This window comes from Puniceicoccaceae bacterium, from assembly GCA_040224245.1.
Lineage (GTDB): Bacteria > Verrucomicrobiota > Verrucomicrobiia > Opitutales > JAFGAQ01 > JAKSBQ01.
Genome location: JBEGIR010000073.1, coordinates 1 through 57,671 on the forward strand (window position 1 = coordinate 1; position 57,671 = coordinate 57,671).

Here is a 57,671-nt window from a genome sequence, read left to right on the forward strand (position 1 = left end):
CATGGATCGGTTCACGTTCCCGAATCGCCTCCAGGGCAACTCTGCTTTTAAACTCTGCGGTGAACTTTCGTCTCTTTTTCATTGGCTGCTTTTTACTCTTAGCAGCTTCTCATTTCTGTCCAACTTTTCCCGACCGGCTCAGTATTCTGCATTTGAAGTGAGGATTGCCAGGGTCGAGCGGGCCTATGGCATGAAGGCAGACTCAAGTAGTTGATACCCTTTATGGCTTAAACAACTGAATTTTGAAACATCGGTTGGCGAATGCCAACCGATAAGGCCTATGGGCCACATAACGCTGTTACACAGCGACAAAAAGGATTTGTGTCCCCGACTCGTCGGGGTTTTTGCAGCTCCGATGGATCGGAGCGTTTTGAGTTCGGCATCTGCCGAATGGTGTTTAATCAAATCCTGGGTTCAGTATTGGACCTTCGATTTTGTGGAAGACGCCGGACATTTCCTGAAGTGGTGGATTTTTTAAAGAATACCCTTCCATTGGGATTTACATCCGTTTAAATCCGGAAACTACTGCGAAATTGAGTGCGGGGTGTTCAGCTCAACTGGCATCACGCAGTTCAATAACGAGTTCTTTTCCCAGAGCTTGAGCAACTCTGCGAAGTGTCGAGACTCGTGCATCACTGGCTTGGTTTTCCATGCGGGAGATCACAGATTTTTTCGTATGGATAGCTTCGGCTAGAGCCTCTTGAGTAACGCCAGCTTCTTTTCTGGCCTCTCTCAACAATACTCCAACAAGGAACTCCTGATATCCTGCATCATATCCTTCAGCAAATTCGGGATCCCGTTCTTTCCGTTTTTCAATATACTTATCTAGATCGTCCATAGCTTACTCCTTCTTGTTAAAATAATCTTTCATTCGTTGCTTGGCTGTTTCGATTTCTTGCTTCGGCGTTCTTTGTGTCTTCTTCGCAAATCCGCTCGTCAAAATGATGAGTTGTTCTCCATCAAAAAATCCAATCAACCTAAACGCATCAGAACCCAATTGTGTTCTTATCTCCCACAAATCGGTTCCAATGAGTTTTTTGAAATACTGAACAGGTGGTTTTGGCATTTGCCGAACCATCTGCATCACCCAAAGAACTTTCTTCGACTGCTTAGGATTCAAGTAGTCCAGAAACTCTTCAACAGGACATGTCCCGGCTTCTGTTCTGTAAAACTGAATCCTGCGCATGAAGATAAAGTTAGCATATTTGCTAACTTTATCAAGGAAATAGAACCATAGATAAAATCTCTGGCTATTCTATGGAACGGGAGCGATTGCAGGCTTTTCCGCTACGCGTCTCCTGCCAATTCCTGCCAAAGTGTATACAGTTTATTGCAACGTATTGCAGTAGTCCGTATGGACGACGGAAATCTCAGAATATCGAGGATTTTTCACGATTCGTGGAAACAAACGACTTCGTACCCAACCTTCAGAACATCCGAGGGAGATCAGTCGCAAAAATCTGACCCGTCCGAAAGACAATCCCGGCAAAATGCTGAGGACATTCTGCTTTCTGGATTGAAGGATTCTACGAAGATCGTTTGCCTCAGGGAAGTTTGGGTTCATGGTTCTGAGTTAAATCCATGAGTGCACCCATTCATCCCGCAAACACACCCCACCCGCCCTATTATGCAGCCATTTTTACTTCCCTGAGAACGGAAGGGGATCGCGGATATGCGGCGATGGCTGAGCGCATGGTGGAACTTGCAGCGGATCAACCGGGATTTCTGGGAGTGGAAAGTGCACGGGGTGAGTCGGGTTTGGGCATCACGGTGTCCTACTGGCAGTCCATGGAAGCCATCGCTGCGTGGAAACGGAACGCTGAGCATGCCGTGGCACAGGAAACCGGACGCAAGCTCTGGTATTCTGCATTTGAAGTGAGGATTGCCAGGGTCGAGCGGGCCTATGGCATGAAGGCAGACTCAAGCAGTTGATACCCTTTATGGCTTAAAGAACTGAATTTTGTAACATTGGCTGGCGAATGCCAACCGATAAGGCCTATGGGCCACATAACGCTGTTACACAGCGACAAAAGGGTTTTTCGTCGGGGTTTTTGCAGCTCCGATTTTTCGGAGCGTTTTGAGTTCGGCATCTGCCGAACGGTGTGTTGTGAAATCCTCGGTTCAGTATCTGAAACAATCATCCTTATGAATCCTGCGAGGTCGGGAGGGTTTGCAGCAGATGGGGTGCTGCTCTGAGCAGGAAAATCGGTGCAGATTCAAAATCTGCAGGGTGGCTGTGGGGTGCCCGAGCCGTAGGGCGTCATGACAACCTGCCACAATTGGATGTTCCGGGCGCGGAAGGCCCCCGCGCAGGCGAGCAGGTAATACTCCCACATGCGCTTGAAGCGCAAGTCATACTGACCTTGCAGGGATGGCCAGGCCTTCTGAAATCGGGAATTCCACGCCATCAGGGTGCGGTCGTAGTGTGGACCCAGATTGTGCCAGTCTTCGATCACAAAGCGTCCCTCTGCTGCCTTTGCGATCTGTGTGGCACTGGGCAGCATGCCATTGGGAAAGATGTAACGGGTGATCCAGGGGTCGCCGGTGGCATTGGTGGTGTTGCCACCGATCGTATGCAGCAAGAAGATACCATGCTTCTTGAGACAGCGGCGCACGACCTCCAGATAGGTGCGGTAATTCTTCGGCCCGACGTGCTCAAACATCCCCACCGATACAATCTTGTCGAACTTGCCCCGGATTGCCCGGTAATCACAGTCCTGAAACTCGACGGGCAAGCCCTTGCAAAAGTCGCGAGCAAAGCGGAGTTGCTCGCTCGAAATGTTGACAGCTGTCACCCGGCAGCCGATTCGCTTGGCCATCCAACGGGCAAGTCCACCCCACCCGCATCCGATGTCCAGCACATGGTCGAATGGCTTGAGGTTGAGTTTCCGGCAAATCAGATCCAGCTTGTTCTCCTGCGCCTGATCCAAATCATCCGTATCCTTAAAATAACCACAGCTGTATTGACGGTGGGGATCGAGAAATGCGAAAAACAAATCATTGCCAAGGTCATAATGCCGCCGGGCGATGATGCGGGCACGGGCACGGGATTGCAGGTTGAACAACACTGCCGGGAATGTGCGCAGCAGGGTGCCGGGATTTCGACGGACGCGGTCCTCCAGTCCGGCACGGAGCAACCGACAGATCATTTCGTCGATCTGTTCACAGTCCCACCACTCTTCCATGTAGGATTCGCCTAGTCCCAGATTCTGATCGCGCACGACGCGTGAGTAAAACCGTTGATCGTGTACCTGAATGTCCCATGGATTGGAACCTCCAAAAGCAATGCCAGTCGGTTGCAGCCATTCTCGCAGGATTGATTCATTCATGCCATCTCTCCTCGAATTCGGGTTAGCCCGTGAAGACCATCAGCAGCATATGCAAAGCAACAACTGCCCTTCACATAGAGCATTTCTGTGCCCCAAAGGGGTAATCCTCAATAACACCCTGCGCCTTTCAAGTAAAGCCATTTGCACTCATTTCAGGCAATCCGTTATTCCTGCCTTTCATGCAAATTTCGGCTTTAAACAAATCCCATAACCAAAATTTCGTGACCTTCATCACAGCAGCGATTGATAGAGTGCGGCATGCTGTTGGCAACATTGCTCCCAACTGAAATGCCTCAGGTGTTCGTATCCCTTTTCCCGAAGCTGATGACGAAGGCTTGGGTTTTGCAGGAGCTGCAGGACTTTTTCCCTGATATCGTCAGGATCGCTGGGGTCGACGTAGAGGGCAGCGGCACCCCCCACTTCGGGAAGTGAACTGGTGTGACTGACCACGACCGGACAACCCGAAGCATAGGCTTCGAGTATGGGAAGACCAAACCCCTCGTAGAAAGATGGAAAGACAAAGCAAGTCGCTCGCGAATACAGTTCTGCCAAATCCCAATCAGAAGCGAAAAAATGACACACTTGTTGCTGAACTCCCTGTGATTGAAAAAGCTCCGTTTCTTCCTTTGAAAACGCATAACCAGTGCAAAGCAGGTGCAGATCGCGGTCACGGCGAAGCAGTGGTAACATTGCGCTAAAAAAAGCGTTGAAGTTTTTATACCCCCGTCGCACACCGACAAACAGGACGTAACGTTCGGGAAGCTCTAGTTTCACCTCAACAGGCGGCGGTTCCAGGCTGTTCGCAAGGTGGATCACCGTGATCTTCTCGGGAGGAATTCCAAATATCTCAACCAAATCCGCCTTGGTTGATTGAGAAATGGCTATGATATGCGATGCCCGATGACAGAGTTGGCGTTTATATTCGCTGGTGTGATCCTGCGCAGCAAAATGCGCAGAGAATTTCTCGTGAATCATGTCATACACCGTCAACACCATGGGGATTTTGCCGAGTACATCGAGAAAGTAGGGATCGTAGTAGGTGGGATGAAACAGATCAAAATTCCCCCGCCGCACAACGCGAAGTGACTGACGCAGATTGATCTCTTTGTAGCGGCTGATCTGCAGATACTTTTGATACAGACGATGTTTCCCCCGAAATTCCAATCCCCAGGCAAAATTGCGGTAGTGATTGCGCGTTTGCTCAACAATGCCCGCATAGCGCGGGTTGCCTTCCAAATAACAGTTCAGGCTCTTCGCAAGCACCAATTGGTTGCGCACTGACCCCACACAGGGTTGCCGGACTAACTCAGAAAAGTAGCGGGAAATGCCTCCGACACGCTGGCTCGCAAAAATCTGATGATCATAACAGACTTGCATGTGCCACTTGCTGTGTTGACTCCGTTCGCTGCTGCCACTCGTCAAGCACGGGTTGTAGACTTTCACGAAGCGTGTAGTTTGGAACCCACCCCAAAATCCCACGGATTCTTGATCCATCTCCGATCAAGGCTGGAACATCGTTCGGACGAAAGCATGCGGGATCCACCTGCCATTGTGCCTCAAGTCCGGCAAGTTCCATCATGAGCTCCAACACACCTTGAAGGGAATATCCACACCCCGAACAAACATTAAAAACCTCACCAGTCGTCCCCGACTTGAGCAGCCCCCAGTAAGCCTTTACCACATCCCGCACATCCACAAGATCCCTTACTGTCTTCAGATTGCCCACTCGCACAGGAGAGTCCGGACCGAGTTGCTTGCGTCTGATGATCTGTTTGGCAAACGATGCAACCGCAAAATTCTCACTCTGACCTGAGCCGATGTGGTTGAATGATCGGGTCATGACAATATCCATCGCAAAGCTCTGCGCATACATCCGGGCAATCTGCTCCTGAGCACACTTGGAGACACCGTAGGGATTGCAGGGAAACTGCGGAGCCTGCTCAGAAACGGGATTCCGGTTTGTCACTCCATACTGTTCTGAGGAACCCACAACCAACAGGCGACAATGGTGTGAGATTTCCCGAACTGATTCGACCAGATTTATGAAGCCCCGAATGTTGTTTTCAAGTACCCGGTGTGGATCTTGCCAAGATACGGCCACACTGCTCTCAGAGGCGAGGTGAATGACGCCATCCGGCTGTAGTTCGTTTAAAACCCGCCTCAGGTGCTTCCGCTCGCAAAGATCTGCTACCCTGAAGCAAACAACACCATCCGGCTCTAGCGGCTCACTGCGTGCCAGCAGCATAATCTCCACCTCGCGATGTTCCTTGTGAAGATACCGCACAAGGTGTCGGCCAACAAACCCATTACCCCCTGTGATCAATACGCGTTTCATCTTCCAACATGACCTGTTAACCTCGTGGCACCCCGGAAATTTTTGTTAGTCAAAGCTCAGTGCAGGTACACACCCCTTCACGCATGGGACACAGGTTCAAATAAAAGCTCCAATGAGTGCAGGTTGAAGATAGAGGCAAACGGGAAATGCGGATTTTTCCATCTTCTGGAGGGAATGCTAACGGGTCTCCACAATTCCTGCATTTGCAGAATGCGATATTGGACTAAAATCGAACCGTATTCCATCCTGCTCAAACTTGCCAACGCCATGTTGCTTTCCATTCTGATCCTGATTCTAGGTCTCATCCTGTTGCTGTGGAGTGCTGATCGATTTGTCGAAGGTGCCGCCTCCACCGCACGCTACTTTTCCATGCCACCCCTTCTGATTGGCATGGTGGTGGTTGGCTTTGGAACCTCCGCACCGGAAATGCTGGTCTCAGCCATGGCCGCTGTGCAATCCAACCCAGGCATTGCACTCGGAAACGCCTATGGTTCCAACATCACCAATATTGCGCTGATTCTAGGACTAACCGCAGTGGTGCGACCCATCATCGTACAGTCCCAGATCCTGCGCAACGAACTTCCCATCCTGCTCGCGGTAACTGGCTTGGCGGCCTGGCAACTGCGGGATGGTCAGCTCACACGCTTCGACGCGATGATGCTGCTGCTCGTGTTTGCACTCCTACTGGCCTGGACGATCTGGCAAGGATTGCAAAACAAGTCCGATGCACTGGCTGGAGAAATGGCTATTGAACTTGAAAGTGCCGGGCTTTCCCTACCGCGATCCCTGGTCTGGCTAGCGATTGGGCTGCTGCTGCTCATCGTCAGCTCACGCCTGCTTGTTTGGGGAGCGGTGAACATCGCCCAGGCGTTTGGGATCAGTGACTTGATCATCGGCCTGACCATCATTGCGGTAGGAACCTCATTGCCCGAACTCGCCTCATCCCTCATTGCGGCAAAAAAAGGAGAACACGACATTGCACTCGGCAACATTCTCGGTTCCAACCTGTTCAATACGCTGGCAGTTGTCGGTATCGCAGCGGTGATACGCCCACTTGCACCCGAGCCGGAAGTGCTCAACCGGGACCTGCTGGTGGTTGCCATCCTGACACTGTCCCTGTTTGCCATTGGCTACGGTTACCGACGCGCCGGACGCATCAACCGCATCGAGGGTGCGCTGTTGCTGCTGGGGTTCTTCGCATACACCTTATACCTGCTCACCCAAACCGGCTGAAACGAATGAAGTCTCAATGCGTGCTTCCCAACAGAGTCATTCTAAATCCCCAGACTACTCAATAAGTGCATCACTTGATTCAGCGCGGAGGTGATGCGCGGATGCGTGACTTCGAGTTCGGAGACTGCATCCTGTATTCCGTGCACTTCCGCTTTGATCGATTCATCGGCGGTGCCATCAATGTCCTCCATGATGACATCCAGACGCGCACGCACTTCCTTTAATGCGACAGCATCCTGCGCCTGCAGTGCTGCATCAACTTCATTTCTCAGATCCTCAAGTGAGGATTTCAGGGCTTTTCTGGGCATACTTCCTCCGGCAATGGGTTAGTCCACGATGGATTGATACACCAGATTGCGCAACAACTGGTGATCGTTAAGATTTTCTGCAGGAATCACCTGGGTAAAATAAACCACAACCAAATCTTCCTCCGGGTCAATCCAGTAGCTGCTGTGGTATGCACCGCCCCAACCAAACTCACCTTTGGATCCCAATTCTCCCCGCATTCCCGGATCGAGTACCACGGAAAATCCTAGTCCAAATCCCATTCCGTTGCCCCAGGGATAACCCACCTCCGGTGCAAGATGGTTGATGCGCATGAGTTCCACCGACTTGCGAGAAAGAATGCGTCCTCCACTGACAACGCCTTCATCCGCAAGCATTTGCAGAAATGCAGCATAATCCTTCGCAGTGGAAACCAGACCTGCTCCGCCTGAGAAGCAACGCCTCGGTCCCTCAACGTATGCGCCTTGACCCATATTGCCCAGCTCTGGTCCACGAAACAGGCGGCCATTCTGGTATCCATAGACTGTCGCAAGGCGGCCCGCCTTATAGTCCGGCAGGAAGAAGTGCGTATCGCCCATGCCAATAGGGTCAAAGAGTTCCGCCTTTAGAAACACATCGAGCGGCTGCCCGCTGACGACCTCAATCAACGCTCCCAGGATGTCCGTACTGTAGCCATAAACCCACTGTTCTCCCGGATGTGCCTGAAATGGCAAACTCGCCATGCGACGCACCACATCCCGAATGGGTTCGTCACGATTGGCAAAATACCAACCCTGGATGCCTGCTTTCTTCCAAAGATCCTCCCCGGGACCGTTTCCATAGGCCACGCCCGAGGTGTGCATCAATAAGTCTCGAATGGTAATCGCACGCTTTGCAGGCACGACTTCATAGCCGTCGTCGGTGGCTTGGGCCACATTGGTCTGCATGAATTCCGGCAGGTATTTGCCCACTGGATCGTTGAGGTGCAGCTTGCCCTGCTCCTGCAGTACCATCACACCCACACTGACCACCGCTTTGGTTTGGGAGGCGATGCGAAAGAGGGTATCCTTCTGCATGGGCGCCTGGGATTCCTTGTCCCGAAAGCCCAGCGCTGAATAATGCACGACTTTGCCCTGGCGCATTACCAGCGTAACCGTGCCTGGCAGTTTTTCCTGCTCAATCATTTTTTCAAAGGCAGCATCCAGACGTCCGAGACGCTCGCCCGACATGCCCACCGACTCGGGCACAACGGGATTCCAGTTTGCATGCGAGGAACAGAAAGGAGCAAGCAACAGCAGCGTGAGCACCACGGAACGGCAGCCACGTAAGGCAGAGCGGAACACAAGGGAATTTCGATTTGAAATGGGCTTCATGGGATGAATTCGTTTTCCAGTAGAAGAGTTGATTTGCACGTCATGAGAACGCTCGTCGACGGGGGGTGGTTTGACAAATTCAGATCCTCAAAAGCCGTTCGAATTTGCCAGGACAAACCCCTGTCGATTCAAGAGCTAAACCGTAACGAAATTCAACACATGGGGCAATGGAATATCGTGCAAAAACGGGTGTTGTACGATGTCTCCCGTACAGAAATGAACGGAAGTGCCAGCCAGATGACTCAATCAGGCCTGATTGAGTCAGAGAGAAGGGAGATGGAAGCTTCCTCGCTTTACAGGCACGACGCCAGACTCATGTGCAACATCAGGAGGCGACGGATGCCTCCGTCGCCTCATCTGAAATAGAGCAAAATCGAACGATTTTACTTGGCACTGCCCGCGACCGACAGAGCACATGCTTCACAGGCCTGATTGATTTCGGCGAAGAAATCATTGCCCTTGTCATCGACCAGGATGAAGGCAGGAAAGTCCTCCACTTCAATCTTCCAAACTGCCTCCATGCCGAGTTCCGGGTATTCGAGCAACTCGACCTTGCGGATGTTATCCTGTGCCAGCAATGCGGCAGGCCCCCCTGTGGATCCCAGGTAAAATCCTCCATACTGTGCGCAGCCTTCAGTCACATCCTTGGAGCGGTTGCCCTTGGCGATCATGATCATCGAACCACCCGCAGCCTGGAATGGCTTGACGTAGGAGTCCATGCGTCCCGCAGTGGTGGGTCCGAAGCTGCCGGAGGGTAGGCCTTCGGGTGTTTTCGCCGGCCCTGCGTAATACACCGGATGGTTCTTGAAATAATCTGGCAGATCCCCCTCGGTCTTGAGGCGTTCCAACAGCTTTGCATGCGCAATATCGCGCGCAACAATGATGGTTCCGGTTAGGCTGAGTTCCGTTTTGATTGGATACTGGGACAACTCTGCGAGGATGTCCTTCATCGGACGATTGAGATCGATTTTCACGACACCCTGATAGTTCGGCTCGCGCAGGTGATCGGGAATAAAGCGCCCTGGATTTGTCTCCAGCTTCTCCAGCCAGATCCCTTTTTTGTTGATCTTGGCCTTGATGTTGCGGTCAGCCGAACAGGAAACCCCGAGACCCACCGGACAGGAGGCACCGTGGCGCGGCAGGCGAATCACACGCACATCCAGTGCAAAATACTTGCCTCCAAACTGGGCCCCAAACCCGATCTTTCGGCTGAGTTCGAGCACCTTCTGCTCGAGTTCCACATCGCGGAAGGCCTGTCCGTGTGCATTGCCCTCGGTCGGAAGTTCGTCATAATATTTGGTGCTCGCGAGCTTCACAACCTTGAGGTTCGCCTCCGCACTGGTACCACCGATCACAAAGGCAATGTGGTAGGGCGGACAGGCGGCCGTGCCCAGTGTGCCCATCTTGCGCACCATGAACTGCAACAGGCTCTCGGGATTAAGCAGTGCCTTGGTCTCCTGATACAGAAACGTCTTATTCGCAGATCCTCCGCCCTTGGCGACAAAGAGAAACTTGTATTCTGAACCATCCGTAGCGTAGAGATCAATCTGCGCTGGCAAGTTCGTCCCGCTGTTTTTCTCGTTGTACATGTCAAGCGCCACGGTTTGGGAATAGCGCAGATTCTCCTTCGTGTAGGTGTTGTACACCCCTCGGGAAAGTGCTTCCTCGTCGCCTCCACCCGTCCAGACCTGCTGCCCTTTTTTGCCCATGATGATGGCAGTGCCCGTATCCTGGCAAAAGGGGAGAATCCCGTGCGCGGAGACCTCGGCATTCTTGAGCATGGTCAGGGCCACATTGCGGTCGTTTTGCGAGGCTTCGGGATCATCAAGAATCGCTGCTACCTGCTCCAAGTGGGCCGGACGCAGAAAAAATGCGATATCCCGCATCGCGGCCTGAGCAAGTGCCGTGAGTGCTTCGGGTTGAACCTTCAGGATTTCCTTGCCCTCAAACTCTGCGGTCGAGACATATTCGTCTGTCAGCAGACGATAGTCGGTATCGTCCTTCAAGAGTGGAAACGGGTCCTGATATTTGAACGGTGGTACTGCCATGGTTTTTTATCGATTTCAGGTCAATGTGTCTGGTCAACTGCTGAGGCCTGCAAGACCATTCAGCAAAACCAGACAAACCATTTCGCACCCTTTCTTCAATCACTTTCGCTAATTTCAACAATCAGATGGATTGAACCTCCTTATTCAACTTTCAGCGCACAATGCTTCGAACCCGTAGCCGCATACACGGGCATCACCTGCTGTACCCCTCCGAATCGATGTGACATTATCGTAACATACTGGCTTTCAGATTGATTCCTGCTGCCTGAACCCACCATAAACGACGCATTGCGACTCCGCAGACCGCAAATTCGAATTCACACTCAGACTGACAAAAGACAACCCTTTCACGTCCACTGGGATTCAAATGCATCCCATGAAGCACAAATTCCGCACCGAAAATCCACTTTAAAACCCTTCACTTCATGACTATGAAAAACCTGTTGATTGCATTCATGCTCGGCTTTGCCTTCACGCTTCAAGCAAGCGAAAAACTGGTCATCAAAGGCTCGGATACACTCGGGGCCAAGATGGTTCCACAGATTGCAGAGGCGTTTCGGGCAGCACACCCGGGTGTCGTGTTTGAGATTGCTGCTGAGGGTTCAACCACTGGCATCACTGCCATCATTGATGGGACTGCGGACATTGGCATGTCAAGTCGGGCTGCACGCCCGGGCGAAATCACTGCCGCGCGTGCCAAGGGCGTCAACATGGAAGCGATCACCGTCAGCTATGACGGTCTCGCGGTCATCGTCAATGAGTCCAACCCGATCAGCGATCTGAACCTGCGTCAGATTCAGCAAATCTTCACCGGTGACGTAGCGGACTGGTCCACTGTTGGACCATTTTCAGGCCGCATTTCCATCTACACGCGCAATACATCATCCGGAACCTATCAGGATTTCAAAAACCTTGCGATGCGTCGCCGCGACTACGCTCCATCCTCCCAGAAAATGGCTGGAAACGAGCAAATCGCCGCAGAAGTCGCCACCAATCCGACGGGTATCGGGTATGTTGGTCTGGCCTACATCCACACTCCTGGAGTCAAGGTGGTGAGCATCAACGGCAAGCTTCCCAGCCCACAAACCGTCAACGACAAATCCTATCCGCTGGCTCGTCCCAATTTCTTTTATACAAACGGACAAGCAAGCGGACTGGCGGGGGAATTCATCGATTTTGTGCTCTCTCCTGAAGGACAAAAAATCGTGGAAAGCGTTGGATTCATTCCACTGCAATAACCCTGGAGTTCTGGGATTCGTCACTTCATGCCCACCTGTCATCGAAGTCTCCGACACTGCCTGCAATACGCTCAAGGTACCCCCTCGAACACACACTGACCTTCTATGGAGGAACCGCATTCAAGCTCTCCTTCGATCAACCTGCGCAAACAGCGGCGCAAGTGGTTTGGCATTCACTCAGACAAGTGGATACAGGTGTTCTTTTTCGGGAATGCCTGGATCGCGATCCTCATCCTGCTGTTGATCGCGTTTTTCCTCTTCAAGGAAGGTTCTGGTTTTTTCGGTCAGAACCGTGAGGCACACGTGCTCTACCGCAAGGCTGGACTCGAGTATGTCGAACAGGTCAAATCCACCGAAGCAGACTACACCGCACTCTATCGCTACCTCAATTCGATCCGGGCAGAACAGATGGCAGCACTGCAGGCGCGGGGCGTGGCGTTCGCAGATGCCAACGAACAGCTCGCACCTCTCGAGGATTTTGCCTACGATTTTCTCGATCTCTCCTACCCTCTGAGCGATCTCAATGCAGAACTGACCGAGATGGTCACGTCGGTTCGGGATCAGTACGTGTCCAATGAAAACCTACGGGAATACCGGCGTTTGCTCCTGAGGCAGGGCAATACTGCTGAAGCCGAACAGGTGGAAATCCACGATGTTGATTTTGAATTTATCGAGAGCTATCTGCGTGAACAAACACCACGCTACGTGGATCTAACACAAAGCCTTAGCCGTGAGATTTCCGCCTTCACCGCCGATTTTCCGGAGCTTCCCGTACCAGGACATGGGGCAAAGATCACACGTTTTCGCGAATTGACCAATCAGTTCATCCAAAGCATTCCCTCCCGCGTGGATCGGCTCAAGGCATGGAATCCGGATGAACCGATCAGCTGGATGGCCTCCTTCACTTCCTTTATTTTTGGAAAGGAATGGGTCACCAACAGCTTCTGGCAGGACTGGTATGGCATCCTCCCCCTGCTCACCGGTTCCCTGATGGTGTCTGGCATCGCACTCACGCTCGCTGTGCCTTTTGGCGTCGCTGCTGCGATTTACGTCAACCAGATCGCAAGTCCCAGCGAACAAAAATGGATCAAGCCCAGCATCGAGTTCATCGCCGCCATTCCGTCGGTGGTGCTCGGATTTTTCGGAATTGCGGTACTGGGTGAAACCTTGCGCCAAGTCTCCAATATCAGCTGGCTCGAATTTCTGCCGTTTTTCCCCATCGCGGAGCGACTGAATGCGCTGACGGCCGGCTGCCTGCTGGCCCTGATGGCAACGCCAACGATTTTCACACTCGCCGAAGATGCGATCAACAACGTGCCCAAGGCCTACAAGGAGGCATCGTTTGCGGTCGGTGCCACCCGCATGCAAACCATCCTGCACATCATACTGCCGACCGCGCTCTCCGGCATCATTTCAGCGGTACTGCTCGGCTTTGGTCGCGTGATTGGGGAAACCATGGTGGTGCTGCTCTGCGCGGGCAACCGCATCGCCATCCCCGAACTGAGCGAAGGACTGGGCGCAATCGTGCAGCCCGTCCACACCATGACCGGAATCATTGCGCAGGAAATGGGCGAGGTCGAGCGCAGCTCCATCCACTACCGGGCACTGTTTGTGCTCGGCATGCTGCTGTTCCTGATCTCATTGCTGGTCAACTGGCTCGCCCAGAAGATCGTGCACAAGTTCAAAATCTCCGTCTGATTCATGCAAGCCAACGCCATCCATCCCTTCGCCCGAAAGGAAACGCTGCACAGCCGCGTGGAGCGTTTCATTGCATGGTTACTACGCCTGGCGACCTGGTTCGTGTTGCTCTGTGCAGCGGCGATCTTTGGTACCATCATTTTTCGCGGAGCACCCGTTGTATTCCAGGCTGAAGCACCCTTTGTGAATCTCGATTTCCTGACTCAAGCCCCGGAAACACTGCATGTGTTTGAACTCGATGGTGAAAAATTCGAACTCTCTAATACCGAATTCCGTGCCCATTTTGCAGATGCGGAGACCCTGCCTGCCACTCAGACTTATTCCTACTCGGGTGGAGGCATTTTCCCGGCGATCATGGGAACCATACTACTCGTTGCGGGTTCCATGACCATTGCACTGATCATGGGCATCCTCAGTGCAATCTACCTCAGCGAGTACAGTAAACCAGGCCGATTTATCAACCTCATCCGACTCTCCATCATGAACTTGGCTGGCGTACCCTCCATCGTCTTCGGACTCTTTGGTTTTGGCATGTTTGTCATCGGCCTGAAATGGAATGTATCCCTGCTCTCGGGCTGGTTCACCCTCGCCTTCATGGTGCTGCCAATCATCATCACCGCCAGCGAAGAAAGCCTGCGCTCAATCCCTGCAGGCTTTCGGGAAGGAAGCCTCGCGCTGGGTGCGACCAAATGGCAGTCCATCCGCACGAACGTGCTGCCCTACGCGTTGCCCGGTATCCTCACCTCTTCCATTCTGGGAATCGCACGGGTGGCTGGTGAGACTGCCCCGATCATGTTCACCGCTGCCTATGCGATCCGGGACACCCTGCCCTGGCAGGTCGAACGCGCAACCGACTTCTTTTTTCAAGGCGTCATGGCGTTGCCCTATCACATTTATGTCGTATCATCCAAGATTCCGCAAAACGCCTACACCGAGCGCATGCAGTATGGGACTGCGTTCGTCTTTCTCATCATTGTCTTTCTGATTGCCTTCACATCGATCCTTTTGCGCATCCACATCCGAAAACGCTACAAATGGTAACCCGAGCATGCATCAAACTCCTATGACCCAAGCACGCGCTCAATCGTCCCCTGCTCCCGTTCAGCCGGAAACGGATGCAACCGCGATTTCCGTCAATGGTGTGGATTTCTGCTATGGATCCACGCAGGCATTGTTTGACGTGCAACTGCAGATCCCAGAACACCAGGTCACCGCATTTATTGGTCCCTCCGGTTGTGGTAAGAGCACATTGCTGCGCTGCTTCAATCGCATGAATGATCTCATCGAAGGTGCGCAACTGACCAGCGGCACCATTGAAATCGCAGGCCATAACATCTACGACCCTCAAGTCGACGTGATCGAGCTGCGCAAGAAGGTTGGCATGGTTTTTCAGAAATCAAATCCCTTCCCCAAAAGCATCTACGAAAACATCGCCTATGGCCTGCGCATGCAGGGTGTGAAAAAAAAGTCCGTTCTGGATGAGGCCGTCGAAAAGAGCCTCACCGGTGCAGCACTCTGGAACGAGGTCAAGGATCGCCTGCACACCAGCGGCACCAGCCTCAGTGGTGGACAGCAGCAGCGCCTGTGCATTGCACGCGCGCTCGCAGTCGAACCGAGCATCATGCTCATGGACGAACCCTGTTCGGCCCTCGACCCCATCGCCACCGCCAAGGTCGAGGAACTCATCTTTTCGCTGAAACAGCAATACACGATCGTGATCGTCACCCACAGCATGCAGCAGGCGGCCCGGGTGTCTGACAACACCGCCTTCTTCTATCTGGGAAAGCTTGAAGAATACGGAAAGACTTCTACGCTCTTCATGAATCCCAAAAACCCGCAGACTGAGGCCTACATCTCCGGGCGTTTCGGCTAAGGCGCAGATTCACTCACTTTCATCCCCACATCCATCTCATGAAGCGATTTTTCGACGTCGAACTCGACACCTTCCGCGCTCACATCTCGCGCATGCTGACACTGACGCATCAACAGACCCGTCTTGCCGTGGAAGGACTGCTCGAGCGGGATAAGGCCAAATGCCAGCGTGTGCTCGAAATCGAAAAAGAGGTGGACCAGCTCGAAATTGAAGTGGACGCCGAGGCCGTTCGCTACCTCAACCTTCGCGCTCCCATTGCATCTGAGCTGCGCCTGATCATGGCGGGTTCCCGCATGAGTCACGAGTTTGAACGCATTGGTGATGAGGCCAAAAAAATCGCAAAACGTGCCCTGCGCACGGAAACCCTGCATCCCGAACCTTTTGTTGAAGGGGTGAGAGCGATGTATGAATTGATCGATAGCGTCTTCGACGGCCTGCACCGCATGTTTTCCGAAATTGATGCATCCGATGGCACCCTCCTCATGCGCAAGGATGCAGAAATTGATCGCATCAACAAAAACCTGCAAAACCTGCTCATGGAAGCCATCGAACAACACGATCTTGCGCTCAAGGCTGGGTTTGACCTGGTTTCCGTATCGCGCTCACTCGAGCGCATCGGTGATCACACACAAAATCTGGTGGAAAACATGGTCTTTCTGGTCACCGGTGCCGATATCCGGGAGGAGTAGGCATTCGCAGCCTGCGACGAGCACAGGCCCTACGAAATTTTCCAAAAAAAGGATCTGACCGCCCGCAGGTGATAAGCCGGATTCTGTCTCCCGTTGCCGGGCGTTGTTCATTTGTCTGACCCCGACGTGAATCAGGATCCTCCACCGAAGTGAAGCGCAGCATACCCGGAACCTTAAGGACGGGCCGCCCAGTTCCCTATTTTGCCTTGCACCGGATGGGGTTTATCCTGCCATCCCGATTACCCGGAATGCGGTGGGCTCTTACCCCGCCATTTCACCCTTACCCTTCGCTTACGCTCAGGGCGGTTTGTTTTCTGTGACACTTTCCGTCACTGACTGTTACCGTCAGTGCCCCCGCTTTCACGAGGCATCCTGCCCTGTGGTGTCCGGACTTTCCTCTATTCTGCTTTGAAAGAACAGCGAACAACTTCCTGCGAAGCGATCATTGTCAAGGATGCTGCCCGCGTTGATTCCCACATGCAAGCGCTTTTCGACGCAGACGAAAACCGCAATCGCACAACCTCGGGTGACAAGGCAAACTCCAGTGTGGACTGTTTTCCAGTGCCATTGCCGAGCGTAGAGGAGAAATGGCGCGCAGGAGCGCACTCCATACGATGAAAGGTGTGGATACTCAAGACCTCACCTGTATCAACCCCCAACGGTCGAACTACCCTGGACTCCGACAGCTTTCGCTATCAATAGGATCAGCGGTTATAGAGAGATTCCCTCCTCCAAGTTGCGGCACCAATCTCGGCCTTTGATTCACCACATAGGGCGACTAGATCACGGCGGGCGGATTCGCATCTTGATTCCTGCTGGATCAAATGATCGAGATACTCTCGAACCAGCGCGTTGACGGAAGTGGAGCATTCCACCGCGATTCTACGGGCTGCCGACAGCTTCTTTTCATCGATTCGAAGGGTGAGGTTTTTCATAATGCACACATTATGTGCATTGTGCAATGCGCCAAGGCAGACTGACGATCACGATACGAGACCATCCGAACTATCCTGATCCCGATCAGATTCTGAGAGCCCCTGAGTTGTGTTCGGTCAGGACACCTCACTCCCCTCCATCGACGGTACGTTGGAGGCTGGATGCGCTTGATGGCAACGTCATCAATCTGCATGCGCAAAAAAAAGCCGGCGGCGGCACTATGCAACCACCGACCGGCCAGAACCCAAAAAATTCAGGGTATTCCGGGATCTTTCTACCTCCGTCCTGCCTTGGAGATAGGGTTGAGACCCCGGAAAAAGACCCAGATTCTTGTTTAGAATGAGAATCGGGCGCTCAGCGAATAGCTGCGAGGCTCGAGGAAGTAGTAGAACGGCTCCAACTGCCCCGTTGTCGTATTGTAATTCGACGCGAGCACCTGCTTGTCGTTGTTCTCGAGCAGATTGTCGACGTTGAGCTGCAGACGAACGGGGATGCCCTTCATCTCGAATTCGTAGGCCAGCATGGCATTTGCAAGGTAGTAGGAATTCCCCTTGAAAATCTCGGCCTTCGGATTTTCCAGCGTTGCCGGGTTCACCCCGAGCACCGCATCCCCGCGATACTTCACTCCGCCACCAATGGTCAGACCCCGGATGGGTCCATCACTGAACGTGTAGGCAGTGAAGAGGTTTGCGTTCCAGGGACGAATGTTGGTTTCCGTGACACCTTCTCCTGCTTTGACGACGGCCATGAGGTTGTCCAATCCATCAATCAGGTCACCCACCGTGTTGTTGCCCAAAAAGCCAGGGGAACGACTGGTATCGTAGGGGGTGGAGCGCCACTGTTCCCACTCGCTGCGATGCTTTTTGATGTAGGAATTGAGGTGTGTGCCGAGATCCGACACAGCATTGTCAGTCTTGCTGACGTTAAACGAGATTCGCCAGTTGTCCGTCGGATTGGCAGTGAGTTCAAACTCCCAGCCGTCCGAACTCTGCGCACGCGTATCCCGACCTCCGGCGCGATGACCATTCGGATCGTTCTGATCCGTAAGAATCGTCTCACTGCCTCCGTTGAGGATGGTGGTCCAGATCGCACTGATGTAGTTCGTGAAACGTCCGTCAAATCCAGTGGAAGCATTTTCCTGAGCCACCGAAAAATAGCCAAGATTGGCATGGACCCTTCCGTCGAAGAGGCGGAATTTCAACCCAATGTCTTCTCCGACTCCCTTGAGTGCTCCGATTTCACGTCCAGCCCTCAGGGACTCATCTTCGAACGCCTGCGCTCCGGCCTGTGGCTGGAAGTTGGTGGACTTGTTGGCATAGATGCTCAAACCCTCCACCCAGGGCAAATGGTAAACCAAACCAACGGTGTAGGTGTCGCCGCTTTCCTCCTGAGGAGCCAAGGAATCTGCAAGTCCAATTGCCTCACCGGTTCCGTTGGGATCATTGATGCGGCCTGAGTTTTCGATGCTGACTTCATCCCGGCGCACACCAAGTGTGGTGATCAGGGATTCACTCAGGAAGGTGCTTTGAATCGCAAATGCTGCAGAATCAATTTCCGTTTCTCCTCGGGTCCAGTTGTTTCTCACAAATCCGCCGGAAAAGCGGTACTGCGGATTTCCATAAAATACACTGTCAGATAGCGGATTCTTGAAAGGATCTGGCACTCCGCGCTGATCGAGATCGGAGGAAAAATAATCGATATGCGTCGCACGACCTCCGTAGTTGTTGCCACTGAAGTAGTTCACATCCGGCCGATCTGGTGATACGTTCGCCTCACGGAAGCTTTCCGTTTCCTGAGTCGTGGTTGAACGGCTCACGAAACCCACAATCATGTGATTGCCGGCCTTGCCCAAATCGAGGTTATAACTCGCGCTCAGGCGAATGTCTTCCTGATCATCATCCCGCAGGCTATAGGTGGGAACGTAATTGATGATGGGAGTGCCCACAAACGGATTTGTGATCGGCGAATTGAGATTGAGTGCGCCCACCCCTTGTCCGGTCGTCTCAGGTCCGCCTTCTGTAGCGTCAAAGTTTCCATCCGTGGAGAAGGACGGAAGCATGGAAGTCACATCGAGCTTGTAAGCGATCTCGGCAAAGAGCATGGGTGCCTGGTTTCGGCGGTCCGCCTGGATCGATTGTGCGGTCAGGTTGATATTGAAATTTGATCCGATTTTCTGATCCACAGAAGCATGCAGCACGTGGTAGTCGGTGAAATTCACGGCACCGGGTCCTGTCGGATTCGCAGTTCGGGGCATGATTGACTCATCGTCGATGAACTGCGGCGTGTTGTAGCCTGCAGTATTGTTGTGAAACGAAGTGCGATAGTAGCGCTTGCCTTCGCCTCGGGTTCCGACCCAAACGAGCTTGTTTGCAAGCGGTCCATCCGTGAGGTAGATTGTCGGAGTTCCCAAGTGAGCTGTGCGACGTTCAAAGGTTTGCCCCTCCGGCGGAGTGTTGACGAGACCGTTGGAAGGCGAACCCGCAAAGGAACGCTGTTGTGCGTAGGTTTCATCATCTGCGGACCAGGGAGATTCCGGTGTACCGAAGTTGACAAAATAACGACCCTGATCGACCCAGCTCGAGATCTGGTCTACCGCATTCCAGGGACGTACGCGGTTCTGCTCGAGTTCGCCGAACTCCGTATGGATGCGAATTTCAGTCTTTTCGAGAGGACGGGCAGTCAATGCCAACGCTCCGCGTTTCTGATCATCCCGCGCAAAATCCTTCCAGCCATCTGCCGATTGCAGCAGTCCGTTAAAGCGTACTGCCAACTTGCGGTCCAAAAAGGCGCGATTGACGTCGAGCGATGCACGCTGCTCCGACCAGCTACCCGTGCGAAGCGTCAAATGCGTGGCGTTGTTTCCGAGAATGGCGGACTTGACCGTGGTATTGACAATGCCTCCGGGTCCTCCAACCCCGAAAATCATGGAATTGGGTCCACGTGCAACCTCAATGCGTTCGATATTGAAGCTGTCGGACGCCAGCGTGGTCGGGAAGTAGTCACGGGTCGCCACTGCATTACGGTATCCGCGGATCTGGATGTTGTATTCATTCCCAACCAGTCCGTTTCCCGTCGAAGCACCTACATTTGAAGCACCTCCGCCGATGTCGATGTCGGTGTTCAACCCATAGGAGATGGCATCGTTGATATTGGTCGCCCCGATGTCTTCGAGGAACTCAAGGGTCAGCACCGAGATGGATGCGGGGGTATTTTGCAGTGATTGATTCAAACGGCTGCCCGACAGGGTGTTGGTGGCCGTGTAGCCGGAGTCTTTTGAGGTATCAATGACAAACGGCGACAAGTCATAGACATCGCTATCACCGTCATCGGAGTCGTTTTGCGAATTGGCCGGATTGACCACAGCGACAAGGAATGCAAACAGCGTTGTCAGCAGTTTTTTGTCCTTTGCAGGTTTCGTATTCATTTGGTTTATTTCGGGATTTTTGCTGTCTCCCGCCTGCAATTGCCCACTTGCGCCATGCTCCGAAGCTGTGCTCACGCGCCGGATGATGATGGTTCCGGTTCCATGGTCCCTCGTCGCGGACAGGGGGGTGTCCGCAATCAGAGACTCAACGGCCTCGAATGCTGAGAGTTGCCCCTCAATGGCATTCAACCGCAATCCTTGAATATCTTCGACGGCATAGATCAGTGGAACATCCACCATTTCGAGAAAAAGTCGAAAAGCCTCGTCTGCTTCCAAGCTGGGTAAGTGAAGGAAGTAGCGTTGATTTTCGGAGCCTGAATGGGGGGAAATGTTGCTCTGATTTGCCGCTTGGCATATGGGCAGGAATGCGATCTGCGTGAGAATGAACCAGGCTACTTTGCGTATCGACATGTTAACTGCATCCAACGCATACCTTTGACTTTTTCAGAAGTCAAAAGCTATGTAGTCTGAAACATTCATCTTCGAATAATGGAGTAAGTTGGGCTTTCACAAGCCGGGGTTCACTGGAGAAGTCGCACCGTCACCCCAAATCCCCTAAAAGAAAGTTGTCTTTTTTGCAGCAACGCAAAACACGTTCACAACTCGTTCCCTATCAACAGGCAATAAAGAAATAAACCTGCAAATGCAGTTTCAGTTTTCCGCAGGCGCCGATTCGTCACCCACAATATACACTCCCGGCTCAATCTGTTTTGAGGGAATGTGATAGGCCGTTTCGAGGATGCGGAGAAAACTCATCACATCATCACTCGGGAAACGGCCTCCGATTTTGAATTCATGGAGTCTATTGTCGATGATGATCATTCGGCATCCGGTTTTCTGTTCAAAGCTCTGCGAAATCTCAAGCAGGGTCTCCCCCTCCAGAGTCAGAAGTGACTTTCGCCACTGCAGACGTTCGTCGATTTCCTCGCCATCGGCTTTGAAAACAGCCAGCTCCAGAGGACGTGTCCCCGTTCGATTGACAATTTCGACCCGACTGCCAGCATCGAAGAACTCTTCTGATACCGGGTTATCTACAACGTCATCAACTACAGGCGTGTCTTCCGACATCGACGGTGCCCGCTGCTCAGAGATGGAAATCGTTCCTTCGGTGACGATCACTTCGATGCGGTCTGCCATTTTCACGTTGAACGCAGTGCCCACGGCCTGGATTCGCACACCATTCACAAAAACCGAAAAGGGCCGATCCGAATCCTTCACCACACTGAAATGGGATTCGCCGTTGAGCAGATCGATGCGACGTTCCGTCGTCGAAAATGCGATCTTGAGCGTCGAATGCGTATTCATGCGCACGAGCGAACCGTCTGACAAGATCCGTGTAATAGGACTCTCGGTTGCCTCGATCAGACTGGCATGCTCAAACGCGTCCGCAGATGACTGAAAATGCCGGATGCCCAACCATGCGGAGAGGGTCAGTGAAAGCATCACCACTGCGGCTGCCGCCATACCCACGCCTGAACGCCACCACGGGGTTTCCAACCTGGGTTTAGACAGGTCACCCAGCAGGTCATCGACAAAATAGGATGGCAGCTCTGCGACCCGTTGTTGAATGCTGCGATGCGATTCGATCTGCTCGGCCAACTGCGGATCGTTTTTAAGCTCTGATTGCAGTTGCTTCGATTCCGACGGAGTCAGACCACGATCAAGCTTCACAAACCATGCGGCACTCGCATCCGCCAGAACGGAGTCAGAATCAGATTGATGGGAAGTCTGTTTACGCATCAGAAGGGTTCAGGGTCGGGTTACGCCCACATTTTCCAGGAATTTGCGGCACTTCTTGAATCCAATGGTCAGCTGAGTTTCCACTGTTTTCACCGATACATTCAATCTTTTTGCAATTTCTTTGTGAGGTAGGTGGTGATAATTTCTGAGCAGGAAGATGATTCTGCATTTCTCGGGCAGCTGCGTGATCGCCGATTTCATCAATTCGACCTCATCGGACACTTCAAGCTGCTCGATGAATGCATCTGCATCACTAGGGAAGTCGCACGAGTCTTCGTTTTCCCGTAAAGGAGAAATGCGGGATGTATATTTTTTTCGCAAATGATCGCGTGTGATGTTCCGCGCAATGCTGAAAAGCAGGCTGCGAGCATTGTGGATCGTTGCTGCATTCTGAATCTTCATCACCCGAAAAAATGTTTCCTGAACCACATCGTCCACTTCTACTCCTTCAGGCAAGCTATTTCTCAAATACGCTCTCAACGCGTATTCATTCGGTCGTACTTCGACTTCGAACCAGTCAGCTTTTTGTTGGGGAGACATGTTTTGGGTTGAGCGTGAAACCGAACAGAGCAATCACTTCCGACCAAACCGACTGGATTGCCAATCAGACAAAGCCCGTCCTGCTTCAAAAAGCGGCTTCAGGCAAGCTTGTGGTGCCACGCACCTGTCAATGGGTATTCGGGGGAAGAGAAGCATCCAACGGCTCATCATGAATGGGGGATTGAGAGCTGAGAACACTGTCAAATGAACAGTAGTTTCAGAGATTCTGAACAGGAACTCAGCTCTGTCAATTACAGTGTCAAAAATCCCAATCCACGTTCTCGTCTTCTTCATGAAAGTGCGAGCTGCGCCTGCTCGCATCGCAGAAAATGCTGACGGCACTTCTGCATGCCAATCAAACCCTGATTCTGAACCGTAAACTTCGAAAGTCCCATTCGATTTGCAATCTCCTGATGGGAGAGTCCCTCAAACTTGCGCATGGTGAAGATCATTCGACATCGCTTTGGTAATGTGCTGATTGCCTCTTTCAATATCGACACTTCCTCGGCCTTTCGGACCTGTTGAAATGGATCCGGTTGCTCAAAAGGGACGTACTGAAGCAATAAATCCAGATCGGCATCCGCACGATTCTCGATCTTGGTGTGCCGGATTTTGTTGAGTGCAAGATTTCGAGCGGTTGAAAACAGAAACGCGCGAACATTGCGGATGTCATGACTCTTTGCATACTGAATCATCCGCAGCATCGATTCCTGTACAAGATCCTCAATGTCCCCCGCATCGGGAAAACGATTCTCCAGCCATCGCTGTAACGCATCGCGATGCGAGATCATTTCGTACACAAGGGCATCCAGATCATGTTGTGACAGGGGGTTTGGCATAGCAGCAGACTCTCAGGGGGTTTCCAAGAACGTCGCACCGTCCCCGGAAAACCCCTAAAAGAAAACTAGAAACGCTTGCGAATCCGGGCTAACCTGAAGCCACAGACCCAGGAAGCAGATTCTTTGCGTTATGAAATTTTTTCGGTAACCTTTTTGCAGCAACGCGGTATTCCTCCACATATGCGATCCATGCTTTCCCAACCTTCAGATCGGTGTGAACGAACCCAGTGACAATCAATTGATGCAATCTGTTCGCACCGGAACACTTCAGGCCATGAACACCTTGTTTACCCGCCATCGATATCCGCTGCTCAGTTACTTCCGCAACATGGGTGTGAGGTCGGACGATGCGGAGGATCTCGTGCAGGAGGTGTTCTGGAGGATGTTGCGCTATCGGGAAAGCTTCCAGAATCATCACAGCTTTCGAGCCTGGATGTTTCAAATTGCCCGAAATTCACTGCGTGACGCGCAGAAGAAGCGACCACCCCTGCACTTGGATTCAACCGGGGATGATCCTACCGACGCGATCTCTTCCGACCCTCGGGAAACGGCAACACACCAGTCGGATGTCGAGCACCTGCGCATCGCTCTGGATACGCTACCAGAGTCCAAAAGGGAAATCCTCGTTCTCGCGCGCTTTCAACACTTCACCCACCTGGAACTTGCAAACGTGCTCGGCTGCAGTGAAGGGGCCGCAAAGGTTCGCCTGCACCGAGCGCTGAATGCGCTCAGACAATCCTACACACAACAACTTCACACATCCATTTCAAACCGATGAACCCGCATGATACATCCGATCCCCTCTGGGATAAACTGGGAACCCTTCCGCTTCCCTCGCCGGGGGATGAATCCCATTCGCACCAGTTGTTCAAGCTGCGCCTGCAGGCCTATGCAGATGGCCATGCAGATGGCAGTCAATCCGCTCGCCGCACTCAGACTGCACACGGCGGATCCGCAAACAAAACCAAAATGACCTTGTTTGCGGCATGGGTTGGAATGACGGCTGCAGTCTGCATGGGCTTGCTGCACATGCTGCAGCTCCAAAACCAGCATGCCCTTCAGCAGGAACTCCGCTCTCTACGCCAGCTTTGGGTGGAAAGTCAGCTGCAGCAGATCTCTCCTGCCGCCCGCGTCGCCAGTCTTCGTAAAGCCACAGACTGGATCTCACAGGACTCCCGGCTGCTCGCTCCGTTTCTGCAAACCCTCAACAGCGATCCCAGTGTCAATGCACGCCTCTCCGCACTCGATGGATTGAGTTCCAGTCTAGGTTCGGCGACGATGCGTACCATCCTGCTGCAATCGATACCACTTCAGGATTCCCAAATCGTGAAACAGGAGATCCTTCGCCACCTGAAAGCCTCAACTCCAGCATCGCAGTGGCAACAGGTTCGTCATTCCCTTCATGTTCTCGATCCCGCCGCACTTGAATTGCTGGACCATACGACCCAGGCACCCACCGAATCCTACCCGATTTTATGAATATGAAACAGTTATTATCACAACTCCAGCTCACCTCAGCCTGGATCGCGTTCACCAGCACACTGATAACGGTACACGCCGATCCGGAGGATCTCACGTTCCGTGCGCTCCAATCATTTGGCTCCGACAAATCCACCCTGAGCAATGATGACTTTTGGAAGGATTTTCAAACCCGGACCCTTGAGCAAAGCTTTGAGGCAAGTCCAGGAACTAAGCTGGAAATGAGGATTGAAGACGCCGATGTTGTCATCTCCTCCCACACCGAACCCGGGATCCAGATCCGATTCGAACATGCCGTGAAGGCCAACAACGCCCACCATGCCAAGCCGTTTTTCGACAGCTATGACGTTGCGTTTGAGTCGACGGCACGTGGTTTGCAACTTCATGCGAAGTTCACCCATCGACTCCGGGAATTCCGAAGCAGCCCCTCACAGGCCCGGTTCGAAATCCTCGTGCCAGCCGACTACCCGCTGGCGATTCATCTCGTTGACGGAGATCTCGCAATGGAGCATTTGTCCGGAGCAAACTCCATCCACCTCGTTGATGGCAAGCTCAACGCACGCGACATCAACGGAACTCTGCAGGCAAACATTGTTGACGGTGATTTCACACTGGAGCAGATGATGGGTACTCTCAATGTTCGGCTCACGGATGGCGACCTGACCGCCACTTCAATCAGCGCTCCCGTTCAGGCTCAAGTCACCGATGGGGACATCCACATGAGTTGGGCAGGTTCCGTGGTTGAGGCAATCCAGCTCGCAACCACAGATGGCGATGTCGCCCTTGAATTTCCATCTGATGCGGCATTCAACCTCAATCTCGTGGTGACTGACGGTAAGGCCGTCGTTGGGTTTCCGGTGGAACAACGCCAGCAAAAATCCGACTCCACCATCGTGATCAGCCGAATTAACGGTGGAGGAGCGCCAGTCTCCATCACAACCACAGATGGGGATGTGCGGCTCAAAGCAAGAAAGACGAACTGAGAGGTTCCGTCGTGCGACAACAAGGGATCGATGGTGGAATCCTGCCACGTCCACTGTTCATTCGTTTTCGGAGGACCGTACATTCCCAGATGCTTCCGTTCGTTGAAAACTGCTCCTGTCGGTGTCCGGAACGGCTTGACTCTGGCTCAGGGCTGCGTTCCTGAATGGGGAATAACGCTGCACCGCCCACACATATCCCGTGCAAAAGTGCTTTGCTAACCCCAAACCCAATCGAACCCCTGATGCTTTATCTTCGCTACCGCAACTGGTCCCTGCTGGGGCTGCTCATACTTGTGTTCGGTCTGCACCCATCAGCGATCACTGCAGAACGCAACAGCCGTGATCAGACTGAACTTCTGACCGTAGACCCAACTCCCGTCAACGCCAAGGCGAGTCAGGAAGTACACCAGGTTCTACAATACCTTGCATCGCTCTATGGAAAGTTTGTGCTCAGTGGACAGCAGGATCTCACTTGGTATGACGAGGTGGACATGGCCGGGCGCGTCTTTGCCGACACGGGCAAATACCCTGCGGTCATGGGCTATGATTTCATGAACTACCACCGTCCAGGCATTGACGAGGGAAACGGTCTGCATCAGGTCGAAGAGGCGATTGCCCACTGGCAGCGAGGCGGCCTCATCACCTTCTGCTGGCACTGGCGGGATCCATCGCTCGAGACGATTGCCTTTTACACCCGCTCTACTGACTTTCGCATCGATCTCGATGATGCTGAGGTACGGGGTCAATTGCTGCGCGACATCGACCAGATTGCCACCGATCTCAAGCGACTGGAGCATGCTGGTGTGCCCGTGCTCTGGCGCCCCCTGCATGAAGCATCGGGCGGATGGTTCTGGTGGGGCGCAAGCGGACCCGAAGCCTACATCGGACTCTGGCGCCTCATGTATGACCGCCTCACGCATCACCACGGATTGAACCACCTGATCTGGGTCTACAACGCCCAGGATCCCGACTGGTATCCCGGCGACGCCTATGTGGACATCGTGGGTGAGGATGTTTACGCCCGTGCCCGTTTGAATGGTAAGCCCGATTTCAGCAGTCAGCGCAAACGCTTCCTTGAAGCCGCTCACACACCGGGCACGCCCAAAATCGTCGCGCTTACCGAAAATGGAACCATCCCAGACCCCGACGCCATGATTGCCGATGGTGCCATGTGGTCCTATTTTGTGACCTGGAATGATGTGATCGATCCGACTTCCAAAGACAGCTTCTGGAGCGGCCCCAAACACAATCCGCTCTCTCATCGCCAACAGGTTTATGAGCACCCCAAAGTATTGACGCTCGAGCAAGTGGCCGCAGATCGGTTGAAGTGGTGAGCGGCGTTAGCGATCCCTTTCGGTCGGGCTATCCCTTCGAACACCGAAGGGAGCGGTCAGCGACAAGCACAGGCCCTACACATTGCAAGTTCCGCCTGTGAAACTGCAAATGATGGAGATCCCAGCAAAGGTTCCCGTATCAGGAGTCGATGTAGAGCACGCGTCCACACTGGTCGCACTTGACCAGTTCTCCCATACGGGCCTGTTTGAGCACGTCGTTTGAGACACGCATGTGGCAACCGCCACAGTTTTGCCCGGTAATCGAAGTCAAATACGGAGGTCGCTTCACCTGTTGCACCAGGATCTGAAAGAGTTGAATGCGCTCATCATCCATACTCTGAGCCTGGGTCTCATACGTGCCTTCCGCATCCCCCAGTCGCGTTTCAAGCTGTGTCAGTTTCTCCCGGCACTCCGCGATCATTCCTTCATGGTATGTGATGCGTTTATCACAGGCCTGCTCCTGTTCCTTTAGCTTCTCCCGCACCACGTCCATGCGTTCCATCACCTCGAGCGCCTCGGTTTCCAGATCACTGATGCGCTGCTCAAATAGCTCAATTTCGTGGGTGAGTGCCTGGTATTCTTCGTTTTTTTTGACCTGCAGCTGCTGATTTTTATATTTGGAAATCTGCGTTTGAGCTGCCTCGACTTCGAGTTCCAGATTCTTTCGCTGCAGCTCGTGATCCCGCAACTCCTGGCGCTGTCCTTCGAGTGTATCGAGTTCTTCCTTTATTTTTTGCCGGAGTTTCTCGATTTCGAGCGGGAGGCGCTGGATTTCAGTTTTGAGCTGCTGGACGGCTGCAAACCGGTCCTGTAGGATGAGGAGATCGTGAATATTGTCCGTGGCCACGTTCACCACTCTCGTCGATTCCGAATGAAAGGCAATGAAAACCTATCCATCGCAGACTCGCATTTTGCATGGGTTTCCCAATGGCAACCCCAAGCATGCCCACACCCTCAAATGCCTTGCCCACCCTCATCCGAAATCGGGATGAGTGAAACAAATGGCCTTCCGAATCCTGAACCTCGATTGGATTAGGGATTCGCATACTCGGGCGCGAATCCACCAACATTCTTGAAAAATTCACGAAAAACCCTTCCACTAGCAGGCATGGATCGCGAGAGTTCGGAAATGCAGGTGCAACGCGCCATACTCGATTTCACCATGGGAGACTACGCTGCCGCAATGGAGAAACTCGATGCAGTACTCAACGCTCAACCTGATGTCTTTGAGGCGTTGTTGGCGAAAACCGAAGTACTCTACGCACAGGAACAGTATGACGCCGCACGGCAAACTGCTGAGGCTGCCGAAGCAGTTCGCCCCGATGATGTGCACCTGAAAACCAGTCTTTCCCGCATTTGGATGCAGATCGGAGACAAGGAGCGAGCCGAAAAATATGGAGCCGAAGCCAAGATGCTGAGCTGGAAAGCCGAACTGCTGCAGCCGCCCACCCCCGGAGCCGTTCAAAACTGAACCTTGCATTCCTCGCGCAATCCCCTAGATAATCCTGCCTTTTTTATGAAAAAGAGTGAGTTCATTCTCGATTTTGAAAAACCCATCCGCGGGTTGGAGCAGAAGATTGAATCCCTGAACGAATCGTCCCATTCCTCTCGGGTCGATGTGCAGGATGAAATTGCTGCCATCCGTCGCAAGCTCGAGAGCACAAAAACAGAGATCTATGCTTCCCTCACTCCATGGCAACGCGTCCAGCTGGCTCGCCATCCTCATCGCCCGACCACACTCGACTACATTGAACTCATTTTCTCGGACTTTCAGGAACTGCACGGCGACCGTGCTTTTCAGGAGGACCATGCCATCGTCGGAGGTCCTGCGATCCTGGAAGGCAAACCCGTCATGGTGATCGGACACCAGAAGGGTCGGGATACCAAGGAAAACCTGAAACGCAATTTTGGATGTCCGCACCCTGAAGGTTACCGCAAGGCCCTTCGCCTGATGCGCCAGGCAGAAAAATTTCAGCTCCCAATCATCACTTTCATTGATACCTCAGGTGCCTACCCTGGCATCGGTGCCGAAGAGCGCCACGTGGCAGAAGCCATCGCAGTCAATATTCGGGAAATGAGCATCATGCGCGTCCCAATTGTTTCCATCATCATCGGCGAAGGGGGTTCGGGCGGTGCGCTTGGCATCGCCATCGCCAACAAGGTGTCCATGATGGAAAATGCCTACTATTCGGTCATCTCTCCCGAGGGATGCGCTGCAATCCTCTGGAAAGACCGAGCCGCAGCACCCGAAGCAGCTGAGGCACTCAAACTGGGAGCGCGCGAACTCAAGAGTCTCAACGTCATCGATCACATCATCAACGAACCTCTTGGGGGTGCACACCGCGACAAGAGTGCGGCAGCCCAGTCGATCCGCCAACAGATCCTCGCTGATTTCGACGAACTCTTTACCCTTTCAACCGATGCACTCGTGGAGCAACGCTATCAACGTTTCCGGAAGCTGGGTTCCTTTGTCGAATCCTCAAATGCTCCGGAAAAGTGAGCTGACGACGATCCGCAGCATTCGCTGAGCTGTCACACTGCCTGACAGGGATAGCCGGGGTCCCGCTCCGACGAATTGAAAACACTCATTTCACCCAACTGGGAATAGCGGAGAAGCTGCTTCCGCCTTATAATCTCACGTCAGTCCGTTAGCCTCATGGCTGCGGGAACAGGTGCGCAGCTGGGTATCAATCTTCAGAATATGGTTCTGAATCCACTCCCGAAGCTCCCGATACAATGCCAGCACCGCGCCAGGTTCGTTCCCGTTGCGCTCAATCTCCTGCTGGATTCGCTCGATGCCATCGATGAAGGAGCGATGGGCTGCTTTGTTTTCGGCAGCCACTGGACAGCGATACTGCTCCATGCATGACTCCTCATACGCAAAATGCTGCTCCGCATAGTCCCTTGCAAATTCGAGAATGTCCTCCACAACTTCCATGCCCAATCCCGAGGTGATCGCATCGTGCAAGCGGTTGAGTTGATTAAAGATCTCCTGGTGCTGGCGATCAATCGCCTCAACTCCAGTTGCGTATTTCTCACTCCATTCAATCAGCATGACACAGGCGGGGTATTAGAATTTCAGGAATCATCCACTGGATGGGTCCATCGTCAGGTTTTCGAAAAACTGAAGCGCAGGGGTAAGGTTTCACAGATGAACGGATCGTCAGAGAAAACAGATCGCCTTGCCAATTTCCAGTGCCTTTTCACGTGAGACCAGGATTTCGACAAGCTTCAGTCCAAACTCCACCGCAGTACCCGCACCCTGAGAGGTGATGATGCATCCGTCCACGACGACTTTTTTGTCTGCAATGCGGTCCTGCAACTCATCCTGCGTCGAGGGGTGGGAGGTGTAGTCTCTGCCTTCCAACAATCCCTGGTCGTGCAGCAGCAAGGGTGCCGCACAAATCGCCGCGATCCACTTGTGTTCCTGATACATCAGGTCGATGATATTGCTCAGGTATCCGTGAGAGCGCAGTGGGTGAACTCCCGGTCCACCAGGGATCACAAGCGCGTCAAAATCATCCACATTCAACGGGCGGCGCAGACTTTCATCCGCCCACATGGGTACGTCATTTTTGGTGATGACCTGACGCTCAGTCGACACCGCCACCGTGAGCACTTCACACTCTGCCCGACGAAGCAAATCGAGAGGAGCCACCGCTTCGATGTCCTCCATCCCTTCGTGAAACATGTACATGACACGACTACTCATGGATGACTCCCTCCTCTGTTAAAATGGCTGTTCCCTCCGCATCCTTCCAATTGAATTGCAGGCGAATCTCCACATCAGGGTGCAGGCTGAAATGCACCGGACACGTTTTTGCCGCTCGCACCAGCTGCTGACGCCGTTTTTCGTCCAGCTCAACTGGTACCTCCATCGTCACATCGAGCCGGGCAATGCGGCGCGGTGAATCGGTCGACATGATTTTGAGCACTTTCGCCCGGGTACCGGTGATATCAAATCCCGCCGTGCGAGCCTGAATTCCCATGATGGTCATCATGCAAGTGCCCAGGGCTGTGGCACACAAATCCGTAGGTGAAAATGATTCTCCCTTGCCATGATTGTCCACTGGCGCGTCGGTTTGCATGCGATTGCCTGACGGTCCATGCACGGCTTCGCACCGCAATTCCCCCAGGTACGCGATATCGATTTCTACCATTCCCAAAGGCTAAACAAAGCTCGGGGAATTCCAACTCAAATTCAGCGATTCCCAGGATTTTGAGAATCACCCCATTCGCAGTTTTGACTTTGCGAATCTGGCACTTTAGGGTGCAACAGTCTCACCATTTCTGGCATGCATGCCCGCACCCCTGTCATTTTTATTTTTCTCCGAATATTTCGGAACGTTTCGGAGTCCTTCTCTAGCGTTGGGATTCAACGATTCTATTTTCATCATGCGCTGGTCCCTTCGATGCACCAGCGACATTCTCTCAATCAAAACACAACAACCCATATCTTCATCATATGAACTCACACGAAGTTGATTACGAAATCTACGGAAACGACCTGCAGGCGGTCGAGATCGAGCTCGATCCGAACGAAACGGTCATCGCAGAAGCCGGTGCCATGAACTGGATGGAGGAGGGAATCTCCTTTCAAGCCAAAATGGGTGATGGCACCGATGCGGGTTCCGGGATCATGGGTAAGCTGCTCTCTGTGGGTAAGCGCGCGCTCACTGGCGAGTCACTCTTCATGACACATTTTACGAATCAGGGTGTTGGAAAAAAACGGGTGGCCTTTGCGGCACCCTATCCCGGTCACATCATTCCCGTGGATCTCGGCCAAATGGGTGGCTCCATCCTCTGTCAGAAGGATGCCTTCCTTGCCGCCGCCTTTGGCACCAAGGTATCCATTGCCTTCAACCGCAAACTCGGAGCGGGCTTCTTCGGTGGTGAGGGTTTCATTTTGCAGAAGCTCCTTGGTGACGGTCTCGCCTTCATCCATGCCGGTGGCACTGTGGTCAAGAAGGAACTCAAGGGTGAGACGCTTCGCATCGACACGGGGTGTATTGTAGCCTTCACCGAGGGGATCGACTACGACATCCAGCGCGCGGGCAACCTGAAAAGCATGTTTTTTGGCGGCGAAGGTCTCTTCCTCGCCACGCTCAAGGGAACCGGAACCGTCTACCTGCAGACGCTTCCCTTCTCCCGCCTCGCTGACCGCATCCTGCAGAATGCTCCAAGTGCCGGAGGAAAAAGCAAGGGTGAAGGCTCCGTTCTCGGTGGACTTGGCCGCCTGATCGACGGCGATTGATCCATTTGAAGACCTTTCCTTTGATACTTTATCCTGCAACATTCGTTCGGAAACAACCGGGCGAATGTTGCACGACCTTCATTTGTTCAATCCGCTCAGCGTCATTCGCTCGACGGCAAACCGTTTGACAATGGTTTCTGGACTAGTCATCGCAGACGGGTTCAACATCCTTACCCCCTGCACCTTCGTCAGGAGCGAAAGAGGATCGAAACCCAATCCCCCTGCTGGTGCCATTGCGTTGCGATCTTTCGTTCCGGCATCTGATTTGCCATCTCTTCCAGAAATCGTTCTGTCACCTTTTCCCGCTCGGGCGCGAGCACACCGCTCAGAATCATCACCCCCTTCGGATCCCATGCCCGCACGAGGTTGTCTGCATAGATCATGAGCACATCGGCCTGGATGTTGGCCACCATTAATTCCGCCCTGCGATCCCGCAGACCCTGTTCGAGTCCGGCTTCGCGGATTTCGATGCGCGTCTGCATTCCATTTTTTTCCGCATTCTCAGCCGTCACTTTCACGGCTTCCGGATCGCGGTCAAAGGCATAAATCTCGCCAAACCCCAGCAGTGCCGCAGACATCGCCAGAATGCCGGACCCGCATCCTGCATCGATCACGTTGCAGTTCGCCACCTCGCCCTCGCGCTCCGTCCAGAACGCATAAATCGCCTCTGCACAAAGCCGCGTGGTCTCGTGGCTTCCTGTGCCAAAAGCCATGCCGGAATCGAGATAGAGGTAAACATCAGCATCCACTCTCGGGAAGGTCTCCCTTTCCCACTCGGGCACCCAGTTTAAATGACCGACTTTCCATGGTTTGAGGTGATGCCGGTAGGCCAGTTTCCAGTCCTGATCCTCCAGCGTTCCGATCTCGGGTTCCCGTCCCTGCAGATCCGGCACCTGCTCGATCAGATTCGCAAACGCCGCATCAAAGGCATCCTGATTTTCAAAATAACCTTTGAGCAGCGGAGTACTGTGGCGGTCTTTCTGAAACAACAGCCAGTTCTCCTGGATCGCTTCACAGAACAGAGCCTCCAGCTCATCCATGAGCTCAGGCGTGATCGGTACACTGATTTCTAGCATGATCGAAACCCCATCAAAAGAGTTTTACAGTTCTGTTCGATATCACTCCCCAAAAAAGCGCTTCGCTTTTTCAAAGAAGGATTCGGACATCGGATTGGCGGGATCGCCACTGAGTTCGGCAAACTCCTCCAGTGACTTGCGCTGCTCTGCTGTGAGTTTGCGCGGCACCTCGATCACGACCTTGATCAGCTGATCTCCCTTTTGCCCACTGCGTAGGTTGGGCATGCCCTGGCCCCGCATGCGGAATACAGTGCCCGATTGCGTACCGGACGGGATCTTGAGTGTGCCCTTCCCATTCAAAGTCGGCACGCTGAGGGTTCCGCCCAGTGTCGCCAGGGTGAACTTGATCGGAATTTCACAAAACAGGTCATCTCCATGACGCTCAAAGACGTCGTGCTCCTTCACGTGCAGCACGATGTACAGGTCGCCCGAAGGTGCACCTTGCAACCCGGCCTCACCCTTGCCCGCCGAACGCAAGCGGGAACCGGAATCCACACCAGCCGGGATTTTGACCTTGAGCTTGCTTGTGTCCGTGACACGACCTTCACCCCCGCACTTCTTGCACTTGTTTTCAATGATGCTGCCTGCACCGGAACAGGTGGGACATACCTGTCGGAAGCTGATGAACCCACGGTTTGAGGTCACCTGGCCAGCGCCACCACAGGTTGGACATTTCACGCGTCGTGAACCGGGTTCCGCACCACTGCCATCACAGCGATCACAGCTGACCGCACGGCGATAGCGAATTTCCTTCTCCACACCATTCGCTGCCTCTTCGAGCGAAATCTCAAGGTCGTAACGCAGGTCCGACCCCTCCTGGCCCGCCATGCCGCCACCACCGCCGCTGAAGAATTCATCAAAGATGCCTCCACCGCCGGCACGGCCACCACCAAAAACTTCGCGAAAGATGTCAAACGGATCGGAGAATCCACCTCCAGCTCCGCCTCTCGGCCCCATGCCGCCTCCCTGGAACGCAGCATGTCCATATCGGTCATAAGCAGCGCGTTTGTCCGGATCCTTCAAGATGTCATATGCTTCTGAAATTTCCTTGAACTTGGCCTCCGCCGCCGCATCTCCGGGATTTTTGTCCGGATGGTATTTCACCGCCAGCTTGCGGTAGGCCTTCTTCATTTCCTCCGCAGTTGCGTCGCGATTGACTCCCAAAAGTTCGTAATAGTCCGTTTTTGCCATGATTGTTTACTCTGGTTTCTTGACTGCTGCACTCCACCCGATCCACACCCTTTCGGCACGGAGCAGAGGTGGAAGAGTTCGGCTCAGGAAGTGGAATCAGCAGGACCGCTGGACACCACAACCGTCGCTGCGCGAATCAGTCGTTCTTTGATACGATAGCCCGCACGAATCGTCTCAATGACATGATTTTCAGGCACTTCGTCGTGAGGCAGATGGGAGACACACTCCTCAAACTGAGGGTCAAATTCCTGCCCATTGGGTACAATTTCTTCGATTCCCCTGGCTTTGAATACTTCGAAAAACTGCTCGAGCACCATGCGGAATCCGTCTGCCACAACTTTCGCATCCGGGTGCGCTTCAGCCGCCTTCATGCCGAGCTTGAAGTTGTCCAACACCGGCAACAGCTCTTCCACAAAATTTGCCACAGCGGTTTTCCCCAGCTCCTCTTTTTCCTTGATGGAACGTTTGCGGTAGTTCTCAAGATCCGCCACTGCCCGGAGGTAGCGGGTCTGCATGTCTGCACTCTTCTGCTTTTCTTCATCCAGTGCCGTGCCCAGGCGCTCCAGTTCGCTAAGCAGGGAATTGAGATCCTCCACTGAAGCTTCCTTTTCACCAGACTCATGCTGTGAATGAGGCTTCTCCGCACCTGAAGCACCGCTCGATTCGGGATTCGAGTCACTTTCGTATGCTTCTTTGACTTTTTTTGCCATAAATTCCTGTTCTTTGTTGTGTTCCGACATAGCTTTCCATGGATACGGTTCGAGACCGATTCTGAACCTTCGTGAGGGCGTTCCCAGGTTCACCAAAAAACCTACAATGAGTTTTGCAGCCAAAAATTCAAGCATGGAGATCACACCTCTCCCCAGCTGCTCACCTGAACCCGTTCCAAAGGCACTCCAGCTTTGCCGCTCAATTGCGTCACATCCCTTCACCGCGCACCCGCGCTGCTTAGCGAAACAGATTGCGCAATGCATCCATGAGATAGCTGAACATGTAAAAGCGGTCCACATGCTTGCGCGCCACTTGAATGGCCGGATCCGATACCTCGTGAATGCGTGTGACATCGGAGTGGCTGGCTTCATATTCGAGCAGCACTTCCATTCGCTTTCCTTCCGATGATTCGGCCTCCACCGCAATCAGTTGGTCCCACAGCACCCATACCTCCTCAATGTGCAGCGCATGTTCAGGGTCCTCCGGCTGGTGCCGCTCCGGAGGTGATCCCCACGCGTCAACCAGTGCCTCCACAAATTCGAGCACGTTGAAGTGGTTTCCACTTCGCCGAATCACTGTCAGAGAATCGAGTTCAAGCTCGAGCAGGCGAAGACGTTTTGGGAAATGACGACTGGCACCAGGATGCCACTCCGCACGCAGTCGCCGGACCTGTGCCAATGGACCCTCCGGATAGGGTGCCTTGTTCCAGATGGTCATGTCCCGAAGTTCCAGCATGGATCGACGCGGGTCCATCACCACTTTCCCAATGTCACATCGATATCCGGTTTTATACTCGATGTGCCGCTCCAGCAATGGTTCGCGAAACAACATCACTCCACCCATGCACAAGGCAAAGCCAACTGCTGCGAGAACTCCCATCTGAACCAGGAAAATCAGCAGCCCGGACCATGATTTGGCAGTCCGTTTGCAAGCGTGAGTCTCGGTTGGCGATGATCGTTTCACTTCAGAGGTTCATGCCTGACGGGTGAATCGGTCCGTCACGAGCACGGTGGCCGATCCAAGCGCTTCCAGGGCAAATGCAAATGAATAAGGCAGTAACAGGTTGTCGCCCTTGCGCGCCACCGCTCCGGTCTCATGGTCTCTGACAGCACCCTCCACCACATGCAACAGTTTGACATCCTGCCCGGCGGGTAACTCCAACGCATCGTGCTCGGAAGTTAACACCCACTTGCGGATGCGAAATTCTGCGCAAGCAGCCAGTTCAGCATTTCCATGCGAATTCCGCAGCACTTCCGGTTCAAAATCTTCAAAATCAATGCTCTTCAGAGAAGCTTCGATGTGCATCTCACGAGGTTTTCCATCCAATCCCAGCCTTCCCCAGTCATACACACGATACGTCGTGTCCGAGTTCTGCTGTATTTCCAAAATCACATTGCCAGCATCAATCGCATGGATGCGACCACTCTCCACAAGAATGGAGTCTCCGGCCTTCACATCGCACCGGTGCACACAGTTCTCTAGTGTCTGATTTTGAAGAGCGTTTTCAAATTGCTCACGTGTCACACCTGCCTTTAGTCCGACCAACAACCCGGCACCGGGATCGGAGTGTGCGATGTACCAGTTCTCCGTCTTCGGTTCACCCCCAAGGGATGGCGCAATGGACGCAGGTGGATGCACTTGCAGGCTCAACCGCTCCTGGCAATCGAGCCACTTCACCAGAATCGGAAACGCACGGTCCGCTGGCCAGCCGGGTCCCATGATTCCTTCGGGATCAGAGGCAATGAGTTCGCGCAACGTCATGGTGCCCGATTCCACCCTCGATTGGGCTTGCTCACGGTCCACAATCTCCCAGCTCTCTCCGATCACACGGTTTGCCGGCAAATCACGTCCCAGAAAGTGTTCAAGGTTCCGTCCACCCCAAACCCGTTCCATGTATAACGGTTGAAATCGAATCCAGTTCATAGCGCGCCTATTCAAGGCAGCTTGGACAGGATTCACAATTCCTTTATTTTTGGATGAGCACACAGGACTCTGGTCCCATGCGCCCTCTTTCACTGCTCGCTTTCGGCCAGCTTGCGAACCCACTTGCCGTATGCAAAAATCATGAATGCAGAGACCACGCCTACCGACGCAAAAATGTACCAGGTCAGACCAATGTTGTGTGCGTCAAACATGGCTCGGGTGAGCGCCTCAGGAGTCTCTCCGGTAAACTCAACCAACTTGTGAAATGCCTCACCTACGGGAAGATTGGCCTCGCTCACCTGTTCAGGTTCCATGCCCTTGATAACCAGCCACTCACGTGAGATCACATCCTTCGAGGAAAACATGTGGTAGAGTTTGGGTCCGACAAAACCTTCAATCGTCCATCCCAGCAAAATTGGCGCCTGTGAAAACCCGATCCACATTGCCTTCTTATCCGACGGGGCAATGTTTCCCAGAAACTCACTGTATTTGGGGCTTGCGAGCATTTCACCCACACTGAATATGGCCATCCCCGCCACACAAAACCAAGCCACATTGTAGAGTCCAAATGCGACAAGTGCCGCCACAACCAAGAGGGTTCCAACAAACAAACTCGTGGTAGCCCGCATTTTGGCACTTAGCGCAGCAAACAAAAAGCAGGTCAGCATGATGAGGAATGCGTTGATGTTGACGATGCCTTCGGGTTCAATCCAGCGTCCACTTTCGTTCATCCCCATCACAAAGTGGAAAAATCGGTTCTGGGTGCCTTCGGGTCCAAACAGCGCGGTCACAATCACGCTTGTGTCCACCCAGTCGTCGATGTACTTCGGCAAAACATCCCACATCATCGGAAACATGAACCACCAAACCGAGAAGATCACGAGATACACCCAGAGGTGAGCTTTGCGAAGCTCCCGTAACGACTCCCGGACCAAACTGACTTCTTTGATTTCACCCGCCTTGATTTGGCGGCGCCGCTCGAGCCGCTCCTGCTTCCCGGGTTCGCGATAAGTGAGCAGCAACAGGAAGTTCAGACAGATGAAGGCAGCATTCGTGTAGAATACATAGCTCCAGGACATGTGGCGCATCTGTAAGGCAATGAGCGGCCCGATCCATCCTCCAATGTTCACCGTCTGATAAAAAACACCCCAGGCCATGGAACTGTTCTCCCGGGTACTCGATTTGATCAAGGTTCCCTGAATTCCCGGCTTGAAAATCGCTGTGCCGAAGGCAAGGAACATCGCTCCTGCAAAAAAACCGGCATAGCTTCCAAACCACGCCATGATGAGATAACCCACGCACTTGAGCACGGTTGAAGCAAAAATCGTCTCCTTGTAACCATAACGATCTGAAAGTCCTCCCGTGAAGATGGGCACGACAGACTGGACCAGGTTCCAGGTTCCCAGCAGCAGTCCAAAGGTTGCCATGGTCACACCGAGTCCTCCTTCAGATTCCGCACGTGTCGCATAGATAGTGGCCACAGCCCGCACACCATAGTAGGCCAGTCGTTCCACCATTTCCATCGCTCCAACAATCCAGAACACGTAGCTCAAACTGGCAAGCGATGCCACAAGACCGAGTTGCTTGAAATCTTTCAAACTCGAATTCGGATCCGGAGAAGGTGGGGGTTGTTGGCTCATCGTCTTATCATCACATGGTTTTGCATGATTGTTTCTTCAAACAATCGAACATTCAAAGAACAGAAACTATCGAATTTTTATAATCCAATAAGTCCACACAATTTCAGGTCTGATCCACAAATTCTTCCACTCCAATCTTCACTCCTTACTTTTCCCCGATGGGTGAATGAGTCGGTTGCATTTGTCGATTCTCCCAATACGATTCAGATGTATGACACTGCAGCGTCAAGCGCTTCACATCCTGCTTCTCACCGTCAGCTTTTCCTCGGTCACGATATCGTCTCCCGTTACAGCTTCCGAGGGGATTCACGCAAACGAGTTGGTGCAACAGGGCAATTTCTACACCAGCCATCCCACCACCGCTCAACTCATCCGGACCAATGCTCAGCACCACGCCGTTCGATCTGAATGGCTGCTGCGCGTGAGCATGAAAACCATGGTACCCCGCGATACTGGTGTACGTACCCAGCATCTGTTCTTCTCCCAATCCCATGTCTCAGACTACATTGAGGCCATCGATCATTTTGTTCGCCTGAGCCGTGACTCATCCCACAAGGAGCGACTTGAAATCGCACGCATTCCGTCATGGGAAAGCTATCACGTGCGGCGCGATCTGGTCTTTGAATTCATCCCACCGGGCGAACCCGGAACGGACTCAGATACTCCAACTTCTCCACTCCTGCAAATCTACCTGGCCTATGACCACGAGCACCTCGGTGGTTCCTTTTATTTCACTCCAGCCAACGCCGATGCCCTGCTCGAACTTCTGTTCGATTTCATCCATGTGACCGACTGAGCGCAGCTCTTCCACCCACAAATTGAGTTCGACCCTCCATCAGCAAATAGGGTTTTTTCTGATTTTCAGTGTGTTTTTGTTCATGGTTTTGATTTGATTTTGCATCACCCTATTGTCAGGATTTGGTGCTTCAACAGGCCGGGAACGCCCTTGATCCCGCTTCGCGGCATGTGACCGAACCCATTTTTGAGACAGGCCATGAATCGCATTGATCGACTGACAGGAACCCTTCTGCTGCTTCAATCCCACTCCTACCTGTCACTGGGCACGATTGCGACTCACTGGGAAGTGAGTGAACGCACGGTCTACCGCGATCTGGCAGCACTTTGCGAAGCGGGCGTTCCCGTGACATTCGAGCCGGAGCTAGGTTACCGACTACTCAGTGGATACGAGGTTCCCCCAGTCATGTTCTCCGAAGATGAGGCACTCTCCCTTTTTCTGAGTGGCGCGATTTCAGAGCAGGTTGCCGATGCCTCATTGCGAGCAAACCTGCGCGCAGCACTGGGAAAGATACGCTCGGTCCTGCCGGACGAACGCAAATCTCTGCTCGACGGATTTAAGGAATCCTTGGGCATCTGGTTTCACGCACAAACCCCGGCAAACGAGATGGATTGCCTGCTCCCCTTGCACCACGCTGCCCTGCGCCGACGCTGTGCAGCACTTCACTACGACACGGCTGACCGCGGGGTGGTGACACACCGTGAGGTCGAACCCCTTACTGTGCTGTTCTACGCCGGGCGATGGCATCTCATCGCCTACTGTCGTCTGCGCAAGGACTATCGCGATTTCCGCATGGACCGCATTCGCAAGTGGCAAGTGCTTGAAGAAGCCTTTCAACCCCATCCCGATTTTTCAGTGGATGCGTTTGCTTCCCAATGGAATTGCAGTCAATCCCTGCACGATGTGGTCATTCGGGTAGCAGCTCAAGAGGCGGATCGCTTCCGGCGAAGTCTTCGCAGCAATGAATTCCAATGCGAAACCATTGACGATAACTCGGTTCGCTTCCGCTTTCGGAGCGGAGAACTGCAACACCTCACTCCATGGCTCCTGAGCTTTGGGTCGTCCCTGACAGTGGAACAGCCCGCATCGCTGGTTCAGATCCTCCGGGATATCGCTATGCAAATCCTCGAACAGCACTCGACAGCGGTTTCCAACACGCATTGAAGTCAGCCTTTTTTGGAATTCGGATGCCTTTCTGAAAAATTCTCCGACGGGCTGACATAGGGTTGTCAGTGCGAAATGATAGCATGTGATCACTTTTGCAAATCATGCGAACTCCATCCATCCCAATGTCTACCACCTCCACTGCTGATTCCGAGCACACCCATTTCCCAAAACCTGCTCAACACTTCGATCTGAAGGACCATACTGATCTGGACCACATCCTCATCCACTTTTCCCCGCATGTATCCCCCAAACCTACCTCCATCCAATACTTTCACGACACCATGCATCCGTGCGAGCCACCTGTATTCGATTTCACAGAGGGAAACCGAAGCCGCTGCCTTTGGTAGCTTCGCCTCCCATTCTCACATCAACATCAATCCAGAAAAACATCATGAAGCTCAACGCAATCAACTGGTTCGAAATCTACGTCAGCGACTTTGACCGCGCGCGCGCGTTCTACGAAAAAGTCCTCAACTGCGAACTCCAGGTCATGCAGGGAAACGGTCCCAAGATGGGAATGTTTCCCTGTGACATGGAAAAGGGAGTGGGTGGATGCATCAGCGCCATGGAGCAGTGCGCCTCACCAGGTCCCGGTGGCACACTGGTCTATCTCAATGTCGACGGCGAACTCGATGCTGTGATCAGCCGCGTCGGTCAGGCCGGAGGCAGCATCGTACTCGAACGCATGGCCATCCCACCACACGGCTTTATCGCCATCATCGAAGACAGCGAAGGCAACCGGGTCGGACTGCACAGCATGAGCTGAGTCATCCCGACCCGAGTCTGTCCGTAGATGCGAATCGCGGGGAACAGACCCTCATCCACAACAGAATCCAAGTGTCGCTGCGCAACGGTTTCTCAAGTCCGACGCAGCGGCACTCACTCCAGACCAAACTCTTTCTTGAGCTTCTGCAGGGCCTCCATGCGCTGAGCTTCGAGTTCGGGAACAGACAGCTCCTCGAGCCACGGAACAAACTCGCCGCGCATTGCTTCCGTTGTGTAGGCAATCATCACGCCCACTTCGTCAACCCCCGGTGCGCAATCATGCGCCACTTCCCAGAAATCGTTCCGATCATCCCGCCAAGTTTCCATGGCACGACGGGTGATGCGAAAAAGCGCACGCCAGGATGCTTTGAGATCCTGAGCGGAAACATCATCCCGTTTCAAGAACTGCTGAAGTGGGTCAAAGGCGTCGAATGCATCCATGGCATTGATCGAACGCAGGGCTATCGCATTGGGTTGCGGCTCCATGATCAGCTCTCCAAGCAGCTCAATCGAGTTGGGCTGGTCAATCGCACCAATCATGCGAAGCAATCGATCCTTTTCTGCACCTGTTGCCACCGACCAATCCGCAATCAGTCGTTCACTCACGATCGGAGTCGGAAAGCGACGTCCGATGTCCACAACGGCACGTTCAATATCGTTTTGCGCATCTGTTGCTGTCTGGCGTTGCCGCATGAGTTCATCCACCATCTCAAGATTTCCGATGGTTCCGATTGCCCGATAGATCGAGCGCTGCAGGGATCGCGGATACGAGTCTGCCTTGGCAAGCAATGTCGCCAGCTCATCTCTCATGCCTCTGCCGATGATCAGGCTTAGCACGCCCTCCCGGGTTGCATCGTCTCCATCAGCAAACTCTTGCATTAGCCAGGAAGCCACCTGCGCATCTGGGATCATTGCCAACGCTGCAGAAGCAGGTGCAGACAAGGTGCCCTTGCTCAGCGAGATTGGCAGCAATTGCTGCGCATCCTGCAAATGGCCCATTGCTGCAAAAACTCGGAAGCATGCTTCATTGACCGACCGGGACCCGTTCTCTGGATCAAATTGTTCCCGCGCCAGTTCGAGTGCAACCTCATCCCCGACATCAAGCATTCCTTCCATCACAAACACCTGAGCCTGCTCATGCCACGAACCCAACTGCGCTTTTAATGTCGACTTCAGCTTTTCCGACCGTTCGAGCAACGGAATTCCCACTGCTGCACGTTTGCGCTCCAATTCAGAATCACTCTGCATCCACTTCAGGAATTGCCGAAAATCATCGGGATGGGCACGTTGTTGAATGCGGTAGGCCGCCTGGCGAACCGCTTCATCGGGGGCGTGCTCGATCAGGGCGGCAGTCAAGCGGTCAAATGACTTTGCCCCGATCCATGTGGATGCCTGCTCATGGGTCAGCCAACACAAGGCACCTTCGGCATAGGCATTGGCGAGCAGGGCAGGTTGTTTTAGCCAGTCCCGATGCTCTGCAAAAAACTGGCCCGTGGATTCTCCACCAATGTTCCCAAGTGTCCGAAGTGCAAGTGCAACCGTCTCGGGGTTCTGATCCGACTTCACCATGTTCAGGATGGCAGGGACTGCCGCCTCACTGCGGCGTTCCGCAAGAGTCGCCAGAATGCCCATTCGATAGCGCCCTGACACGCTCGGAAGCACGTCGATCAATGCCGCATCGATAGCCTCGTTCTCAAACCCGGAAATGAGGTCCCTCACCACATGTGCGAAGCGATTGTCCGCGAGCAGTGGCAGCAGGGCTTCGGCGTTTTCGGCACGAAGGCATTGTTTGAGCAACTCGGCCGCAAGGAGTCGACCATCAGTGCTAGCTTCGGGATCGCTCAGCACTTGCAGAAGTCCCTGCTCCCAGTCTGCCAGGCCTTCATTGCTCCGCATTGATTGTAGAATCGAAAGTTTCAGGTCTCCGGTTTCAGACTTGTAGTCGAGTTCCTGAAGTTGATCAAACAGAGTCGCTTCGGTTGCAGTCAGCGAAGCGGCAGTTGATGCAACGAGTGCTGCGAAAACGCAGAATCGGGATAAACGAAATGTTGAGGTAGCTTGCATGATCAGATAAGGCTCCAGGGTTCACGTTGCACCCGGCCTACCATTTGGTTGGCAACCGGATCGTTGATGATTTCCTCGCGCACCGGATCCCACTGGATCTTCCGCCCAAGGCGCATGGCAATGAGTCCGAGAGAACCCACTGTCAGTGCTCGAAGCGCCGGTTCGGGCGGGGCAATGGTCTGCCGTCTGGTGCGTACCCCATGCAAAAAGTCCTCTTGATGCGAAACCCCGCGCAGAACGCGGAACTCTCCAGGTTCGATCACGTCATCCCAGAGATGTCCCGGATTTGAAGAGCGTGCCGAGCGGCTGACATGAATCCATTTGCCGTCTTCGCCAAACCAGCGCGTCCCCCGGCCCAGTTCCAACTGACTCTCATTGGCAACCGTCATCGTCGCCCCGTTTTCAAACACACAGTCCACCTTATACGTGATCGGAGCATCCCAGAGTCCCTGAGTCGGGAAGGTGCCCTCTCCGGTAACTTCAACGGGTCCGGTGTGATCCATGTCCATCGCCCAGAGTGCGATGTCGCAGTGGTGTCCAATCCAGTCATTCAGCTGACCACCTCCCCAGTCGAGCACCCAGCGCCAATCCCAGTGCGCCGTACCCCGGTAGGGTTGCCACGGTGCGGGTCCCAGCCACAGATCCCAGTCGAGTCCGGCAGGTACTGGGGCAACGGGTGCGGGTTCTCCCGCACTGCCATCGGGCAGTCCAATTTCCACATGGCTCACTTTGCCAATGCGTCCGTTGCGAACCAATTCGACAGCATGCTGAAATTCGGGTGTGGAGCGCTGCCAGCTGCCCGTCTGCCAGATGCGGCCGTGCTGCTTCACGGCATTTACAACCGCCCGCGCCTCACGAATGTTGTGGGCAATGGGTTTTTCCCCATAGATGTCAAAACCACAGCGCGCTGCATGCACCCCCACCCAGCCATGCCAGTGATCCGGAGTGGCCAGTGAAATCGCATCAATGTCCCGGCGCTGCAGCAAATCCCTGAGGTCGCCATATGTCGCACAGTCGTGGTTGCCATAGTGCTGATCCACTCGACGTTTTGCACGGGAGAGGTTGTGCTGATCCACATCGCAAACGGCCACCCACTGCACATCATCTCGCAGAAAACTTGCCATGTTGCTCATGCCCATCGCACCGAGTCCGATTCCCGCCATTGCAATGCGGTTACTCGGAGCATTTGCACCAAAAACGCTGGAAGGAACGATCGTGGGAAACCCGATCGCCGCAGCGGAAGTGGCTGCCAGTTTGAGAAACTCCCGTCGGCTGTGCTGATGAAGTGTCGGTGGCGACAGGTGATTAGTAGCACCCGTGCCCGGGTTGGCTTGGTCCGTCATAGGGTAATCCTTTCTATAATCCGGGGTAATCGAAAGCAAATGTGATTCAACCTATGCTACAGTCACCCTCCAAATATGCAATGGTGGAGGCTGTGCCAGTTTCGTCAAAGGTTTGGCCCGAGTCGAATCCGCTCAAACTTATCTACACCTCGTGATCGCGGGGCGTGGGCGGGTTATTGGGCTGGTGGGTGGATCGGTATTCCATAGCCGTCTTTCCGGTGTGTTTGCGAAATGCCCGTGAAAACGAGGACACACTTTCGTAGCCGCATTCGTAGGCGATTTCACTGATATTGAGCAGTGAGGACACGAGCAACTGGTGTGCTCGCTGCATCTTCACCTTCACAAGCAATTCATTCGGAGTCGTTCGCAAATGGGTGCGGATGTAGCGCTCAAGCGTCGACAGCGAGAGGTGGAAACTCTGTGCGATTTGTTGAATTGAAATCCCACCGGCGAGATTCTCATGGATGTAGGAGAGGATCTCGCTGATCACCGCATATTCGGCAGGCAAAGGAGTGTTGGAATTGACCTTTCTCGATACTCCAGTGGAGCCGATGATTTCCTTCTTCTGGTTCCGTACCGGAAGCTTGCTGGTTTTGCGCCACTCCACTCCACCTTCCGGTGTCATCACCAGTTCGGATTTGTTCACGATCGGCGGCCCTCCCGCGATAATACTGGAATCATCTTCTACGTAAATTTGCGCAAGTTCGGGTGGGAAACAATCCACGTCCCGCTTCCCGATCACCTCTGACCGCGGCATGCGCGCCTGGTCTGCGAGCGTTTGGTTGACAAACACAAAGCGACCCAGGCGGTCCTTGATCCAGAACGCCACCTCGGGCAGCATGTCCCAAAGTGCAATGTTCGGGGGACCGTCCTGCATCTGTGCCTTGAATTCGGATACACTGAATTCAGGGGCTGCACCGGCATCCAGATCGTAACTTGTCGGGGGTCTGTGTTCGGAATCGCTCATGATCAGCAAAATCTCAACATGCGTCGGGATTCAATCGATTCAGTACGTTGGTCGCAGTGCAATACCGCATTGGGCAAAGCATCTGACGAATCAGGTAAAGGATTGCAGGCAACTGATGATTGAAAACCCATCGCAAACCCATAGGATGTCACTATATCTCATGACTGGCAAGGCGTTCTCTGCAAACTCGCACAGCGGATTTGCCCCGAAGCCCCTCATGAATTCACGCCTCCAAAGACCAGTTTAAAAGCAAATCAGAACCCAATGCCCCTATGAAATCAAAACGAAAACTGAGAATGGGAATGATCGGTGGTGGACGCGGTGCGTTCATCGGTGCAGTGCACCGCATGGCCGCAAACCTGGACGGACAGGTGGAGCTGGTCGCCGGATGTTTTTCCGCAGATCCCGAAAAATCCCGCCTGTCCGGCGAGGATCTCTATCTGGACCCCCAGCGGGTTTATGGTTCGGTCGAAGCGATGATTGAAAATGAATCAAAACTGCCTGCCGATCAGCGCCTGGACTTCGTATCGGTGGTTACCCGCAACGACTTTCACTACGCCAACACCAAAGCCCTTTTGGACGGAGGGTTTCATGTGGTTTGCGAGAAGCCGCTCGCCCACAACATGGAACAGGCCGTCGACATGGTTCAACGGGTTCGCCAATCGGGGAAAATTTTTGCGCTCACCCATAATTATACGGGCTATCCCATGGTCAAGGAGGCTCGGGATTGGGTTCGCAGTGGAAAACTGGGACGCATTCTGAAAATTGTCACGGAATATCCTCAGGGCTACGCCGTTGGCAGCGTCACAGAAAGTGGTGAAGCCAAAATCAATTCCTGGCGTGCCGATCCCAAGGTCGCCGGAGCATCAAACTGCATGGGCGACATCGGAACCCATGCCGAAAACCTTGCACGCTACATCACGGGTCTCGAAATCGAAAGCCTCTGTGCCGATGTCAATACCTTCGCTCCGGGAGCTGTCATTGACGACGATGGCAGCATGCTTGTGCGCTACAAGGGAGGTGCTCGCGGAGTGCTTTTTGCCTCACAGATTTCGAGCGGTGACGAAAACAACCTGAACATCCGCGTGTGGGGGACCAAGGGTTCGCTGCAATGGTTTCAGGAACATCCGAATGAACTGATCTTCAAGGCAGCAGACCAGCCACACGAAATTCATCGACGCGGTAACAGTTACGTCTGCGAGGCGGCAAATGCAGCCACCCGCACCCCGTTTGGTCATCCAGAGGCCTACATCGAGGCATTCGCGAACATCTACCGTGAGGTCTTTCGGGCCATCCGGGATGACATCGACGGAACGTTCAAGTCCGTGGATGATTATGACTTCCCGAATGTAATCGATGGACTCGAAGGCATGACTTTTGTGGACACAGTTCTGCGCTCCTCCGCTTCCAAGTCCAAATGGGTGGATTTCAAACTCCCCAACTGAGCTGATTTGCATTCGACCCGTGTCCTGTTTGCAGGGCGAACCAACTGCCCACCGGGTGACAGACAGGACTCGGGTCGTGCCCAATCCTCCAGCTTGAGAACCTATCCCCCGACGGGTTCATAAAAATACCTTCCCAGGCCAAATGTGAAAATGGCGAGGCCGTAGACGGTGTGTTCAAGCCAGGGCAACCACAATTGGCGGGTGCGTCGGTAGGTTTCGGCAAACAACCAGCCCCCCATGAACGTCAACAGGATTGCCGTCGCATTGTCATACATCAGATGCAGCCAGGCAAACACCAGCGCATTGCTCCAGAACATTCCTCAAAAGGGAGACAATCCCATCAGTGCAAGAGCCACAAAGCCCAGATTGATCACACTGAGCACGACGATTCCCCCCAGAAAGCCAGTATGCAAACCACGATGCTTCAGCAGGCAGACCGAGATTGACCCGAGGAGGCAGAGCACCGTGAATGACGCAACCAAGCTTTCCCAAACGCCCCAGCGTGTGGATTGGAGTCCCCTGAGCAGGTACAACATCGGCGGATAACTGAGTCCGTAGCAGAGGATCGCAAGCAGAGATATCCCTCGGTAGCGTTCCTGGGTATGACTTGAACCTGCGACAGGCAGTCCCGCCGCAGGTATCTCCTCGATCTGGAAGTCGCGCCTCAACGCTTCAAGACAGCGCATGCATAGAAAGCCCCCTTCTGGTGAGGTACTGGCTCGGCCCGTCTTGAGGTCCGATTTTGGAAACACGCGTCGACACTCTTTACAGTGTAGAAATTGAGGGAGTTCATTCAAAGGAGGATTCATGGTGGACAACTTGAGATCCTCGGACACGTAACGCACAATTTCCAGCACTATTTCTCTCATACTATGAAATGTTTTGCCCCCAGTGCATCAAGCGGGTGAAGCCATATGCTATGGCAGCCAACCACCATGCTTGAGGAATGTTTTGACGCAAATTGAGAAGCAAGTGTAAGGTTTCAGGTTTTCTGTTGAAGCGGTTAAAAAATCGTCCGATGTTGAGACCAACTTCCCCCCATATCCGCACGTCCCACACGTTTCCTGAGCGGTCATTATCGCCCCATCGTAACTGCATTCTGCTTCCATGATTCACGTCTGCATCGTCATTGAACCCGCACACCGCTCGATTCCATCCATACGTGAATTGTTCAGCAACCGGGTGGTCGACCTGACCATTCTGTCCAGGGAAGAGTTGCTCACTCGGTCCAAGGAAGCACCTGTCCCTGATCTCATCATCATTTGTGATGAAACCGCGTCAGCAGCCCAGAAAGCATTGCAGACCATCGCGGGACGAGCCGCCTTTGCCACAACTCCCATCTGGGTTGCCACATCCCACACGGATCGTGACTTCTGCGATACCTGCTATACGCTCGGAGTAAGCGACATTCTGCAATTTCCACTGTTGCAATCAGAACTCCAGGCAAAATTGATCAGCCTGATAAACACTCATGCACATCACCAGATCGAACATCAGCTGAAAGTGCGTGAGGCAACACTGCGTGAGGCACTCGATACGGGAAAAATGGCCCATTGGGAAATTGATGTTCGTTCAAAGATCTGCACCTTCAACGACACGTTCTTTCACCTGCATCACACTTCGGTTGCCATGGTCGGAGGTTATCAGATTCCTGTCCAGGAATTCGCCAATCGTTTCGTACACCCCGACGACCGACATCTGCTTCTCAATCAAGAAAATGGGAACCGAACAGCCCCGACATTGAAGCAGTTCCACGAATTCAGCTATCGGGTTCTCTATGGAGACGGATCACGCGGCACCATGCATGTGCGCTACCATTTGCGCAGTGAAAATGGAGTGCTCAAGGCTCAGGGAATCTGTCGCGACATCACCGAGGAAACCGAACGCGAACGGCTGACCCGCGACTACAAGCGTCGGCTTGAAGCAACCCAAGCGGGCATTGATGCCGCAAATTTTGGGATCTACCAGGTCAACAACTCAGGATACATCCGCTACGCCAATGATCACGCACTCAGGATGACCGGATTTTCGCGGGATCAGCTCCTCTCCATGCATATCACGGAACTGGATGCCCAACTCGACCTGGAAACCTGGAAACGCCACCGTAAGCAAACCCTGCAGAAGGGAGGTCGCATGATCGAGACCCAACACCGCTGCAAGGATGGATCCCTGATCGATGTGGAGGTAACCGTTCATCCCTTTTTGCATGAGGGAAAATTTTCCAGTTTCTCCTTTGTCAGGGACCTCACCGAGTCCAAAAAAGTAGAACAGGAAAAAGAGCGGGCATTCCAGGCCATGCTCGAAGCCAAGGAATCCGCCGAACGGGCAAACCGATCCAAGGATGAGTTCCTGGCTGTCATGAGCCACGAGATGCGCACCCCACTCAATCCCATCCTCGGCTTCGCCAACATTCTGCGCAAAGAATGCACCGCAGAGCAAAACGAATACATTTCCATCATTTACGAGTCGGCAGAACGTCTCCGCAATCTCATCAGCGAAATCCTCGACTATATTCGCCTCGGAAAAGGCGATATCGAACCCAAACTGGCAGAATTTGATCTGCTTGAACTGTGCCAGACATCCTTTTTGGATGCTCGCCAGCAGTTTGAGGGAAAACCGATTCAACTTTCATTTATCAATGGATTTGCGGAGCATGCCCCCATCTCCCGGGATTACTTCGTTCGCAGTGACTCACACATGATCCTGCGCATCCTCGACAATCTGCTGATCAACGCCTGCAAATACACGCCCAGCGGGAGCGTACACTTCCACGTAGGTTGTGATGTTCGCGCGGAGGAACCTTCTCAGACACAGTTCTTTGCCTCTGTCGTTGACACGGGCATCGGCATCGGACCCGAAGCACTTCAAAATATCTTTGATCCTTTTACACAAGCGGATAGCTCCTACTCACGTAAGTCTGAGGGCGTGGGACTCGGACTCTCCATCTGCAAAAAGCTCATCGATCTGCTCGGCGGAGCCATTGCGGTCGAGAGCCAGCCAGGCAAGGGTTCCACATTCCGAGTGCAAATTCCTCTTGAACCCATCAAAAACAACACCACACGACCTCGACATGCAGATCCGGTTGAATGGAAAGCATTACCCGGAAATCCAAACATCCTCATCGTGGACGACACGGCGAACAATGCCAAAATCGCCAGCATCATGGTTCGCAAGGTGGGCTGCCGAAGTGAATCGGTTTGCGATGGTCATGCCGCGATCAGCCGGTGCGCCGAACAGGCCTTCGATCTCATTTTAATGGACCTGAGCATGCCGGGTATGGATGGCATGGAGACCACGCGCCGACTCCGCCAGACACCGGGTCCCAACCAGAATATCCCCATTGTGGGCTTGAGCGCTCATGTTTCACACACCGTGCGTCAGCAGTGCACGGATGCAGGCATGAATGGCTACCTCGAAAAACCCATCCAGGCCGAAGAGTTACAGGAAACGCTTTGGAAACATCTCGCGGCTTCCCCATAATCCCAATCTCACTGCTCTGCAGCAGGAATACGTTGCAGGCGCAGTGCTTCTGACACTGTCACAGCACGCAAGCCCCTGGCACGCATTTCTGCCAGAAGTTCAGGCAATACGTCGATGGTTTCTTTGCGAAACTCGTGCATCAGAAGAATCGCTCCGGGTTCCAGTCCTTCGATCGCACGCTCGAGAATGGATTCCGCTGTCGTATCCTGATTCCAGTCTTCTGTGCTCGCACTGGCAAAAATGGAAGGCATTCCAAGTGAGGCCAGGAGAGATTCCACCCGTTCATCCTGACTCAGATAGGGCGCCCGAAAAACCTGAGGGGCACTGCCAGTTGCTGCAATCACAGCCTCCTGACAGCGCAGGATCTCAGCATGCAATTGATGTCGGCTGTCCAGTTTTGCCAGATTCGGGTGTGTGAAGGTGTGGTTTCCGATCTCATGCCCCGCTTCCTGTAATTGTTTCAATACGTCCGCTTCAGCTTCAACGCGCTCACCGATCACAAAAAAGGTAGCCACCGCATCGTGCTGTCCAAGGATTTGGATCAGATGCAACGCATGTTCGCGCACAGGTCCATCATCAAAGGTCAGGCATACGATGGGTTCGTCTGTGTCAATCCGGCTGACGTTCTCAGCACAGACCGGTGTGACTGAAGCAATGCATCCGAGAATGAAGAGTGGAGAATAAATCCGCATATCCGGCCATTTGAGCACGGAATCCTGAAAAATCAATGGAGGAATCCCTGCTCCTCTCATTTCGACCGTTCAAAACGAATGTGCCGAAATCCCTTCGTCTCTCAACATCCCAAAGACGACACCAGGAGAAATCGGCGAGTCCGTTACCTGTTATTACCAAAAGCGATCTTCCGGTTTGACCTCGCCACGCGTCTCCCTAATTTGGCCACTTCACTGGCAATCAAACCTGTGTAGATGCCCACTCCTGGGCTTGCCACTTCCTTTTTTCATGAAATCCATCCATCAAATATTTTTCATTCCTCTTCTCAGTGTTGCGACCTGCTTTTCCACTCTGCATGCAGATCAGATCGAAACCACAGATGGTTCCATCCTTCGGGGGACCATTACCGCCATTCAGGATGGTGTCATCAAGCTCGACACTCCCTGGGCGGGTATCATTGAGATCCAACAAGCAGCTGCGACCCGAATTTCAGTCGAATCGGACCTGCAGGTCGTACTGACAGATGGCACGCAAACCACACTGTCTGCATCCGCTGAAGGTGCTTCTGCTATTCCCGCAAACCGCATCACATTGGCAGGCACTTCCGTGGATGTCGGCGAAAACAATGCTACTGCCGCAACACCCGAAACCGTAGCTGCATCCGTCTGGAAGTTTGAAACCGCTGTAGGAATTCACGGAAAATCCGGCAACAGCAACAAACAGGATTTCTCCGGAAGCTTCGCCGCCATCCGGGAACGGGAGAAAGATCGTCTCGAATTCAACCTGCGCTATCAAATGTCCAAATCCGAAACTGCAGGTCGCCATTCGGAACGGACTGCCGATGAAGCCATTGCAAAAGCCGACTACACCTCATTCTTCCTGCCGACAGTCGGTTGGTACCTGCGGGAAACGCTCGAACAGGATCGCTTCGAAAACCTCAAACTGCGGAGCCTCAGCTCTGCTGGTCTTTCCTGGAAGGCACTGACCACTCCTCAAACCTCTCTGGAGTGGAATGCGGGGATAGCCCTTCGTTACGAGTCTTATGGGTTTGATCTGGATCGGGACGGTGTGGAGGATCGAACGGGAAGCACCAGCGAACCAGGTGTCACCGTTGGACTCAAATTCAAATCCTCCCTGACGGATTGGGCAGAATGGGCAACTGTGATCGATATCAATCCAATCTTTGACGATTTCTCCGACTTTCGCCTCGATCATGTGTCGACACTCGATATGCCACTGGGAAGCTCGGACCGATGGAAACTCCGCTTCTCTCTCGCCCACCAGTACAACTCAAAGGTACCGGATGCAGTGGATAAGCTCGATACCACTTACGCATTGAGCCTGCTGCTGCAGTGGAAGTGAACCACTGGGCACCGGATTCGCCCTGCATCAGTCGTTCACGTTCTCTTCCGTCGCAACTTTGGATTTCGGCACAAGCAGGTAGTGCACACTTGCACCCACAAGCTGAATTCCAATGAAAAAATAGTTGAACATGGCCGCGCCTCCCTCACTTGAGAACCCGCGCGGACCCGCAACGACCATGCTGAAAATCAGGGCTACCCCTACGGCAAGGCTCATTGATGTGCCCAGCCCGATGCGGCCGCGCTTCACCGCGCGCAGTGCTTCCCAGGCAACCAGCCAGATCGCAAACAATGGAATGGAATACATGGGAAATGCGATGATCGCTGCTGCAGCGCCAAAGCCATCGCCCGCTACTCCCAGAACCTGTCGCAGAAAGAGCAGGTAGAGCAATCCTGCCGCAAACGCGATGAACGGGTAGCAAAACAGGGTCGCCACATGGGCGACAAATCGATTCGAAATCATGCCGTAACTTTGTGCAGGAATCGAAAATCCACAAGTACAAGCCACCCTGATTTCCGGTTCTACCCGAACATCAGAGCGGCAGCCCAATTTTCCGCTTCTTTATTCTTACTTTCCCTGCATCAAGCGGCGCGTGCGCAATCGCAGCCCCTGCAGGTGGATAAATCCGGTAGCGTCGTCGGGATGATAGTCACTCTTGACTCCCTCCATCGATGCAATGTTCTCATCGTAGAGTGAAAGCGGACTCTTGCGACCCACCGTAAGCACGTTGCCTTTGTAAAGCTTCAGACGCACCGTTCCGGTCACCGTCTCCTGACTCTTGTCAATGAATGCCTGCAGTGCTTCCCGCTCGGGGCAAAACCAAAATCCATTGTAGATCAGCTCGGCATAACGCGGAATCAAGCCATCACGGGTATGCATCAGGTTGCGATCCATCGTGAGGGTTTCCATCTGGCGATGCGCACTCATGAGGATGGTACCGCCCGGTGTTTCATACACCCCACGGCTCTTCATACCCACAAAACGATTTTCGACGATGTCGACACGTCCGATACCGTGTTTCCCCGCAAGCTTGTTCAGCTTTTTGATGATATCTGCAGGTGCCAGTGTTTCACCATTGACCGCAATGCAGTTGCCCTGTTCAAAGTGCAGCTCAACGTATTCCGGGGTGTCCGGTGCATCCATCGGATCAACCGATAGTTTGTACATGTCCTTGTTTTCGGGTGTGGATGGGTCAAACCACGGATCTTCCAAAATACCAGCCTCGTAGGAAATGTGCCAGAGGTTGCGGTCCATCGAGTAGGGTTTTTTCGCGCTCGCTTCAACCGGAACTCCATGCTCACGGCACCACTCAATCATTTCCTTGCGTCCGGGGAACGTGTCCCGAAATTCCTGCATGCGCCAGGGACTGATGATCTGCAGATCCGGCGCCAGGGCCGCAAAGGTGAGTTCAAAACGAACCTGATCATTGCCCTTGCCGGTGGCACCATGGGCCAGATGGGTTGCACCTTCCTTGCGCGCGATCTCCACCATGGCCTTCGCGATGAGCGGTCGCGCAATCGACGTGCCCAAATAGTACTGACCTTCGTAGATCGCATTACCACGCACCATCGGATAAACAAAATCAGAGCCAAACTCGGCAACAAGATCCACCGTATAGTGGCGTGTCGCACCGGTCTTGATGGCCTTGGCTTCCAGGCCATCGAGTTCCTCTTCCTGGCCAACATCGGCCGCAAAAGTGATGATCTCCGCGTCGTATTTGTCTTTGAGCCAACGCACGATAACGGAGGTGTCGAGTCCTCCCGAGTATGCCAATAAGATTTTCATAGATGGATCAGGTGGTCAGTTGCTAACGATTCAATTCCACAAGCGTGGCGAGAATCGCCTTCTGCATGTGCAGGCGATTCTCCGCCTGGTCAAAGATGATGGAGTTGGGCATTTCAAGCACTTCGGACTCCACTTCCTCACCTTTGTGGGCAGGAAGACAATGCATAAACAATGCTGTCGGTTTCGCAAGACTCATCATCGCGCGTGTCACCTGATAGGGCTGCAGCATGTCTTTGCGCAGCTGCGCCTCCCCTTCATCGCCCATGCTTACCCAGACATCCGTATAAATCACATCGGCATTGGAGCAGGCTTCACCCGGATCGGTGGTGAACCGGAAACTGCCCTGCAAGTCGGATGCATTCACAAGATCACGAATGCGCTGGCCCGGCTGGAAATGGTCCGGTCCACACAGCACAACTTCCATGCCCATCATGCATCCTCCCAAAATCCAGGAGTTCGCCATGTTCGAGTCGCAGTCTCCGATGAAAACAAGTTTGCGTCCGCGCACATCCTCCAACGAAGGAACCGATGGGGTCAGTTTCTCGGCGATGCTGAATGCATCAGCGTAGATCTGACAAGGGTGAAGAAAATCCGTCAACGCATTGACAATCGGCATGCTGCCTTCACGGGCAAACTCTTCAAGAATCTCGTGCTCGTATGCGCGAATCACCATGCCGTGCAGGTAGCGCGATACGACCCTGGCGGTGTCCGCAATGCTTTCGCCCCGGCTGATCTGCATGCTGTTCAGATCCAGAAACAATCGATGCGCGCCAAGTTCACCCAGTCCGACATCAAATGAGATTCGGGTGCGGGTGCTGTTCTTGAAAAACAACATGCCCCAGCTCTGCCCCGCCAGTGGCAAGGGGGATTGGGACTTTCCACGGTTGGATTTGAGTTCATGGCAACGCTCGAAAATGGTTTCGAGTTCGGACAAACTGAAATCGGTTTCTTTGAGGAAGTGACGAATGGTTTTCATATTGCGGTTTTCGGGGGAGTTCGAGAGATGTGTGAAATGCGGACCGGGCCTAGTCCACATTGACAATTTCGGTTCCGATGCCCTCATCGGTAAAGATTTCCAGCAGCAGGCTGTGCGGCATCAGTCCCTCCACAAAGTGGACCCGTTTCACGCCTGATCGTATGGCCATGCACGCACCTTCAACTTTGGGAAGCATGCCCTTTCCGATCACTCCCTGGCGCACCAGTTCTGGCACCTCATCCACCTTGAGTGAAGAAATCAAACTGCTGCGGTCGCTGGGGTCGCGAAGCAATCCGGGAACATCGCAGAGAAACACCAGTCGCCGACAAGCCAGCGCACGGGCAACCTGGGCCGCTGCCAGATCCGCATTGGTGTTGTAGGGCTGACCTTGCGCATCCACTGCAACTGGCGAGATCACCGGAATCGCAAGATTGGAAAGATTCTTTCGGATGAGCGAGGTGTTCACGCTGGTAATCTCACCCACATAACCGAGATCCACCGGATTGCCATCCGCATCTTTCTCAAGGCGACGGCAACGCAGCACATCGTTTCCGCGCAATGGAGCCGGATTGCCGCCCAGGCTGGTGATCATGTCGCAAATTTCGCGATTGACCTGCTCGTTGAGGGTTTGCTCCACGATGCTGACTGCCTCCTTGGTCGTATAGCGCAGGCCGTTGCGAAACTCGACTTCAATTCCCGCCTGTTCCATGCCTCGTGAAATCGCTTTGCCGCCTCCGTGCACCACCACAACATGCACTCCCACCGAGGCGAGCAGTGTGAGGTCGCGAGCGACCTGCAGACGCTTGCTGACGTCAGGATCATCCATGAAACTGCCACCATATTTGACGACAAACACCGATCCCCGAAAGTTCTGAAAGTAGGGCAGCGCCTCATTGAGGACTGCAGCCTTGGTCTGCGCATCAATTGCGCTCAGTTTGCTTTGCAATGACATGAAATCCTCCTACTCCTTCATATTGAACGTAATGTATTCCGGCGTCAGGTCGCTGGCTATCAGACGAGTCTCCGCTTCCCCCATACCCAGATCGACGTGAATCTCAAACTGCTTCCGGGCCACACATTCCTTCCATTTTGGGAGGTTTTCATCCCTGGGGGTGCCCTTTCGCACGACCGCAGTTCCATCATAGTCCATGCACAGTCGATCTTCGTGTACCGGCACTCCGGAGTACCCAACCGCCGCAATCACACGCCCCCAATTGGGATCGGAACCTGCCCATGACGATTTGACCAAAGGGGAATGGGCAATGGCGTAGGCAACCTGACGTGCGTCCGACTCGTTGTTCGCACCTGTGATCCGCAGCGTCACGACCTTGGTGATCTTTTCACCATCCCCCACAATCAGGTAGGCCAGGTGTTCACAAACCTTCAGCAGTGCTTCCCGAAAGCAGCGTTTGAATGCATCGTCTGCCTCCGCCCACTTGACCTGCGAGGCACCATTGGCAAAGCAGAGCACGGTGTCATTGGTACTCATATCGCCATCCACCGTAATCGCATTGAAGGATCGGTCTGCCGCTGCCTTGAGTTCAGCCTTGAGAGATGCCGTATCCATCTCCAGGTCGGTGCAGAGAAAGGCCAGCATCGTCGCCATGTCAGGCCGGATCATGCCCGCTCCTTTGGCAACTCCCGAAACGGTGACTGTTGTGGAACCGTTGGTGATGCGCAGTGTGCATTTTTTGTTGCG

52 protein-coding genes, 1 other RNA gene and 1 pseudogene (1 of these 54 running past the window's edge) are annotated in these 57,671 nt (G+C 53.5%); 20 read left to right on the forward strand and 34 right to left on the reverse strand.

Going from position 1 to position 57,671, the window contains the following annotated elements; translation table 11 throughout:
* Window positions 1–553: 553 nt before the first annotated feature.
* On the reverse strand, window positions 554–838 hold the full coding sequence (locus ABQ298_12085; GenBank protein MEQ9825114.1) for a helix-turn-helix transcriptional regulator: 285 nt from the start codon (window positions 836–838) through the stop codon (window positions 554–556).
* Between the two features lie 3 nt (window positions 839–841).
* Window positions 842–1,186: a type II toxin-antitoxin system RelE/ParE family toxin gene (locus ABQ298_12090; GenBank protein MEQ9825115.1), complete on the reverse strand. Its 345-nt coding sequence runs from the start codon at window positions 1,184–1,186 to the stop codon at window positions 842–844.
* Between the two features lie 395 nt (window positions 1,187–1,581).
* Here ABQ298_12090 and ABQ298_12095 point away from each other — a divergent pair, with 395 nt between their 5' ends.
* A complete protein-coding gene (locus ABQ298_12095) occupies window positions 1,582–1,932 on the forward strand; it encodes an antibiotic biosynthesis monooxygenase (protein MEQ9825116.1) in 351 nt (116 codons plus the stop codon).
* Between the two features lie 284 nt (window positions 1,933–2,216).
* On the opposite strand, the pseudogene cfa reads toward ABQ298_12095, so the two are convergent.
* The 3 genes and pseudogenes from cfa to ABQ298_12110 form a co-directional block, all read right to left on the reverse strand.
* Window positions 2,217–3,332 (reverse strand): annotated as a pseudogene (cfa, locus tag ABQ298_12100) (cyclopropane fatty acyl phospholipid synthase).
* Between the two features lie 228 nt (window positions 3,333–3,560).
* On the reverse strand, window positions 3,561–4,706 hold the full coding sequence (locus tag ABQ298_12105; protein MEQ9825117.1) for a glycosyltransferase family 1 protein: 1,146 nt from the start codon (window positions 4,704–4,706) through the stop codon (window positions 3,561–3,563).
* On the reverse strand, window positions 4,690–5,664 hold the full coding sequence (locus tag ABQ298_12110) for a GDP-mannose 4,6-dehydratase (GenBank protein MEQ9825118.1): 975 nt from the start codon (window positions 5,662–5,664) through the stop codon (window positions 4,690–4,692). Before ABQ298_12110 ends, ABQ298_12105 begins: the two co-directional genes overlap by 17 nt.
* A gap of 267 nt (window positions 5,665–5,931) precedes the next feature.
* On the opposite strand from ABQ298_12110, the gene ABQ298_12115 reads away from it, so the two are divergent.
* Window positions 5,932–6,897 carry a calcium/sodium antiporter gene (locus ABQ298_12115; protein ID MEQ9825119.1) on the forward strand — a complete coding sequence of 322 codons (966 nt, stop codon included), beginning with the start codon at window positions 5,932–5,934 and terminating at the stop codon, window positions 6,895–6,897.
* A gap of 41 nt (window positions 6,898–6,938) precedes the next feature.
* On the opposite strand, the gene ABQ298_12120 is transcribed toward ABQ298_12115, so the two are convergent.
* The 3 genes from ABQ298_12120 to ABQ298_12130 all read right to left on the reverse strand — a co-directional run bounded on the left by ABQ298_12120 (window position 6,939) and on the right by ABQ298_12130 (window position 10,582).
* Complete coding sequence (locus tag ABQ298_12120) at window positions 6,939–7,205, reverse strand: DUF4404 family protein (protein MEQ9825120.1); 267 nt, start codon at window positions 7,203–7,205, stop codon at window positions 6,939–6,941.
* Window positions 7,206–7,223: 18 nt separating this feature from the next.
* Complete coding sequence (locus tag ABQ298_12125) at window positions 7,224–8,534, reverse strand: serine hydrolase domain-containing protein (protein ID MEQ9825121.1); 1,311 nt, start codon at window positions 8,532–8,534, stop codon at window positions 7,224–7,226.
* Window positions 8,535–8,917: 383 nt separating this feature from the next.
* Window positions 8,918–10,582 carry a fumarate hydratase gene (locus ABQ298_12130; GenBank protein MEQ9825122.1) on the reverse strand — a complete coding sequence of 555 codons (1,665 nt, stop codon included), beginning with the start codon at window positions 10,580–10,582 and terminating at the stop codon, window positions 8,918–8,920.
* Window positions 10,583–11,007: 425 nt separating this feature from the next.
* Here ABQ298_12130 and ABQ298_12135 point away from each other — a divergent pair, with 425 nt between their 5' ends.
* From ABQ298_12135 to phoU, 5 genes are all read left to right on the forward strand, one after another.
* Window positions 11,008–11,820, forward strand: coding sequence for a phosphate ABC transporter substrate-binding protein (locus tag ABQ298_12135; protein MEQ9825123.1), 813 nt, complete (start codon window positions 11,008–11,010; stop codon window positions 11,818–11,820).
* Between the two features lie 105 nt (window positions 11,821–11,925).
* Complete coding sequence (gene pstC, locus ABQ298_12140; protein ID MEQ9825124.1) at window positions 11,926–13,518, forward strand: phosphate ABC transporter permease subunit PstC; 1,593 nt, start codon at window positions 11,926–11,928, stop codon at window positions 13,516–13,518.
* Window positions 13,519–13,521: 3 nt separating this feature from the next.
* Window positions 13,522–14,559, forward strand: a complete 1,038-nt coding sequence (pstA, locus tag ABQ298_12145; GenBank protein MEQ9825125.1) for a phosphate ABC transporter permease PstA — start codon at window positions 13,522–13,524, stop codon at window positions 14,557–14,559.
* A 22-nt stretch (window positions 14,560–14,581) separates the two neighbouring features.
* Window positions 14,582–15,391: a phosphate ABC transporter ATP-binding protein PstB gene (pstB, locus tag ABQ298_12150; GenBank protein ID MEQ9825126.1), complete on the forward strand. Its 810-nt coding sequence runs from the start codon at window positions 14,582–14,584 to the stop codon at window positions 15,389–15,391.
* A 38-nt stretch (window positions 15,392–15,429) separates the two neighbouring features.
* Window positions 15,430–16,080 (forward strand): phosphate signaling complex protein PhoU, encoded by a 651-nt coding sequence (phoU, locus tag ABQ298_12155; GenBank protein ID MEQ9825127.1) that lies wholly within the window; start codon window positions 15,430–15,432, stop codon window positions 16,078–16,080.
* Window positions 16,081–16,136: 56 nt separating this feature from the next.
* Here the strand turns inward: phoU and rnpB are convergent.
* The 5 genes from rnpB to ABQ298_12180 all read right to left on the reverse strand — a co-directional run bounded on the left by rnpB (window position 16,137) and on the right by ABQ298_12180 (window position 23,511).
* An RNA gene (gene rnpB / locus ABQ298_12160) (RNase P RNA component class A) lies at window positions 16,137–16,519 on the reverse strand.
* Between the two features lie 831 nt (window positions 16,520–17,350).
* The gene (locus ABQ298_12165; GenBank protein MEQ9825128.1) at window positions 17,351–20,851 is read right to left on the reverse strand and encodes a TonB-dependent receptor plug domain-containing protein; all 3,501 of its coding nucleotides are present in this window, start codon (window positions 20,849–20,851) and stop codon (window positions 17,351–17,353) included.
* 240 nt (window positions 20,852–21,091) lie between these two features.
* Entirely contained in the window at window positions 21,092–22,180 is a 1,089-nt protein-coding gene (locus ABQ298_12170) for a FecR domain-containing protein (GenBank protein ID MEQ9825129.1), read from the reverse strand.
* Between the two features lie 9 nt (window positions 22,181–22,189).
* Window positions 22,190–22,720 (reverse strand): RNA polymerase sigma factor, encoded by a 531-nt coding sequence (locus ABQ298_12175; protein ID MEQ9825130.1) that lies wholly within the window; start codon window positions 22,718–22,720, stop codon window positions 22,190–22,192.
* Window positions 22,721–23,010: 290 nt separating this feature from the next.
* Window positions 23,011–23,511, reverse strand: a complete 501-nt coding sequence (locus ABQ298_12180; protein ID MEQ9825131.1) for an RNA polymerase sigma factor — start codon at window positions 23,509–23,511, stop codon at window positions 23,011–23,013.
* A 289-nt stretch (window positions 23,512–23,800) separates the two neighbouring features.
* Here ABQ298_12180 and ABQ298_12185 point away from each other — a divergent pair, with 289 nt between their 5' ends.
* The 4 genes from ABQ298_12185 (at window position 23,801) to ABQ298_12200 (ending at window position 27,355) form a co-directional block, all read left to right on the forward strand.
* Window positions 23,801–24,337 carry an RNA polymerase sigma factor gene (locus ABQ298_12185; protein MEQ9825132.1) on the forward strand — a complete coding sequence of 179 codons (537 nt, stop codon included), beginning with the start codon at window positions 23,801–23,803 and terminating at the stop codon, window positions 24,335–24,337.
* Window positions 24,334–25,038 carry a hypothetical protein gene (locus tag ABQ298_12190; GenBank protein ID MEQ9825133.1) on the forward strand — a complete coding sequence of 235 codons (705 nt, stop codon included), beginning with the start codon at window positions 24,334–24,336 and terminating at the stop codon, window positions 25,036–25,038. Before ABQ298_12185 ends, ABQ298_12190 begins: the two co-directional genes overlap by 4 nt.
* A gap of 2 nt (window positions 25,039–25,040) precedes the next feature.
* Window positions 25,041–26,021 carry a DUF4097 family beta strand repeat-containing protein gene (locus tag ABQ298_12195; GenBank protein ID MEQ9825134.1) on the forward strand — a complete coding sequence of 327 codons (981 nt, stop codon included), beginning with the start codon at window positions 25,041–25,043 and terminating at the stop codon, window positions 26,019–26,021.
* Window positions 26,022–26,263: 242 nt separating this feature from the next.
* Window positions 26,264–27,355 (forward strand): glycosyl hydrolase, encoded by a 1,092-nt coding sequence (locus ABQ298_12200; protein MEQ9825135.1) that lies wholly within the window; start codon window positions 26,264–26,266, stop codon window positions 27,353–27,355.
* Between the two features lie 139 nt (window positions 27,356–27,494).
* Here the strand turns inward: ABQ298_12200 and ABQ298_12205 are convergent, their stop codons facing one another.
* Complete coding sequence (locus ABQ298_12205; protein ID MEQ9825136.1) at window positions 27,495–28,208, reverse strand: C4-type zinc ribbon domain-containing protein; 714 nt, start codon at window positions 28,206–28,208, stop codon at window positions 27,495–27,497.
* A 219-nt stretch (window positions 28,209–28,427) separates the two neighbouring features.
* Here ABQ298_12205 and ABQ298_12210 point away from each other — a divergent pair, with 219 nt between their 5' ends.
* Window positions 28,428–28,826 (forward strand): tetratricopeptide repeat protein, encoded by a 399-nt coding sequence (locus ABQ298_12210; protein MEQ9825137.1) that lies wholly within the window; start codon window positions 28,428–28,430, stop codon window positions 28,824–28,826.
* 45 nt (window positions 28,827–28,871) lie between these two features.
* Window positions 28,872–29,855 (forward strand): acetyl-CoA carboxylase carboxyltransferase subunit alpha, encoded by a 984-nt coding sequence (locus ABQ298_12215; GenBank protein MEQ9825138.1) that lies wholly within the window; start codon window positions 28,872–28,874, stop codon window positions 29,853–29,855.
* Between the two features lie 135 nt (window positions 29,856–29,990).
* On the opposite strand, the gene ABQ298_12220 is transcribed toward ABQ298_12215, so the two are convergent.
* From ABQ298_12220 to ABQ298_12230, 3 genes are all read right to left on the reverse strand, one after another.
* Entirely contained in the window at window positions 29,991–30,410 is a 420-nt protein-coding gene (locus tag ABQ298_12220) for a bacteriohemerythrin (GenBank protein MEQ9825139.1), read from the reverse strand.
* Window positions 30,411–30,518: 108 nt separating this feature from the next.
* Entirely contained in the window at window positions 30,519–31,067 is a 549-nt protein-coding gene (locus ABQ298_12225) for a DJ-1 family glyoxalase III (GenBank protein ID MEQ9825140.1), read from the reverse strand.
* Entirely contained in the window at window positions 31,060–31,515 is a 456-nt protein-coding gene (locus tag ABQ298_12230) for an OsmC family protein (protein MEQ9825141.1), read from the reverse strand. Before ABQ298_12230 ends, ABQ298_12225 begins: the two co-directional genes overlap by 8 nt.
* Before the next feature lie 305 nt (window positions 31,516–31,820).
* Here ABQ298_12230 and ABQ298_12235 point away from each other — a divergent pair, with 305 nt between their 5' ends.
* Window positions 31,821–32,609 carry a TIGR00266 family protein gene (locus ABQ298_12235; GenBank protein MEQ9825142.1) on the forward strand — a complete coding sequence of 263 codons (789 nt, stop codon included), beginning with the start codon at window positions 31,821–31,823 and terminating at the stop codon, window positions 32,607–32,609.
* A gap of 188 nt (window positions 32,610–32,797) precedes the next feature.
* Here the strand turns inward: ABQ298_12235 and ABQ298_12240 are convergent, their stop codons facing one another.
* From ABQ298_12240 to ABQ298_12265, 6 genes are all read right to left on the reverse strand, one after another.
* A complete protein-coding gene (locus ABQ298_12240; GenBank protein ID MEQ9825143.1) occupies window positions 32,798–33,685 on the reverse strand; it encodes a 50S ribosomal protein L11 methyltransferase in 888 nt (295 codons plus the stop codon).
* Between the two features lie 42 nt (window positions 33,686–33,727).
* The gene (gene dnaJ / locus ABQ298_12245; GenBank protein MEQ9825144.1) at window positions 33,728–34,876 is read right to left on the reverse strand and encodes a molecular chaperone DnaJ; all 1,149 of its coding nucleotides are present in this window, start codon (window positions 34,874–34,876) and stop codon (window positions 33,728–33,730) included.
* Window positions 34,877–34,959: 83 nt separating this feature from the next.
* A complete protein-coding gene (locus ABQ298_12250; protein MEQ9825145.1) occupies window positions 34,960–35,586 on the reverse strand; it encodes a nucleotide exchange factor GrpE in 627 nt (208 codons plus the stop codon).
* Window positions 35,587–35,824: 238 nt separating this feature from the next.
* Entirely contained in the window at window positions 35,825–36,466 is a 642-nt protein-coding gene (locus tag ABQ298_12255) for a hypothetical protein (protein ID MEQ9825146.1), read from the reverse strand.
* Between the two features lie 93 nt (window positions 36,467–36,559).
* Window positions 36,560–37,510 (reverse strand): type I phosphomannose isomerase catalytic subunit, encoded by a 951-nt coding sequence (locus ABQ298_12260; GenBank protein MEQ9825147.1) that lies wholly within the window; start codon window positions 37,508–37,510, stop codon window positions 36,560–36,562.
* Between the two features lie 89 nt (window positions 37,511–37,599).
* A complete protein-coding gene (locus ABQ298_12265) occupies window positions 37,600–39,150 on the reverse strand; it encodes an MFS transporter (protein ID MEQ9825148.1) in 1,551 nt (516 codons plus the stop codon).
* Between the two features lie 211 nt (window positions 39,151–39,361).
* Between ABQ298_12265 and ABQ298_12270 the strand changes: the two genes are divergently transcribed.
* The 3 genes from ABQ298_12270 (at window position 39,362) to ABQ298_12280 (ending at window position 41,879) form a co-directional block, all read left to right on the forward strand.
* Window positions 39,362–39,946, forward strand: coding sequence for a hypothetical protein (locus ABQ298_12270; protein MEQ9825149.1), 585 nt, complete (start codon window positions 39,362–39,364; stop codon window positions 39,944–39,946).
* 198 nt (window positions 39,947–40,144) lie between these two features.
* Entirely contained in the window at window positions 40,145–41,110 is a 966-nt protein-coding gene (locus ABQ298_12275) for a YafY family protein (protein ID MEQ9825150.1), read from the forward strand.
* A 394-nt stretch (window positions 41,111–41,504) separates the two neighbouring features.
* A complete protein-coding gene (locus tag ABQ298_12280) occupies window positions 41,505–41,879 on the forward strand; it encodes a VOC family protein (GenBank protein ID MEQ9825151.1) in 375 nt (124 codons plus the stop codon).
* Window positions 41,880–41,992: 113 nt separating this feature from the next.
* Here ABQ298_12280 and ABQ298_12285 read toward each other — a convergent pair whose 3' ends face one another.
* From ABQ298_12285 to ABQ298_12295, 3 genes are all read right to left on the reverse strand, one after another.
* Window positions 41,993–43,942 carry a hypothetical protein gene (locus tag ABQ298_12285; GenBank protein MEQ9825152.1) on the reverse strand — a complete coding sequence of 650 codons (1,950 nt, stop codon included), beginning with the start codon at window positions 43,940–43,942 and terminating at the stop codon, window positions 41,993–41,995.
* Between the two features lie 2 nt (window positions 43,943–43,944).
* Entirely contained in the window at window positions 43,945–45,285 is a 1,341-nt protein-coding gene (locus ABQ298_12290; GenBank protein ID MEQ9825153.1) for a Gfo/Idh/MocA family oxidoreductase, read from the reverse strand.
* Between the two features lie 142 nt (window positions 45,286–45,427).
* The gene (locus ABQ298_12295; GenBank protein MEQ9825154.1) at window positions 45,428–46,252 is read right to left on the reverse strand and encodes an AraC family transcriptional regulator; all 825 of its coding nucleotides are present in this window, start codon (window positions 46,250–46,252) and stop codon (window positions 45,428–45,430) included.
* Window positions 46,253–46,524: 272 nt separating this feature from the next.
* Between ABQ298_12295 and ABQ298_12300 the strand changes: the two genes are divergently transcribed.
* Complete coding sequence (locus tag ABQ298_12300; GenBank protein MEQ9825155.1) at window positions 46,525–47,697, forward strand: Gfo/Idh/MocA family oxidoreductase; 1,173 nt, start codon at window positions 46,525–46,527, stop codon at window positions 47,695–47,697.
* A gap of 101 nt (window positions 47,698–47,798) precedes the next feature.
* Here the strand turns inward: ABQ298_12300 and ABQ298_12305 are convergent, their stop codons facing one another.
* Window positions 47,799–48,014 (reverse strand): CPBP family glutamic-type intramembrane protease, encoded by a 216-nt coding sequence (locus tag ABQ298_12305; GenBank protein ID MEQ9825156.1) that lies wholly within the window; start codon window positions 48,012–48,014, stop codon window positions 47,799–47,801.
* 3 nt (window positions 48,015–48,017) lie between these two features.
* Window positions 48,018–48,383: a hypothetical protein gene (locus ABQ298_12310; protein MEQ9825157.1), complete on the reverse strand. Its 366-nt coding sequence runs from the start codon at window positions 48,381–48,383 to the stop codon at window positions 48,018–48,020.
* A 421-nt stretch (window positions 48,384–48,804) separates the two neighbouring features.
* On the opposite strand from ABQ298_12310, the gene ABQ298_12315 reads away from it, so the two are divergent.
* Window positions 48,805–51,177, forward strand: coding sequence for a response regulator (locus ABQ298_12315; GenBank protein MEQ9825158.1), 2,373 nt, complete (start codon window positions 48,805–48,807; stop codon window positions 51,175–51,177).
* Between the two features lie 8 nt (window positions 51,178–51,185).
* On the opposite strand, the gene ABQ298_12320 is transcribed toward ABQ298_12315, so the two are convergent.
* Complete coding sequence (locus ABQ298_12320) at window positions 51,186–51,869, reverse strand: polysaccharide deacetylase family protein (protein ID MEQ9825159.1); 684 nt, start codon at window positions 51,867–51,869, stop codon at window positions 51,186–51,188.
* Between the two features lie 268 nt (window positions 51,870–52,137).
* On the opposite strand from ABQ298_12320, the gene ABQ298_12325 reads away from it, so the two are divergent.
* On the forward strand, window positions 52,138–53,211 hold the full coding sequence (locus tag ABQ298_12325; GenBank protein ID MEQ9825160.1) for a DUF481 domain-containing protein: 1,074 nt from the start codon (window positions 52,138–52,140) through the stop codon (window positions 53,209–53,211).
* A 27-nt stretch (window positions 53,212–53,238) separates the two neighbouring features.
* Here ABQ298_12325 and ABQ298_12330 read toward each other — a convergent pair whose 3' ends face one another.
* The 5 genes from ABQ298_12330 to argJ form a co-directional block, all read right to left on the reverse strand.
* On the reverse strand, window positions 53,239–53,673 hold the full coding sequence (locus tag ABQ298_12330) for a hypothetical protein (protein ID MEQ9825161.1): 435 nt from the start codon (window positions 53,671–53,673) through the stop codon (window positions 53,239–53,241).
* A 105-nt stretch (window positions 53,674–53,778) separates the two neighbouring features.
* Window positions 53,779–54,996, reverse strand: a complete 1,218-nt coding sequence (locus ABQ298_12335; protein ID MEQ9825162.1) for an argininosuccinate synthase — start codon at window positions 54,994–54,996, stop codon at window positions 53,779–53,781.
* Window positions 54,997–55,018: 22 nt separating this feature from the next.
* Complete coding sequence (gene argF / locus ABQ298_12340) at window positions 55,019–55,972, reverse strand: ornithine carbamoyltransferase (GenBank protein MEQ9825163.1); 954 nt, start codon at window positions 55,970–55,972, stop codon at window positions 55,019–55,021.
* A gap of 49 nt (window positions 55,973–56,021) precedes the next feature.
* Window positions 56,022–56,924 carry an acetylglutamate kinase gene (gene argB, locus ABQ298_12345; protein MEQ9825164.1) on the reverse strand — a complete coding sequence of 301 codons (903 nt, stop codon included), beginning with the start codon at window positions 56,922–56,924 and terminating at the stop codon, window positions 56,022–56,024.
* 9 nt (window positions 56,925–56,933) lie between these two features.
* Window positions 56,934–57,671 carry the 3' portion of a bifunctional glutamate N-acetyltransferase/amino-acid acetyltransferase ArgJ gene (argJ, locus tag ABQ298_12350; GenBank protein ID MEQ9825165.1) on the reverse strand. Its footprint extends 495 nt past the window's final position, so the window shows 738 of its 1,233 coding nt (coding positions 496–1,233); the start codon falls outside the window, past its right edge — the gene reads right to left on this strand; it ends in the stop codon at window positions 56,934–56,936.

Excerpts from the sequence above, each read along its gene's own strand:
- ABQ298_12275 (MEQ9825150.1), top strand. The coding sequence starts at position 40,145 with ATGAATCGCATTGATCGACTGACAGGAACCCTTCTGCTGCTTCAATCC.
- ABQ298_12085 (MEQ9825114.1), bottom strand. The coding sequence starts at position 838 with ATGGACGATCTAGATAAGTATATTGAAAAACGGAAAGAACGGGATCCC.
- ABQ298_12325 (MEQ9825160.1), top strand. The coding sequence starts at position 52,138 with ATGAAATCCATCCATCAAATATTTTTCATTCCTCTTCTCAGTGTTGCG.
- ABQ298_12265 (MEQ9825148.1), bottom strand. The coding sequence starts at position 39,150 with ATGAGCCAACAACCCCCACCTTCTCCGGATCCGAATTCGAGTTTGAAA.
- ABQ298_12175 (MEQ9825130.1), bottom strand. The coding sequence starts at position 22,720 with ATGTCTCCCCAACAAAAAGCTGACTGGTTCGAAGTCGAAGTACGACCG.
- ABQ298_12330 (MEQ9825161.1), bottom strand. The coding sequence starts at position 53,673 with ATGATTTCGAATCGATTTGTCGCCCATGTGGCGACCCTGTTTTGCTAC.
- ABQ298_12165 (MEQ9825128.1), bottom strand. The coding sequence starts at position 20,851 with ATGTCGATACGCAAAGTAGCCTGGTTCATTCTCACGCAGATCGCATTC.
- ABQ298_12310 (MEQ9825157.1), bottom strand. The coding sequence starts at position 48,383 with ATGCGCTGTCTTGAAGCGTTGAGGCGCGACTTCCAGATCGAGGAGATA.
- ABQ298_12290 (MEQ9825153.1), bottom strand. The coding sequence starts at position 45,285 with ATGACGGACCAAGCCAACCCGGGCACGGGTGCTACTAATCACCTGTCG.
- ABQ298_12130 (MEQ9825122.1), bottom strand. The coding sequence starts at position 10,582 with ATGGCAGTACCACCGTTCAAATATCAGGACCCGTTTCCACTCTTGAAG.
- ABQ298_12300 (MEQ9825155.1), top strand. The coding sequence starts at position 46,525 with ATGAAATCAAAACGAAAACTGAGAATGGGAATGATCGGTGGTGGACGC.
- ABQ298_12255 (MEQ9825146.1), bottom strand. The coding sequence starts at position 36,466 with ATGGGAGTTCTCGCAGCAGTTGGCTTTGCCTTGTGCATGGGTGGAGTG.
- phoU (MEQ9825127.1), top strand. The coding sequence starts at position 15,430 with ATGAAGCGATTTTTCGACGTCGAACTCGACACCTTCCGCGCTCACATC.
- ABQ298_12105 (MEQ9825117.1), bottom strand. The coding sequence starts at position 4,706 with ATGCAAGTCTGTTATGATCATCAGATTTTTGCGAGCCAGCGTGTCGGA.
- ABQ298_12305 (MEQ9825156.1), bottom strand. The coding sequence starts at position 48,014 with ATGTTCTGGAGCAATGCGCTGGTGTTTGCCTGGCTGCATCTGATGTAT.
- argF (MEQ9825163.1), bottom strand. The coding sequence starts at position 55,972 with ATGAAAACCATTCGTCACTTCCTCAAAGAAACCGATTTCAGTTTGTCC.
- ABQ298_12090 (MEQ9825115.1), bottom strand. The coding sequence starts at position 1,186 with ATGCGCAGGATTCAGTTTTACAGAACAGAAGCCGGGACATGTCCTGTT.
- ABQ298_12095 (MEQ9825116.1), top strand. The coding sequence starts at position 1,582 with ATGAGTGCACCCATTCATCCCGCAAACACACCCCACCCGCCCTATTAT.
- ABQ298_12135 (MEQ9825123.1), top strand. The coding sequence starts at position 11,008 with ATGACTATGAAAAACCTGTTGATTGCATTCATGCTCGGCTTTGCCTTC.
- ABQ298_12220 (MEQ9825139.1), bottom strand. The coding sequence starts at position 30,410 with ATGCTGATTGAATGGAGTGAGAAATACGCAACTGGAGTTGAGGCGATT.
- ABQ298_12270 (MEQ9825149.1), top strand. The coding sequence starts at position 39,362 with ATGACACTGCAGCGTCAAGCGCTTCACATCCTGCTTCTCACCGTCAGC.
- ABQ298_12295 (MEQ9825154.1), bottom strand. The coding sequence starts at position 46,252 with ATGAGCGATTCCGAACACAGACCCCCGACAAGTTACGATCTGGATGCC.
- ABQ298_12315 (MEQ9825158.1), top strand. The coding sequence starts at position 48,805 with ATGATTCACGTCTGCATCGTCATTGAACCCGCACACCGCTCGATTCCA.
- ABQ298_12200 (MEQ9825135.1), top strand. The coding sequence starts at position 26,264 with ATGCTTTATCTTCGCTACCGCAACTGGTCCCTGCTGGGGCTGCTCATA.
- pstC (MEQ9825124.1), top strand. The coding sequence starts at position 11,926 with ATGGAGGAACCGCATTCAAGCTCTCCTTCGATCAACCTGCGCAAACAG.
- ABQ298_12250 (MEQ9825145.1), bottom strand. The coding sequence starts at position 35,586 with ATGGCAAAAAAAGTCAAAGAAGCATACGAAAGTGACTCGAATCCCGAA.
- ABQ298_12125 (MEQ9825121.1), bottom strand. The coding sequence starts at position 8,534 with ATGAAGCCCATTTCAAATCGAAATTCCCTTGTGTTCCGCTCTGCCTTA.
- ABQ298_12195 (MEQ9825134.1), top strand. The coding sequence starts at position 25,041 with ATGAAACAGTTATTATCACAACTCCAGCTCACCTCAGCCTGGATCGCG.
- ABQ298_12240 (MEQ9825143.1), bottom strand. The coding sequence starts at position 33,685 with ATGCTAGAAATCAGTGTACCGATCACGCCTGAGCTCATGGATGAGCTG.
- ABQ298_12320 (MEQ9825159.1), bottom strand. The coding sequence starts at position 51,869 with ATGCGGATTTATTCTCCACTCTTCATTCTCGGATGCATTGCTTCAGTC.
- ABQ298_12225 (MEQ9825140.1), bottom strand. The coding sequence starts at position 31,067 with ATGAGTAGTCGTGTCATGTACATGTTTCACGAAGGGATGGAGGACATC.
- ABQ298_12170 (MEQ9825129.1), bottom strand. The coding sequence starts at position 22,180 with ATGCGTAAACAGACTTCCCATCAATCTGATTCTGACTCCGTTCTGGCG.
- pstB (MEQ9825126.1), top strand. The coding sequence starts at position 14,582 with ATGACCCAAGCACGCGCTCAATCGTCCCCTGCTCCCGTTCAGCCGGAA.
- ABQ298_12115 (MEQ9825119.1), top strand. The coding sequence starts at position 5,932 with ATGTTGCTTTCCATTCTGATCCTGATTCTAGGTCTCATCCTGTTGCTG.
- dnaJ (MEQ9825144.1), bottom strand. The coding sequence starts at position 34,876 with ATGGCAAAAACGGACTATTACGAACTTTTGGGAGTCAATCGCGACGCA.
- ABQ298_12190 (MEQ9825133.1), top strand. The coding sequence starts at position 24,334 with ATGAACCCGCATGATACATCCGATCCCCTCTGGGATAAACTGGGAACC.
- ABQ298_12280 (MEQ9825151.1), top strand. The coding sequence starts at position 41,505 with ATGAAGCTCAACGCAATCAACTGGTTCGAAATCTACGTCAGCGACTTT.
- ABQ298_12215 (MEQ9825138.1), top strand. The coding sequence starts at position 28,872 with ATGAAAAAGAGTGAGTTCATTCTCGATTTTGAAAAACCCATCCGCGGG.
- pstA (MEQ9825125.1), top strand. The coding sequence starts at position 13,522 with ATGCAAGCCAACGCCATCCATCCCTTCGCCCGAAAGGAAACGCTGCAC.
- ABQ298_12110 (MEQ9825118.1), bottom strand. The coding sequence starts at position 5,664 with ATGAAACGCGTATTGATCACAGGGGGTAATGGGTTTGTTGGCCGACAC.
- ABQ298_12185 (MEQ9825132.1), top strand. The coding sequence starts at position 23,801 with ATGCAATCTGTTCGCACCGGAACACTTCAGGCCATGAACACCTTGTTT.
- ABQ298_12235 (MEQ9825142.1), top strand. The coding sequence starts at position 31,821 with ATGAACTCACACGAAGTTGATTACGAAATCTACGGAAACGACCTGCAG.
- ABQ298_12335 (MEQ9825162.1), bottom strand. The coding sequence starts at position 54,996 with ATGAAAATCTTATTGGCATACTCGGGAGGACTCGACACCTCCGTTATC.
- ABQ298_12285 (MEQ9825152.1), bottom strand. The coding sequence starts at position 43,942 with ATGCAAGCTACCTCAACATTTCGTTTATCCCGATTCTGCGTTTTCGCA.
- ABQ298_12180 (MEQ9825131.1), bottom strand. The coding sequence starts at position 23,511 with ATGATCTCGCATCGCGATGCGTTACAGCGATGGCTGGAGAATCGTTTT.
- ABQ298_12120 (MEQ9825120.1), bottom strand. The coding sequence starts at position 7,205 with ATGCCCAGAAAAGCCCTGAAATCCTCACTTGAGGATCTGAGAAATGAA.
- ABQ298_12260 (MEQ9825147.1), bottom strand. The coding sequence starts at position 37,510 with ATGAACTGGATTCGATTTCAACCGTTATACATGGAACGGGTTTGGGGT.
- argB (MEQ9825164.1), bottom strand. The coding sequence starts at position 56,924 with ATGTCATTGCAAAGCAAACTGAGCGCAATTGATGCGCAGACCAAGGCT.
- ABQ298_12230 (MEQ9825141.1), bottom strand. The coding sequence starts at position 31,515 with ATGGTAGAAATCGATATCGCGTACCTGGGGGAATTGCGGTGCGAAGCC.